The organism is Planomonospora parontospora (assembly GCA_014647935.1).
Classification (GTDB): Bacteria; Actinomycetota; Actinomycetes; order Streptosporangiales; family Streptosporangiaceae; genus Planomonospora; species Planomonospora parontospora.
In genome coordinates this window covers 173015-227956 of the sequence record BMQD01000013.1, presented here as the reverse complement: position 1 = coordinate 227956, position 54942 = coordinate 173015, and the positions used below count along the sequence as shown (strand labels likewise).

The following is a 54942-nucleotide window of genomic DNA, read 5'->3' as shown; positions in this document are numbered from 1 at the left end:
CGGCGGGCGCTACCGCATCGGCCACTCGGTCATGAAGGACGCGCTGGACGCCGACGGCATCTGGGAGGCGATCCGCTCCAGCGGCATCGACCTGCCGGAGCGCCCGCACCCGTCCGACCTGAAGGGTCGCCTGGTCAACGTCTTCATGAAGTGCGAAGCCGACCCCTCCGGCAGCGTCCGGGGCCGCCGCAACATCATGCTCGACGACTCCGACGTGCACTGGCACCGCCAGATCAAGGCCACCGTCGGCGGCGTCGCGGCCAGCGTCACCGGCGACCCCGCCGTCTTCGTCAGCGTCGCCGCGGTCCACCAGGGCCCCAGCGGCGGCGGCCCGGTGGCCGCCATCGCCGACCTCGGCTGACGTCCGCCGCCCGGCCCGGTCCCGCCCGGGCCGGGCCTCCGTCGGCGGGCCGTACGGCACGGCGGCGGGTCAGCTCCAGAGCGCGTAGACGACTCCGAGGGTCCCCACGAAGAACAGGGCCTCGACCGCGTAGCGGGCGGCCCGGGCGAGCTGCGGCTCGCCGATCCGGGTACCGCTTCCGGCCGTGTCCGGCATCGTCCTCACCTTTCCGTCTCCTCCGTCGAGGGGCATCGTCTGCGGGGCATCGTCACCCGTCCCCGGTCCCGGGCGCCCGGGGCGGGCGTCCCGATCCGCCCGGGACACCGGAACCGCGCGTCCCGGTCCTTATGACGCCGCCGGTAGGGTGAATGTTCGTGCCGACCATTCCGCAGCCCCTGGTCCCCGGAGACGACGGCGGCTCCGACGCCGCCGTGGCGTCCGCGCTCGCCGCCCACGCCGCGGGCACGGCCGGCGCGGCCGAGGTGATCGCCGCGCTGAGCGGCGCCCGGCTCCTGGTCCCGGTGGTCGCGCTGCTGACCTCCTCGGAGGTCGGCGAGCACGGCCTGCGGCAGGAGAAGGAGAGCGAGATGGCCCTGCCGAAGCTCGTCGGCAGGGACGGCCGGGAGGCGGTGCTCGCCTTCACCGGGGCCGAGCCGCTGCGGCTCTGGCGCCCGGACGCCCGGCCCATCCAGTCCACGACGCCCCAGGTCTGCCAGGCCGCGGTGACCGAGGGCGCCGCCGCCGTGGTGGTCGACGTCGCCGGGCCGGTGCCGTTCGTGATCGAGGGCGGCGTGCTCGCCGCGTTCGCCGCCGTGCGGTCCGGGACCCTCGATCAGCTGGGCCCCGACAGCGGGGTCACCGTGGCGCGGATGGAACAGGCCCCCGAGCCCCCCGCCCCGGCCCCCAGGCGTCGGCGGCTCGGTTGGCCGCCGCGTGGACGAGGTTGATCGTCAGGATCGCCGGAGCGACCACGGCGACGAAACCGCCGAAGTCGCGCTCGAAGACCAGGGCGAGGATCACCGCGGTGACGCCGTTCTGCTGGGCCAGCCCCAGGTGCACCCGGTCGGCCACCGGCAGGCCGTGGGTGAGCACCAGCGCCGCGACCATCTGCGCGGCGAAAGCGGCCAGGCCGAGCAGCACGCCCATGCCGAGGCTCGTGCCGCCCACCAGCAGCAGCCCCATCAGGAACGCCGAGAGCGCGAACGCGGCGCTCACCGCCCGCAGCAGCCAGCGCGAGTCCGGCAGCCGGAGATAGAGGCCCGCCGCCGCCAGGCCCAGCATGAGGGAGCTCCACGCGGCCGACACGACCGCGCCGGCCGCCGCCAGATAGCTGAGCACCGGCGGGGCGTTCCTGACCAGCCGCCACACCAGGTAGGCGACCAGCGCGAACAGCGCGTTCAGCCCCAGGTCGGCGAAGTAGGCCACCGACAGGCCGCCTCCGCCCGAGCCCCGCACCAGCGCCGCCGCGTAGACCGCCAGGATGATCGTCACCGGGTCGTCGAAGGACGACCACGCGCCGAGGATCGTCTTGGCCCGCGCGGAGAGCCGGTCGTCCTTCATCACGGAGGCGACCGAGAGCGGGTCGATCTGCGCGACCACCACCGCCATGATCAGGGCGCGCGGGTCACCCGAGACGAGGTAGACCACCCCGGCGATGAACGCCGTCTTCAGCACCACCCCGACCGTGACCGCCAGCACGATCAGCCGGGTGTGCTCCCTGGCCTCGGCCCGGTCGATGCCGTGCGTGCTGCCGTACAGGCCGATGGCCAGCAGCAGGCTGCTGAACAGCACGTAGGCGGTGGAGTGCTCGAGGCCGTCCAGCCCGCCGAGCTCGGCGGCCAGCCAGCCGGCGGCGACGACGGCGATCAGGAGCCCGATTCGGGCCAATGCTCACTCCTCGGGACGACGGACCGCAGGTGGCCCCCCGGCTTCGGGGGGCGCTCGCGCTGGTTGATCGGGGGAAGGGTGAAGTGGCCGCGGATCATGTCCACGAGCCGGGCCATCTTGTCGTCGGCGACGTCCACCTTGCGCTGGTCGAGCGTCATCCCGACCAGGTAGCGGGCCTCGTCGACCCAGTACAGGTACAGCGCGCCGCGCTCGAGGTCGAGCACGGTCCGGATGAGGGTGCCGCCCTCGATCCGCCGGAACTGGTTGTTGAGCCTGCCGGTGAGCCAGTTGAGCTGGTTGCCGGCCTTCAGGTAGAGCTCCCGGCGCTCCTCCTGGGCGGTGTCGTGGAAGAAGTGCGCCAGGTCGGCGTCGTCGAGCACGTCGGTGTAGAAGCAGCACCGCCCGCCGGCGTAGTAGGCGACGAAGTGCAGGTCGTCCTGGTCGACCATGGAGACGCAGCTGCCGAGCGCCTTCTCCACCGCCGGGCCGATGTCCGGCACGGTGCGGATCAGGATCTCCGACTCGCCGATCACCTTCCGCTTGGTGGCGGTCGGCAGCGGGCCCATCCCGGCCTCCAGGTACGGCAGGTACAGGCCCCGGTTGTACTGGACCATCAGGTAGACGCCGGTGGCGAAGGCGAAGGCGCTGACCCCTGTGGTGACGAGCCCGTGCAGCTCGCCCGGGACCGAGCCCCGCCAGAGCACCGGGCCGAACGCGGCGGCGAACCCCAGCGCGGCCTCGCCCGCGGCGGTGACCGTCAGCGCGGCCACCATCAGCACCGGGAGCCGGGCCCGGATCCGGCCGAGCACCGTGGCGATCGCGGCGAGCGTCACGATCACCCCGACGACCGTGACGGCGCGGGCGGTGTCGTACTCCTCGCCCTCGATGTACCACGCGAGGAACTCCAGCAGGACGGGCAGCAGGACCAGCGACGCGATGACGACCGGCAGCCGTGCGAAGCGGTCCCTGCTGTCCACGTGATCCGGCCCTCCCCGGGGTAGGAGTGACCTCCAGACTCCATGATCGTCGCGGCGGGCGTCAATGACCTCGAACGTCATGCGGACCGGCGGCCGGGGGCGGGCCGGTGCCCCGCGCCGCGGCCGTGCGGGGCCCGGGACGCCGGTGCGCCGGCGACCGGGGGACAGGGGGGCTCCGCCCGGACTATGGTCGGTCGGTGATCCTCGTGCCCGCACTCGCGGCCCTCGCCGGTCTGCTGATCGGACTGCGGTCCCGTGTTCTGGTGGTCCGGTACGCGGTCCCCGGAGGAGAACGGCCCGGACCGGAATCCGGAGCGGAATCCGGAGCGGAATCCGGAGCGGAATCCGGGCCGGAGCCCGGAGCCGGATCCGGGCCGGAGCCCGGCTGGGAGCCTGAGCCCGCTCACCGGTCCGGACCCGGCGGCGCCGCCCGTGCCGTACGGCCCGGCCCGCCGCCGCTGGCGGTGGAGGCGCTGACGGCGGCGGCGCTGGGGGTGCTCGCCCTGCGGGCGGTGGCGGGCGGGCCCCTCCCGGACCGGTCGGCGGCCGCCGTCGTGGCGTGGTCGGCGGAGCTGCTGGCCCTGTGCTGGCTGGCCGCGGTCTGCGTCCTGCTGGCCTTCGTCGACGCGGCCGTCCACCGGCTGCCCGACCGGTTCACCCTCGCCGCCTACCTCGGCACCGCCGTCCCGCTCACGGCGGCCGCCGCGGCCGGCGGCCGGTGGGACGACCTGGCCGGAGCGGGGCTGGGCGGCCTGGCGCTGGCCGTCTTCTACCTGGTGCTGTTCCTGGTCAACCCGGCCGGCATGGGGCTGGGCGACGTCAAACTCGCGGCGAGCCTGGGCACGGCGCTGGGCTGGTTCGGCTGGGACGTCCTGGTCGCCGGCGCCTTCCTGGGCTTCCTGGCGGGCGGCCTGTACGGCGGGGCGCTGCTGCTCGCCCGCCGCGCGAACCGCAGGAGCGAGATCCCCTTCGGCCCGTTCATGATCATCGGCACGTTCGCCGTCCTCCTGGCGGCCTGACCCGGGCCGATACCCGGGGACCGGCCGGCGCGGGTTCCACCGGACGGTCACCGCCGGTCCCGGTTCACCGGCCGCGCAGATCCGCGACCGTGCTTCCGGTACGGCGGCGCAGCAGGACGCGCAGCGTGCCCGGATGCTCGTAGCCGACCCTGCGGGCGATGGACTCCATGGACAGGTCGGTGGTGCGCAGCAGGTGGCGGGCCTGCTCGACGCGCAGATCCTGGACGAACCGTACCGGCGAGGTGCCCATGACGCGGCGTACGGCCCGCTGGAGGGTCCGCTCGCCGACACCGAGCGCACCGGCGGCGTCGGCGATGCTGAGCGGCTGGTCCAGGCGCGCGCGGATCCAGCGCTCGAAGGCGGCGACGGTCGGATCGTGCTGGGCGAGCGCGCCGGGGATGGTGTAGGCCGACTGCGACGGCCGCTCGTCGATCACCAGGTAGCGGGCGACGAGATCGGCCAGGGCGGGGCTGCTCATCCGCACGACCGCCAGGGCCAGGTCGACGTGGCCGAAGGCCGCGCCCGCCGTGATCACGCCGTCGGAGGCGGTCACCATGCGGGTCTGGTCGAGCGTGACCTTCGGATAGCGGGGCCGGAAATGCGGCGCCAGCCACCAGCTGGTGGTCGCCCGCCGCCCGTCGAGCACCCCGGACTCGGCCAGCAGGAAGGTGCCCGTGCAGGCGGAGGCGACCGAGGCGCCCCGCTGGCGGGACTCGGCCAGCAGCCGCCGCACCTCCGCCGTCGCGGGCCCGCCCGCCTCGGCGAGGAGGGCGTCGGGCCGGCGCTCGGCGAGCGCGGGCACGATCAGCAGGTCGGCCCGCCCGGCCTCGCCGACCGGCGCGCAGGACACCAGATGCCCCGCGCCGGTGCGGACCTGCCGGTCGAAGCCGACCGTGGTCACCCGCCACGCGGGCGGCGGCTGCGGGAGCTCCTCGCGCATCGAACCGGCCGCCTGCAGTACGTCCAGGATCGCCGCGAACCCGGAGTCGAACACGCCGTCGTACGCCAGCACCGCCACATCCATGACGGAAACGGTACCGGAGAAGTCGTTTCCGCCCCTGGGGTCGGGACCGGCGCGGTCTTAGGTTTCTGCTGACACCGAGATTCCTCCCGACACCGAGATGAGGAGCACCTGATGAAGATCGGACTGCTGGCCCGGATCGAGGCCAAGCCGGAGTACGCCGACAAGGTCGAGGCCCTGCTGGGCGAGGCGCTCGAACTGGCCCGCCAGGAGGACCACACCCTCACCTGGTTCGCCTTCCGGCTGGACGCGAACACTTTCGGGGTCTTCGACACCTTCGCCGACGAGGAGGGGCGCACCGCCCACCTGGAGGGCCGGATCGCCGCGGCGCTGATGGAGGCGGCGCCGACCATGCTGAGCGCGGCCCCGGACATCCGCCCGGTGGACCTGCTGGCGGTCAAGCTCCCCTGAGCCGGAAGCGGCGGGACGGGCCGGCGGACGGAAAGCCGCCCGCCGGCCCTCTCCGATCCCGTCGCCGATCTTCACGTGAAGTGCTGCCGGCAGGGCGTCCAGGTCGTCCGTCACACAACGACCTCGCACGCCCCGTCTGCGTTCCCGGACGCACCGGCAGCATTCACATCACCGCGACGGGAGCGTGGCCCTCAAACCGAACCGGCTGCCTCCACGTACCTGTGACAGGGTGGACGGATGACGACGAACCGCGCGTGCTCATCCGATCTCGAACCGTGGTCGGACACCGCTTCGGCCCACGGAGATCTCATCGCGGCGAAGGCGCTCGTCTACGACCCCTGCGGGTTCACGTGCTCGCAGCCGGTGCCCGAAGCCGAGGGCGCCGCCTACGCCGCCCACGGGTTCACCCTTGACGGCCTGTCCATCCGGTTCCGCGCAGCCAAGACGACCCCCACCAAGGCAGGCCAGTTCGTCACCGTCTGGAAGAGGTCCCCGGCCGGCCCCATCCAGCCCTTCGACGCCGCGGACCCCGTCGACCTCTTCGTCATCAGTACCCGCGACCGTCACCACTTCGGTCAGTTCGTCTTTCCCACGGACGCGCTCCGCGAACACGGTGTCGTGTCGGCGAACGGTTCCGGTGGGAAACGCGCCTTCCGCGTCTACCCGCCCTGGGTGACCACCACGAACCGCCAGGCCGGTAGCGCGCAGGCGTGGCAGGCGGACTTCTTCCTGGACCTGCACCAGGACGGGCCTTTCGACCCGGCCCGCGCCCGAGGGCTCTACCACCCGCAGGACGGCGCCGGCACGACCACGACGAGAGCCGGGCACTCTTCCCCTGCACCGCCTGCGGGCAGGTCGAGCACACGGATGTGAACGCGGCGAAACTCGCCGGTCCCGCCCGCCGGATGTCCGGAAGCGGGCGGGCGGTTCCGACGTCTCCGGTGCGGGGCGCCACGGCAGGCGCCCGCTTCCGGAGAGGAGGACCCCATGCCGTCCACCACCCGCCTGCAGGCCTGCGGCGTCGCCATCGGCCCGGTGTTCCTGGGGGTGTGGCTCGTCCAGGCGCTCACCCGCGAGGGATTCGACCCGGCCCGCCACCCGCTCAGCCTGCTGAGCCTCGGTGACCGGGGCTGGATCCAGGTCGCGAACTTCATCGCCGCGGGCCTGCTGTACCTGGGCTTCGCCGCCGGTGTACGGCGGGCGCTGCATCCCGGGCCGGGCTCCACCTGGGCCCCCGTGCTGCTGGGCCTCAGCGGGGTGGGGATGATCATGGCCGGGATCTTCCCCACCGACCCGGGGGCCGGTTTCCCGCCGGGCGCGCCCGCGGGGATGCCCGACTACACCGTGTCCGGCGTCCTGCACGAGGCGGGCTTCCTGCTGGCGTCCCTGTCGTGGACCGCGGCCTGCCTCGTGCTGGCGCGGAGCTTCGCGGCCGCCGGCCGGCGCGGCTGGCCGGCGGCGTGCCTGGCGGTCCCGGCCGGGGTCTTCGCGCTCATCGGGTGGCCCGACCCGAGCAGCCTCACCGTACGGCTGCTGATCGCGTCGGCGGTCCAGTTCGCGTTCGTGGCGGCCCTGGCGGTCCGGATCACGAGGGGCCTGCCGCGGGACCTCCGTGCCCCGCGCCGGCCGCTCTCCCCGGTCAGGCCGGGACGGCCGGGACGATCAGCTCCTCGCCGATGAGCCCGTTCAGCCGGCGGGCCTCGTCCTCGGTGAGGAGCATCAGCACCGAGGCCTGGCCGTTGTCCATGGCGTGGAAGCGGCGGCCGTCACCCTCCAGCTCGTCCATCAGGTAGGAGACGACCATCGGGTCGGCCCAGTCGTCGACGACGTCGACGGTCCAGCGCCGCCGCCGGCCGCCGGCGGTGTACTCGAGCCAGGCCTCGCCGGTGCCGAGGTCGACGTGGTCGCGCACGTCGGTCAGCGCGTCGGGGCGGCCCGCGATCAGGCAGAGCCGCCGGGTGATCTCCACGTAGGCTCCGGGACCGTGGACGCACTCGGTGTCGAAGTTCCACACGCGCTCGGAGAACCGGCGTCCCCACGGCTCGGCCTCGACCTCGATTCCCAGCACGAACAGCAGCAGGGTGAACGGCTCGCTCTCGTACGCCTCGCGGGGGAACGAGTGCAGCAGCTCCGCCACGGTCCTGCCCGGGGCGAGGCCGATCCCGACCCCGGCGAGCGCGGAGAGCTGATCTTCGAGCGTCATGCGCCGATGTTAACGGGCGGCCGGTACGTCGGAACCGTCGACCGCCCGATGCCCGCCGTCAGCCGGTCTCCGTGCCGGAGCGTTCGGCCACGTCGGTGGCGGCGGCGGCCAGGGCGAGCACGGGGAAGATCGCGTGCGCCGGCACCCGGTAGACGCCCCGCTCGGGCTGCTCGACCAGGCCGGCCGAGGCCAGCGTCTTGAGGTGGTGGTAGAGCTGGCCGGGGGAGGCCAGTCCCAGCGCGGTCTGCAGCTCGGCGATGGGCCTGGGCCCGGTGGCCAGCAGCTGCAGGATCTCGAAGCGCGCCGGGTGCCCGGCGGCGGCCAGCACGGCGGCCAGCGGCCCGGCCGGCCGCCGGAGCAGCCAGCCGGGGAAGCGGCGGATCTCCCACTCCCACTGGTAGCCGCCGAAGCGGGCCCGGCCGCCGTAGGCGAACAGGCCGGTCTCGTCGTCGGCCGCCTCCGGCTCCCGCGCCGCGGGGGCGGCGAGCCGGGCCTCCAGGGCCGCGACCCGCGCCTCGAGGTCCTGGAGTCTGTCGTCGACGCCGGTCAGCGGAACCTCACCTCACTGCTGTCTCACTTCAGCGCCGCGCGCACCTTCGCGAAGAAGGCGGGCTCGGTCGCCAGCTCCAGGATGAACTGCTGATGAGCATAGCTGCGCATCCCGGAGTACCAGGTGGCCTCCGGGAGCCGGTGCAGGACCAGGACGGTCTCGCGCGGCCTCTCGCCGGGCCGGGCGGTGTACATGGCCTCGCTGATGACGCCGGGCAGCGAACCGCCCTTGGTGCCGATCCGCAGCTCGGCCGGGTCGGCGCCGGGCCGGCGCATCGGCCACTCCAGGTGCCTGCTCGCCACCGGGTCCTTCCTGAGCCCGGCGAGCACCCGGCGCAGGACGCCGGGCTCCACACGGGTCACGGTCGCGGCCCAGGCGGCCTGCCGGGCGAAGTCCGGCAGCGCGGGCTTCACCTGCTTCCCCGCCTTGACGTACCGCTTCAGGCAGGCGTCGGCCGGCAGCGTGCAGCCGCCGAAGGCGCGCAGGATCTCGCCGTTGATCGTGCCGACGCCGGTCCGCGCGATCCTGCGCAGCTCGCCGGGGCCGAGCCGGTCGCGGAGCAGGTCGGCGGCGGCGTTGTCGCTCTCCTCGATCATGGCGGAGACGAGCTGGTCGAGTGTGACGCTCGCGCCGGGCGCCAGCCGCTCGAGCGCCCGCTCGTGGGCGCCGCCGTCGGTGCCGGGCACGTGGTAGGCGTTCCACAGGGCCACCGGGACGCGGTCGCCCGGTGCGGCCCTGCCCCGGCGGACCGCGTCGGCGTAGGCGGCGAGATGGACGATCTTGATGCTGGAGGCCACCGGGGCGAGGCGGCCGGCGTTGTGGCTGATGCCCCGGGTCACCAGCGCGACGTCGCCGGGGTGGGCCGCGATGTAGGCGAGCACGGCCTCTGCGTCCTTGAGGTCGGCGGGGGCGAGGGCGGCCGCCGGGGCGGCCGGGGCCGCGACCAGAGCGGTCGCCAGGGAGATGCTGAGGATCGCGTTCATGACTCCACGCTAACCGATAATCCGAAATTCCGGAGTATCAATTTTTCGGGAACGCGGGATGTGCGGGGAGATCCGCCGGTGTCTCACCTGTTGAGCTGCGGCCATTCCAGTGGGCGACACATGGAAGACTGGTCCCCATGTTGCGCTGGTTGACCGCCGGAGAGTCCCACGGCCCCGAACTCGTCGCGATCCTCGAAGGGCTGCCCGCCGGGGTGGAGGTGACGACGGCCGACATCGACAGGGCGCTGGCCAGGCGCCGCCTGGGCTACGGCCGCGGCGCCCGGATGAAGTTCGAGCAGGACCTGGTCACGATCGTCGGCGGCGTACGGCACGGCCGCACGCTCGGCAGCCCCGTCGCGATCCGCGTGGGCAACACCGAGTGGCCCAAGTGGGAGACCGTCATGGCCGCCGACCCGGTGGACCCGGCGGTGCTGGAGGGCCAGGCCCGCAACGCGCCGCGCTCCCGCCCCCGCCCCGGCCACGCCGACCTCGCCGGCATGCAGAAGTACGGCTTCGACGACGCCCGCCCGGTGCTCGACCGGGCCAGCGCCCGCGAGACCGCCGCCCGCGTCGCCCTCGGCCAGGTCGCCAGGGGCTTCCTCAAGCAGGCCCTCGGCGTCGACATCGTCAGCCACGTCGTCTCCATCGGCTCGGCGCAGACCACCGAGGGCGTCGTGCCGGGCCCCGGCGACATGGACGCCGTCGACGCCGACCCGGTGCGCTGCGCCGACCCGGCCGGCAGCGCCGCGATGGTCGCCGAGATCGACAGGGCCCACAAGGACGGCGACACCCTCGGCGGCGTCGTCGAGGTGCTCGCCTACGGCCTCCCGCCGGGCCTGGGCAGCTACACCCACTGGGACCGCCGCCTCGACGCCCGCCTCGCCGCCGCGCTGATGGGCATCCAGGCGATCAAGGGCGTCGCGGTCGGCGACGGCTTCGAGACCGCCCGCCGCCCCGGCTCCCGGGCCCACGACGAGATCGAGAACACCTCCGACGGCGTGCGCCGGATCACCAACCGGGCCGGCGGCGTCGAGGGCGGCATGACCAACGGCGAGGCGCTGCGCGTCAGCGCCGCGATGAAGCCGATCTCCACCGTGCCGCGCGCGCTGGCCACGATCGACGTGCTGACCGGCGAGGCCGCCCGCGCCCACCACGAGCGCTCCGACGTCTGCGCGGTCCCGGCCGCCGCGATCGTCGCCGAGGCGATGGTCGCGCTGGTCCTGGCCGACGCCGCGATCGAGAAGTTCGGCGGCGACTCCGTCGAGGAGGTCGCCCGCAACGTGTCGGGCTACCTGTCGTCACTGGTGATCAAGTAGTCGGTGGTCGGCCGGGTGACCGGACCGACCGAGCGAGAGAGCGGATCGAGGGCTGTGATGGGACCGCGCGCCGTACTGATCGGTGCTCCCGGGTCGGGCAAGTCGACCGTGGGCAGGCTGCTGGCCGAGCGGCTCGGGGTCGCCTTCCGCGACACCGACGCCGAAGTGGAGGCCGCGGCGGGCAAGCCGGTGAGCGACATCTTCGTCGAGGACGGCGAGGAGCGCTTCCGCGCGCTGGAGGCCGAGGCCGTACGGCGGGCGCTGGCCGAGCACGACGGCGTGCTCTCCCTGGGCGGCGGCGCGGTCCTGGACGAGACGACCCGCGGGCTGCTGGCCGGCCACCGCGTCGTCTACCTCGAGGTCGGCCTCTCGCAGGCGGTGAGCCGGGTGGGCCTGGGCTCGGCCCGGCCGCTGCTGGTGTTCAACCCGCGCAGCCAGCTGAAGAAGCTGATGGACGCCCGTCGCCCGGTCTACGAGGCGCTGGCGGTCGTGACGGTCGCCACGGACGAGCGCGAGCCCGCCGAGGTCGTCGACGAGATCGTGAGGGGACTGGCGTGACGATCACCAGGATCAGCGTCGGCGGGGAGTCCCCGTACGACGTCGTGGTGGGCACCGGCGTGCTCGGCGAGCTGCCCGGCCTGCTCGGGCCCCGGGTGCGCACCGTCGCGGTCGTGCACCCGGAGGGCCTGCCGGAGATCGCCCGGCCCGTCTGCGGCGCGATCGAGGCGGCCGGCTACGAGGTCGTCCGGCTCCCGGTGCCCGACGCCGAGCGGGCCAAGACGGCCGAGGTGGCCGCCGGGCTCTGGTCGGCCTTCGGCCGCCACGGCATGACCCGCTCCGACGCCGTGGTCGGCGTCGGCGGCGGAGCCACCACCGACCTGGCCGGGTTCGCCGCCGCCACCTGGCTGCGCGGCGTCAAGGTGGTGCAGGTCCCGACCACCCTGCTCGGCATGGTGGACGCCGCGGTCGGCGGCAAGACCGGCATCAACACCCCCGAGGGCAAGAACCTCGTCGGCTCCTTCCACCCGCCCGCCGGCGTCCTGTGCGACCTGGCCACGCTGGTGACCGTGCCCCGCGCCGACTACGTCGGCGGGCTCGCGGAGATCGTCAAGGGCGGCTTCATCGCCGACCCGGAGATCCTGGCGCTCATCGAGGCCGACCCCGAGGGCGCCCGCCACCCCGACGGGCGGCACACCCGCGAGCTGATCGAGCGGAAGATCCGGGTCAAGGCCCGCGTCGTCGGCGCCGACCTGCGGGAGAGCGGCCTGCGGGAGATCCTCAACTACGGCCACACGCTGGCGCACGCCATCGAGCGGGTCGAGGACTACCGGATGCGCCACGGCGAGGCCGTCGCCATCGGCATGGTCTACGCCGCCGAGCTGTCCCGCCTGGACGGCCGGATCGGGATCGACCTGGTGGACCGGACCCGCGCGATCCTGACCGCGGTCGGCCTGCCCACGGCCTACCGCCGGGAGGCCTGGCCCGAGCTCCGCGACCACATGCGGCTGGACAAGAAGAGCCGGGGCGCCACGCTGCGCTTCGTCGTCCTGGACGACCTGGCGAAGGTGTCCGCGCTGGAGGACCCGCCGGAGGCCCTGCTGGAGGCCGCCTACAACGAGATCGCCAGGTGAGCGGGGCGGCGGACCCGGCACGGCGGGCGGGGCTCCCGTCCGCGCCGCGAGTGAGGAGTGAAGAGAGCAGATGAGGACCGTCTACGTTCTCAACGGCCCCAACCTGTCGCGGCTCGGCACCCGCGAGCCGGACGTCTACGGCGCGGAGACCTTCGCCGACCTGGCCGCGCTCTGCCGGCAGACCGGCCGGGAGCTGGGCCTGTCGGTGGAGGTCAGGCAGACCGACGACGAGGCCGAGCTGGTGGGCTGGCTGCACGAGGCGGCCGACGGCAAGATCCCGGTGGTGCTGAACCCCGCGGCGTTCACCCACTACTCCTACGCGCTGCGCGACGCCATCGCCCAGCGCACCGCGCCCCTGGTCGAGGTGCACATCTCCAACCCGGCCGCCCGCGAGGAGTTCCGGCACACCTCGGTGGTCGCCGCCGTCGCCACCGGGACGATCGCCGGGTTCGGCCTCGCCTCCTACGTGCTGGCACTGCGGGCCGTCGCCGACCTGGCCTGAACGGGACCGGAGGATTCCCATGACGCGCTACAGGTCCTTCGTCGCCCTCGGCGACAGCTTCACCGAGGGCATGAACGACCCGGCCGTGCACCCCGCCGTGGACGCCTCCGGCCTGCCGGTCGAGAGCGGGCGCTTCCGCGGCTGGGCCGACCGGGTGGCCGAGCGGCTGGCCGCGCTCGACCCGGAGTTCCGCTACGCCAACCTCGCGGTGCGGGGCAAGCTCATCGACCAGGTCGTCGCCGACCAGGTGCCGGTCGCCGTCGAGATGCGCCCCGACCTGGTCAGCTTCTGCGCCGGCGGCAACGACCTGCTCCGTCCGGGCAGCGATCCGGACCGGATGGCCAAGAAGCTCGCGGGAGCCGTACGGCGGCTGCGGGACACCGGGGCCGAGGTGCTGCTGTTCACCGGCGTCGACCCCCGCGACACCCCGCTGATGCGCCGCGCCCGCGGCACCTTCGCGGTCTTCTACCTGCACGTCCGCTCCATCGCCGACCTGTACGGCTGCCACCTGGTCGACCAGTGGTCGATGCAGGGCCTGCGGGACTGGCGGGCGTGGAGCGACGACCGCCTGCACATGAACGCGGAGGGCCACCGGATGGTGGCCGCCAAGGTGTGCGAGGTGCTCGGCGTGCCCTGCGACGACGACTGGCGGTTCACCTGGCCGCCCCGGGAGAACGTCGACCCCCGGGCCAAGCGCCGCGAGGACGTCCAGTGGGTCCGCACCCACCTCGGCCCGTGGGTGCTGCGCCGCCTGCGCGGCCGTTCCTCCGGCGACGACCTCGACCCCAAGCGGCCGGACCTTAAGCCCTTCGCCTGACGGCCGGCGCCCCGGCCGCGGAGGACGACCGGAGAAGGCCGGGGCCGGGCGGCGGAGTGCCGTACAGCGGCTCGCGGTGGCTCGCGGTGGCTCGCGGCGGGGCCGGGACGCGGAGGAGCGGCGGGACCCGCCGCGGGCGGACGACGGGATCCGCGGCGGGGTCAGGACGCGGACAGGCGGCGGAGCGCCTCGCGGACCTTGGCCGGGTCGTTCGTGGGCCAGAAGGGCGGCAGGGAGGCGCGCAGGAAGCCGGCGTAGCGGGCGGTGGCCAGCCGGGGATCGAGGACCGCGACCACACCCTTGTCGTGCTGGCTGCGCAGCAGGCGGCCGGCGCCCTGGGCGAGCAGCAGGGCGGCGTGCGTGGCGGCGACCGACATGAAGCCGTTGCCGCCCTTGGCCGCGACGTGGCGCTGCCGGGCGGAGCTCAGCGGGTCGTCGGGCCGGGGGAAGGGGATGCGGTCGATGATGACCAGCCGGAGCGACGGGCCGGGCACGTCCACGCCCTGCCAGAGCGAGAGCGTGCCGAACAGGCAGGTCGGCTCGTCTTCGGCGAACCGTTTGACCAGCTGCATCGTGGAGTCGTCGCCCTGGCAGAGCAGCGGCACGCTCAGCCGGTCGCGCAGCGCCTCGGTGGCGGCCTTGGCCGCGCGCATCGAGGAGAACAGGCCGAGGGTCCGGCCCCCGGCCGCCTCGATCAGCTCGGTGATCTCCTCCAGGTATGCCTCCGGCAGGCCGTCGCGGCCCGGCTGGGGCAGGTGCTTGGCGACGTAGAGGATGCCGCTGCGGGGGTGGTCGAAGGGGGAGCCGACGTCCAGGCCGGACCAGCCGGACCGGTCGCCGTCGGCGGCGCTCAGGCCCCACTGGCGGGCCAGGCCGTCGAAGGCGCCGCCCAGGGCGAGGGTGGCGGAGGTCAGCACCACCGTGCGGTCGCCGAACAGCTTGTCGCGGAGCATCCCGGCGACGGTCAGCGGGGCGATCCGCAGGGTCGGGGGACGGCGGTCGGTGGCCCCGTCCAGCCAGACCACCTCGGCCCGGTCGACCTCCTCGGCGTGGCCGAAGGCGTCCAGCATGCGCTGGGCGGTGTCGTGGACCTCGTCCAGCGCGGTGAAGGCCGCCTTGCGCAGCCCGGCGCTCTCCGGGTCGTCCTTGTCGCTCGCGCCGCGCGGGCCCAGCGCGGTGACGCAGGCCGACGCCGCGTCGCGGATCAGGGCGAGCGTCAGGCCGAGCACCTGGGGCAGCTCGTCGAGCCGTCCGGGCGGCGCGACCGCGAGCAGGGCCTTGAGGTCCTCTCCCGCCTGCAGGAGCCGGTCGGCGATGCCCTGCTCGACCAGCCGCCCGACCCGCCGCACGGCCAGCGAGACGGTGTTCTCCGACAGCTCGCCGGTGACCACGGAGGTGACCCGGTCGACCAGCTCGTGGGCCTCGTCGACCACGACGACGTCGTGCTCGGGCAGGAGCGGGATGTCCTCCATGGCGTCGATGGCCAGCAGCGCGTGGTTGGTCACCACGACGTTCGACTCGGCGGCGCGGGCGCGGGCCAGCTCGGCGAAGCACTCCGTGCCGCTGGGGCAGCGCTGCGCGCCCAGGCACTCCCGGGAGCTCACCGAGAACTGCCGCCAGGCCTGCTCGTTGACGCCGGGGACCAGCTCGTCGCGGTCGCCGGTCTCGGTCTCGTTCGCCCAGTCCTGGATGCGCTGGACCATCCGTCCGGTCAGGCTCACCTCACCGGGGTCGAAGAGCTGGTCCTGCTCGTCGTCGGGCCAGCCCGCGCTCGCCTTGTAGCGGCACAGGTAGTTGCGGCGGCCCTTGAGGATCGCGAACGTGGGCTCGGCGGGCAGCAGCGGGGCGAGCGCCTCGGCCAGGCGGGGCAGGTCGCGGTCCACGAGCTGGCGCTGCAGGGCGATCGTCGCGGTGGAGACGACGACGGCGCCCTCGGAGGTCATCGCGTGCCGGATCGAGGGGATCAGGTAGGCGAGGGACTTGCCGGTGCCGGTGCCGGCCTGGACGGCCAGGTGGTCGCCGGAGTCGACGGCCCGCTGGACGGCCCGGGCCATCGCGAGCTGGCCGGGGCGCTCGACCCCGCCCACGGCCTTGACCGCCAGGGCGAGCAACTCCTCGACCGGGGGCAGGTCGGCGCCCGCGGGGGCCTTCGGGCTCTTCGAACCCTTGGGAGCCCTCGAGTCCTTGGGAGCCTTCGAGGTCTTCGCGTCCGAGGTCCCGGAGCGGCGTTCCGCACGGACTCCCGCGGAGTTCTCGGCAGGGCTCTCGTCCGGGTTTCCGGCGGGGCGCGGGGAAGGGCTCGAGGCGGGGCTCTCAGTGGGGCTCTCGGCGGGGCTGAGGGAGTCGGTCGGCACGACAGCCAACCGTACCCGCTCGCTCCGACAACCGGGCCTGGCTCCGGAGAGTCATCAAACGGACTCGTCCCGGCGTTCCGGACCGCGGCGTTCGTCTCGCATGGCAAACTGGCGGAACCACCGCTGCGCGTACGCGGAGGACCGGGCAGGATCGTCCTCCCGGTGTGCGCGAGGCTGGAGATGGGGATGGAAAGACGGATTCGGTAGGGTTTCCAGAGGTCGAGTGGACGAATAAAGGCTGGTTAAAGCACCATGTCATCCATGTCGGAAGTTGTCCCGTTGCCGTCGTTCGGCGAGGTGTTCTTTGACGAGCGTGGCCAGGAGCGGGTGCTCCGGGTCACCTGGCACGACGGCACGCTGGTGCTGAGCCTCTGGCGCGGCGAGATGTGCACCGCCAGTTTCCGCATGCCCATGGACGACGTGGCACGCTTGGTGGACACCCTCGACGAGGGGTTCGTCGAGGCCGGGGGCCGCTATCCCGACGAGGTCGGCGAGGACGTCCCGGCGGGGGGCCACCCGGAGCACGCCGGGCACACGGAGCTCCCCGGCACCGGGCAGTACGCCCGGCCGCGCCCGGAGGACTACGCCCAGCCGGTCCCGCCGCCGCACTACGCCGACCCGGCGGTCACCCAGATGGCCCCGCCGCACTACGCCGACCCGATGGCCACCCAGGTGGCTCCGCCGGAGGAGCAGCGCCCGCCCGCGCTGGGACCCAACGACGTGCTCGTGGCGCGGGGCGCGGTCCCCCCGCCGGACGCGGCCCCGGACCGCGTCCCGGGATACGGCGCGGCCGACGTGGTGCCGCCCGAGAACATGATCGTCGGCGACTCGCTCCCCTACGGGGCGCCCCAGCCGGGCGAGCCGCCGTACCCGGGACAGCCCGACCCCTATGCGCAGCAGGTCCCGCAGCCCGACCCGTTCGCCCCGGTCTCCCGGCCGGCGACGGATCCGTTCGCGGCGCCGCCCTCCCACCGGCAGGCCGACCCCTTCGCCGCGGCCCGGCAACCCGACGTCTTCACCCCGGCGCAGCCCGACCCCTACGCGCAGGTCCCGCAGCCCGACCCCTACGCGCAGCAGGTCCCGCAGCCCGACCTGTTCACCCCGGCCCCCCAGCAGGGGGCGGATCCGTTCGCGGCGCCGCCCTCCCACCGGCAGGCCGCCGACCCCTTCGCCCCGCCCGCCGACCGGTTCCCGCCGTCGCAGCCCGACGCCTACCCCTCCCAGGGGCACTCCACCGACCCCTACGGCATCCCGCCCGTGGGACAGCAGCCCGACCCCTACGGCTACCCCGCCCCGGCCCAGCCCGATCCCTACGCGTTCGGGAACCGGCCGCAGCCCGCTCCGGAACGGCAGGCCCCGCCGGGCGGGCACCCGGCGGACCTGCGCGACCTGTACAGCACGCCGCCGGCCTACGACCAGCCGTACGAGCAACCGTACGACCCCGACGACCCGCTGAACCTGCGCGCCCAGCAGGCCGGGCAGCACGGGCAGCCGCCGGGGCCCCGCTCCTACCCGGACGCGCCGCACTCCACCGGCGAGCGGCTCCGCCCCGAGCAGGGCTACGACGACGGGCGCCGCGACTGGTGACGTGCCCCGCCTCCCGGCCCGCCACCGGCGGACGCCGGGAGGCTAGGATCCCTTCCCGGATCTTCGGACGGACGGGGTGGGATGGACCAGTCGATCGCACTGCAACTGCTGGTCGTGCCGGTCGCCGCGGTCGCGGTGGCCGCCGTGTCCAGGCGCCGGGGATGGCCCGCGCCGCTGCTGCTGGTCCTGGCCGGGCTGGTGCTCTCACCGTTCGTGCCGGAGTACGCGCTCGACCCTGAGATCGTCCTGCTGGTCTTCCTCCCGCCGCTGCTCTACTCCGCCGCGATCGACAGCTCCTACCTGGGCCTCAAGGCGGTCCGCAGGCCGGTCGCGCTGCTCTCGGTGGGGCTGGTGCTGTTCAGCACGCTGGTCATCGGCTGGGTCGTCCACCTGCTCCTGCCGGATCTGCCGCCGGCGGCGGCCTTCGCGCTCGGGGCGATCGTGGCGCCGCCCGACGCGGTCGCCGCGGTCGCGGTGGCCCGCAGGCTGGGACTGCCCCGCAAGGTGATCACCATCCTGGTGGGGGAGAGCCTGTTCAACGACGCCACCGCGCTCACCGCCTACCGGGTGGCGGTCGCCGCCGCGCTGGGACAGGGGATCACCTGGCTGGGCGCGGTCGGCCAGTTCGCCTACGCGGCGGCGGGCGGAGCGGCGATCGGCCTGGTGCTCGCGTGGCTGCTGTCGAAGATCCTCAGAGCGCTCGGAGACGCGCTCGTCGAGAACACCGTGATGCTGCTGACCCCCTTCGGGGTCTACCTCGCCGCCGAGCTCGCGCACACCTCCGGGGTGGTCGCGGTGGTGGTCGTCGGCCTCTACATCGGCCACCGCCTGCCGCGGAGCGGCTTCGGCACCCGCCTGCTGTCCGGCGCGGTCTGGAAGGTCATGGACTTCTTCCTGGAGTCGGTCGTCTTCGCGCTGATCGGCCTGCAGATGTGGCCGATCGTCACCGCGCTCGACTGGTCCGAGCCGCTGGAGCCGGTCGGTACGGCGCTGGCCGTGTTCGCCGCCGCGGTGCTGGTGCGGGGTGTCTGGGTCGTGCCCGCCACCTACCTGCCGAGGCTCCTGTTCCCGGGGGTCCGCCGCCGCGAGCCCGAGGCGCCCTCCTGGCAGCACATCACGATCGTCGGCTGGGCCGGGATGCGCGGCGTGGTCTCCCTGGCCGCGGCGTTCGCGGTCCCGGAGGACTTCCCCGGGCGGGCCACGCTGCTGTTCCTCACCTTCACGGTGGTGATCGGCACGCTCCTGCTGCAGGGGCTGTCGTTCCCCGCGCTGATCCGGCGGCTGAGGGTCTCCAACGAACAGGAGGCCTTCGCCGACGACCTGGCGGAGGCGGGCGCACAGCAGGCGGCGGCCGCGGCCGCCCTCGCCCGGCTGGACGAGCTGGTGGCGGACGGGGTCGCCGACGTCCACCGGGAGGTCGTGGAGCAGCTCAGGCTGCGCGCCGAGCGCCGTACCCTGAGCGCCTGGGAGCGCCTGGGCGGAGGCACCGGCCCGGGCGGCGAGGACACGCCCGGCACGGTCTACCGGCGGTTGCGCAGGGAGATGCTGGCCGCCGAGCGCGAGGTGTTCGTGCGCCTCCGCGACGAGCGGCGCATCGACGACGAGGTGCTCCGCCGGGTCATGCACGAGCTCGACTTCGAGGAGGCCACCCTGGAGCGGGACTGACCGCTCCGCCCCGCCGGTCCCGGCCGGTCATCCGCCCACCGGTCCCGGGCGGTCCCGGCCGGTCACCGGACCGCCCTCCGGAGCGCGGGGCGCCCGAGGTCACTCCCCGTTCCTCCGAGGGCGGGCGCGCAGGTGCGCGCGTTCGCCCTGCGCGCCGAACAGGCTGAGGAACTCGACCGGTTCGGCGTCGGCGGCGCCGAACCAGTGCGGGATGCGGGTGTCGAACTCGGCCGCCTCGCCGGGGGACAGGACCAGATCCTGCTCGCCGAGGACGACCCGGAGCCGCCCGTTGAGGACGTAGAGCCACTCGTAGCCCTCGTGGGTCTGCGGATCCGGCTCCCTACGACGGCCGTCGGCCGGGATCACGAGCTTGAACGCCTGGATGCCGCCGGTCCTGCGGGTCAGGGGCACCATGATCATGCCGTGGCGGGTGACCGGGCGCAGGTGGATGCGCGGATCTCCGGTGGGCGGCGCGCCGACGAGCTCGTCGAGCGTGACGCCGTGGGCTCTGGCCAGGGGGAGCAGGAGCTCCAGGGTCGGTCGGCGGGTGCCGGACTCCAGCCGGGAGAGGGTGCTCACCGAGATGCCGGTCGCCGCCGACAGGTCGGCCAGCGTGGTCTCGCGCTGCCGGCGCAGCGCGCGCAGCCGGGGTCCGACCGCGTCGAGCGCCTGGTCGAGGTCGTCGTCCATGTCCGCCAGCTTGCCACGGCGGCAACACCGCTTGCGTGAACGGCCTGCGGATCCGGCGGATCCCGCCGGTGGAGGGGCCGCCCGCTCCGCCGGGAAGGCCCGGCGGCGGCCGCTCGCCGGGCCCTCCACCGGGGACGGGAGGGCCCGGCCTCAGCCGACGACCTGGTCGACGTAGCACCAGCGCCAGGTCTCGCCCGGCTCGAACGAGGAGATGACCGGGTGGCCGGCCTGGTGGAAGTGGGCGGTGGCGTGCCTGCCCGGCGAGGAGTCGCAGCAGCCGACGTGGCCGCAGGACAGGCAGCGGCGCAGGTGCACCCAGCCGCTCCCGGCGGCGAGGCACTCCTCGCAGCCCCCGGGTGTGCGCGCGGGCGGGTCCTGGGTCTCGGTGAGGTGCTGGCAGGTCGGCATGGTCGTCCCCCTCGGTGGTAACACGATCATCGTACGGCCGGTGCGGCCCGCCGCACGGTGCGGTGGGCCTTCGCGGGCACGCCGCACCGTACCGCCCGTTGGGTAGAGTCAGGACATGAGAGCCCTTCCGCGACGAACCGTCTCCCTCGCCGCCTCCGCCCTGGCCGCCGCCCTCCTGACCACCGGGTGCGCCGAGATCCAGGAGGTGAGCCAGGGCGTCGACCGGGCCCAGCAGTGCATCCAGGCCGCGGGCATCGTCACCGACACCATGGCGAAGGTCGCCGGCCTGCTCAACGACCCCGCGGGCATGGAGAAGGCGCTGAACGACGGGGCCGCCAAGCTGGGCGACGTGGCCGACAAGGCCGCCAACACCTCCCTCAAGGAGGCGGCCGACGGCGTGGCGGGCAGCCTGGAGGCCATCAACGTACAGAACGCCAACGACGCGGTCGACGCGGCGCAGAAGGTCGCCGCCGACGGGGTGAAGTGGGCCGAGCAACTCACCAGCGCCTGCTGAGGCCCCCGGGCGATCCCGGCATCCCCAGGGGAGCAATCCCGGCTTCTCTAGGGGAAATGTCGTTGAAATAGCGTTGATCCCATGGAGACCCCCGGGAAGGAACCGGATCCCCGGTTCACGCTGGCCAACGAACGCACCTTCCTGACCTGGCTGAGCACGTCGCTCGCGCTGACCGCGGGCGGCGTCGCCATGGCGGCCGTCTCGCCGGACGTCTTCGTGCCCTGGATGCGGACGCTGCTCGCGGTCGTCCTGGTGTCCCTTTCGGCGCTGGCCGCGGCCATGGCCTACCCGCGCTGGCGCCGGGTCCAGCACGCCCTGCGCACCTCCGAGCCCCTCCCGCCGCCCGCCCTCGCCGCGCTGTTCGGGTACGGCGTGGCGGCCGTGGCCGTGCTCGCGCTCGTCCTGATCCTGACGGCCCGGTGAGACCGGATGCCGGGAAGGGAGAGCATGCGCCCCGCGGGACGGGGCGGTGACCGGGGCGGTGACCGGGGCGGGGGGCGGGCGGTGACCGAGCTCTGGGACGAGGGCCTGCAGAGCGAGCGGACCCGGCTGGCCTGGGTTCGCACCGCGGCCATGCTGGCCGCCGGCGGTCTGGGGATGGGCGGGATGGCCCTGCGCGCCGGAGCGTCCCCGCTGGTGGCCGCGCCCTTCGCCCTGACGGCCCTATGCGGGGCCGCGCTGCTGGCCCGCACCGGCGTGCGCTACCAGCGGGTCCAGGACGCCCTCCACGGGGGCCGCCCCCTGGACGAGCGCGCCGACGCGGTCCTGGCCTGGCTGGGCGCCCTCGCGGCGGTCGCCGCCTCCGCCGTCTTCGTCCTATCCCGGTAGGCGCCTCCCGGCTGTCCGGCGGACCCGGCCGGGACGACCGTGAGTGGATCGCGGGGCGGCACCGGACCTCCGGGCCCGCCGTACTGGAGGCCGGATCCGCCGGACGGCCGGTCCGCTGCATTGAACGGCCGGAACCGGGGCAGTGCGGACGGGATGTTCGAGGATTTCACCGACGAGCGCGTCGACGTGGGAGAGGCGGAGCTGCGGGTGCGGCACGGCGGCTCCGGGCCGCCCGTGCTGCTCCTGCACGGCCACCCCCGGACGCACGCCACCTGGCACCGCGTCGCGCCGCTGCTGGCCACCGGCTTCACCGTCGTCTGCCCCGACCTGCGCGGCTACGGGCAGTCGTCCAAACCGCCCAGCACCCCCGGCCACGAGACCTACTCCAAGCGGGCCATGGCCCGCGACTGCGTGGCGCTGATGCGCGCCCTCGGCCACGAGCGCTTCGCGGTCGCCGGGCACGACCGGGGCGCCTACGTGGCCCAGCGCCTGGCCCTGGACCACCCGTCGGCCGTGACCCGCGCCGCGGTGCTCGACGCGGTGCCGATCGGTGAGGCGCTGGCCCGCTGCGACGCGACGTTCGCGCGGCGCTGGTGGCACTGGTTCTTCCTCGGGCAGGAGGAGCAGCCCGCCGAGCGCGTGATCAACGCCGATCCCGACGCCTGGTACCGGCTGGACCCGCGGGCGATGGGCGAGGAGGCCTGCGCCGACGTGCGCCGGGCGATCCACGACCCGCGGACCGTGCACGCCATGTGCGAGGACTACCGGGCGGGGCTCGGCGTGGACCGGGCCGCCGACGACGCCGACCGCGCCGCGGGCCGCCGGATCGGCTGCCCGCTCCTCGTGCTCTGGTCGACCCGCGACGACATGGAGGACCTCTACGGCGACGTGCTCGCGGTCTGGCGGGACTGGGCCGACGACCTGCGGGGCGGTGCCGTCGAGAGCGGACACCACATGGCGGAGGAGGCCCCGGAGCAGCTCGCCGCCGAACTGCGCGCCTTCTTCGGGGAGCCCGGCCCGCCGGGATCCGCGCGGTGATCGCAGCACGCCTTCACCGGTCCGGCCCACCGGTCCGGCCGGGAGGTCCGGGCCAGGTGGGGCGGGGCGACGGGCTCAGCGGGGCAGTCGCCCGGCGGTCTCCGCGGCCAGTCGCCGGAGGACGGGAGCGAGGTCGGGGCGGTCCTGGAGCAGCTCCTCCAGCCGCGCCCGCCAGGCCCCCGCCTCGGCGGACCCCGCGTCCTCCCGCCGCTGCAGGCGCAGGCGCGTCTCGGTCAGAGCCTGCCGGTAGGCGGCGCCGAGGTGGTGCGCCACCGCGTCGGTGAGCCACCAGTAGACGTCGCAGTCCGCCGCGGCGACGAACGCGCGTGCGGCGTCCCACGCCGTGCGGGGCCGGTGTTGTACGACGGTCATGGCCGGACGGTACGCCTGATCCGGCTCTCCGGCAAGGCCGTACCGCGTCCCGGCAAGGCCGTACCGCGTCCCGGCGGGGCAGGGCGGCGGCAGGGTCAGGAGTCGGTGCCGAGGGCGACGGTCTCGGCGACCTCGGCGTGGCGTTCGGCTTCTTCGGCGGCGAAGCGCTCGGCGTCGAGCTTCTCGGCGATGTCCTCGTCCTGCCGCATCAGCGCCTCCAGGCTCTGGCCGGCCATGTCCAGCACGCCCATGTCGGCGTAGGCCTGCTGCAGGCGGGGGCTCCACAGGCCGATGTCCTTGACGCAGGGGACGATGCGGCTGAACAGCAGGGAGCGGAACAGCCTGAGGTACTCGGAGCGGTCGACGCACTCCATGGCCTCGGTCACCTCGGACCTGTTCAGGCCGAGGTTCTCCCAGGTCTCCCTGCCGCGCAGGCGGTCGCGCATCAGGTAGCAGCCCTCGATGACGAAGTCCTCGCGTTCGCGCAGCTCGCTCCCGGACAGCCCGGCGTAGTAGTCGCGCAGCGCCATGCGGCCGAAGGCGACGTGGCGGGCCTCGTCCTGCATCACGTAGGCGAGGATCTGCTTGGGCAGCGGCTTGGTGGTGATGTCGCGCATCACGCCGAAGGCGGCCAGGGCCAGGCCCTCGATGAGCACCTGCATGCCGAGGTAGGGCATGTCCCAGCGGGAGTCGCTCAGCGTGCTGTCCAGCAGCGCCTTGAGGTGCTCGTTGATCGGGTAGGCCAGGCCCACCTTCTCCTGCAGGAAGCGGGCGTAGGTCTCGGCGTGCCGGGCCTCGTCCATGGTCTGGGTGGCGGCGTAGAACTTGGAGTCGAGGTCGGGCACCGACTCGACGATCCGGGCCGAGCAGATCATCGCGCCCTGCTCGCCGTGCAGGAACTGGGAGAACTGCCAGGCCGCCCCGTGCAGGCGCACGTCCCGGCGCTGCCTTTCGCCCATCCGCTCCCAGAGCGGGGTGCCGTAGATCGCGATGGTGGTGTCGGGGATGCCGAGCACGTTGTACGGATCGACCTCCAGGCCCCAGTCGATGCGCTTGACGGAGTCCCACTGCTTGTCCTTGCCCTTCTGGTAGAGGGCGAGCATGCGGTCCCTGCCGTCGTCGTACTCCCAGGTGAAACGGGCGGCGCCGGCGGCTTCCACGTCCCACGTGGAGAGCTCGGCCGGGATCGTGTAGAGATCGTGCGTCGACATGCGGCCTCCAGAGACGTACACCGTACGTATGCTTCGAGCGTGGCACGTACGGTGTACGTGCGTCAATGGGCGGGGGGAGAATGGGAGCATGTCGCCCGAGCCGCTGTCCCGTCCGCGCATCGTCGCCGCCGCCATCGAACTGATCGAGCGGGAGGGCGCCGACGCGGTGTCCATGCGCAGGATCGCGGGGGAGCTGGGGGTGGGCGTCATGTCGCTCTACAACCACGTGCCCAACAAGGCGGCGCTGCTGGACGCGGTGGCCGAGACGGTGCTGTCGGAGATCGAGTTCGCCGACGACCCCGACGCCGAGTGGACCGAGCGGGTGCGCATCCAGGCGCGGGCGTTCCGGCAGATCGCCCACCACTACCCCCGGTGCACGATGGTGGTGGTCAGCCGCCAGCTCCAGTCGGCCGCCGGGCTGCTCCCGGTCGAGCGGGCGCTGGCCACGCTGCGCAGCGCCGGGTTCGGCGGCGAGGAGGCGGTGCGCATCCTGCGCACGTTCATCGCCTACATCGTGGGCTCGCTGCTGCGGGAGGTCGGCGTGACCCCGACCTTCGCCCCGGTCCACCACTCCCAGGCGGAGATCGGGAAGGTGGACCCGGTGCTCTTCCCCGAGACCAGCTCCCTGGCCGCCGAGCTGGGCGCGTGCGACCACGAGGCCGAGTTCGAGTTCGGGCTGGAACTGCTCATCCGGGCCATCGCCGTGGAGCGCGGGCGGCACGGGTGACGCCCGGGGCCGGCGGCCCCGGGCGCCCGACGGGAGCGCGCCCTTCCCCTGGACGCTCCCGGAGAGAAAGGGGTCAGTACCAGTTCGTCGACCGGAAGTGACCCCACGCACCGCACGGCGAGCCGTAGCGCTGCTTGATGTACCGCAGGCCCCAGCGGATCTGCGTGACCGGGCTCGACCGCCAGTCCCCGCCGCTGCCGCCCATCTTCGAGCCCGGCAGCGCCTGGGGGATGCCGTAGGCACCCGAGTAGCGGTTGTACGCCCGGTGGTTCCAGTTGCTCTCCCTGGTCCAGAGACTGTCCAGGCAGCGGAACTGGTCGTGGGACCACGCGCGGCGGGAGACGAGGCGGAACGCGATCGCCTTGTTCCTGCCCTTCGTGGTCCTCGCGAGAGACCTGGTCCCGGGCCTGGCCCGGGTGGACCAGGTGGCCAGGTGAATCCGCTCCGCCGTCCCTGCCGCGACCGTCCTCTCCGCGACCGGCGTACGGGTCGCCCCGGTCGTACCGGTCGCCGCGGAGCCGACCACGGCGGAGGTGGCGACCACGGTCACGGCTGCGGCGCGTAAAGCGCGGTGACTGTCCAAAACCGTCCTTCCTTCGGGCCGCGTGCGGGAGACGCGTCCGGGCGCCGTGACACCCGGGAGCGCCGGCCGGTCCCGCGTCCGTGGATCGCACGAAGGACGCCCGCCCGTCCTGCCGGCATGCTTCCGGCAGGACACCGCGGCGGTCTCTCTACGCGGTTTCTAGTACGCCGGGGAAACGCCGGACGGGCCCTGCGACACGGTCGGGAAGGCTGTTTGCATGATCTTCGCGGTTGGGGGGCGGTTCGAGTGGTCCGGGCTGACCGGGACGGGCGGGCCGAGGCGGAGGAGTGGTGCAAAGATCGCCCCGGTATGGGGTTTGGACCGCCCGCATCCGTGGGAGGACGGGTTCCGCGGCGTGCCCGCCCCGGCGCGTCGCCCGCTTTACCCACCCTCCGGAGGCCCCGTACCCGCCCGCCGGAAGTTCCGGGCTCGATTGCTGCCGGGACCTCCTTCTGCGGTGGCTCGACCCGATCTCGAACACATGTCACTCGGCCGTGTGAGCGAGGACGGCGGCCGCCAATTCCTCGTGTACCTCCGGGGGCAGCGTGTGCCCCATGCCCGCCGCGATCATCAGCCGCGCCTCCGGGATCCGCTCGGCGATGATCGCGCCGTGGCCCGGCTTGACCGGCTCGTGGCTGCCCTCGACGACCAGGGTGGGCGCCGTCACCCGGTGCAGCATGCCCACCGGCTCGAAGTCGGGCCTGGCCATCGCGGCCAGCCGGTGGTTGGCCACCGCCGACAGGTCGCGGGCCCGGTCGTAGATCCGCTCCTGCAACCGGCGCGCCGCGTCCTCGTCGAACGGCAGCCCAGTGCCGTGCAGCACGCGCTGCTCGGCGATCATTACGTCGATCCGCGCGCGCCGGTCCTGCGGCGGCGGGGCGGCGATCAGCGCGCTGAAGAATTCCACGAACTCCGGTGCCGGCTCCGGCAGGCTCTCCTCGGGTTGCGACTGCCCCGTCAGGGCCCGCACGAGTACCTCGCCCTCACCGCCGCCGAGCGGCGAGGAGCCGATGACGGTCAGCGAGCGCACCCGCTCCGGTGCCTCCACGGCGACGAACTGGGCGAGCAGCCCGCCCGCCGAGTGGCCGACCAGGTGGGCGCTGTCCAGGCCGTGGGCGTCCATCACGCGGTACACGTCGTTCTTGATGTCGTCCCAGGTGTACGGCTCGGCCGCGAAGTCGACGGTACCCGACATGCCGGTGTCGCGGTGGTCGTAGCGGATCACCCTGCGGCCTCCGGCGGTCAGCCGGCCGACGAACTCGTCCGGCCACAGGACGCCTTGCGACATCGAACCCATGATCAGCAGGATCGGCGCGTCCGTCTCGGCGCCGAACTCTTCACTCCAGATGTCCACGTTCTGCATGCCTCAGAGCATGCCGTCCCCGGCCACGGGCGCCTTCCGTAGAACTACCAGCCGCGCCAGCTCCGTACGGGAGCCGATGCCCAGCTTCGGATAGATCTTGTACAGGTGGTACTCGACCGTGCGCGGGCTCAAGAAGAGCTGGGCGGCGATCTGCTTGCTCGACAGCCCGTCGGCGACCAGGCCCGCGATGCGCAGCTCCTGCGGGGTCAGCGCGCCGAGCACGGATGCGGGCGGGGCCTGCCCGTTCTCGCCGGCCGCCCGCAGTTCGGCCTGCGCGCGCCGCGCCCACGGCCGCGCGCCGGCCCGCTCGAACGTCTCCCACGCCGTCCGCAGATGCGCCCGCGCCTCGCCCGGCCGCTGCCCGCGGCGCAGGCGCTCACCCAGCAGCAGGGCCGTCCTGGCCGCCTCGAACGGGTTGGTGTGCAGCCGTAGCGCCTCGCCGAAGGCGTCCTGTGACGATTCGACCAGCCCTCGGCAGCGGGCCAGCAGCGCGCGCGACTCGGCCGTTGCGGCGTGCACCGACCACTGCTCGTACGCCTCCAGCGCCGTCCGCGCACCCCTCTCGTCGCCCGCACCCACGGCGGCCTCGACGCGGTCCGGCGCCGTCCGCCACACCACGGTCGGATGCCCCGCGCCAGGCCCCGCCGCGACGATCGCCCGGAAACGGTCGTGCGCCGCCGCGTAGCGGCCCAGACACAACTCGAGCAGCGCCGGCGCGTAGGCGGCCACCCCCACCCGCAGACCCACGCGGTGGGGGACGGCGATGGCCAACGCCTCGCGGGAGTGCCGCTCGCAGTCTTCCTCCTCCCCCCGCAGCGCCGCCAGTACCGCCAGGTTGGCCAGGTGCGCGGCCACCGTGTTCTCGTACCCGGCCTCACGGGCCAGCTCCAGGCCCTCCTCGGAGACGGCCCGGCTGCGCGCCAGCCGCCCGGCGATGCGCTCGGCGGTCGCCACGAACTCCAGCACCACGGGGAGCTGCCCGGCCATCCCCGAGACCCTGGCCACCCGCCCGGCCCGGTCGGCCATCTCGGTGGCCAGGTCCGGCTCGCCCAGGTAGCTGGCCGCGGCCGCCGCCCACAGGTACTCCGCCGCCTCCTCCAGTTCGTCCGCCCGCGCCAGCGCCCGCCGGAGCAGGACCGGCCCGGCGGCGTCGCCGTCCAGCGTCAAGCCGATCCCGGCCACCGCGTCCCGCAGGAACCCCTCGGGGTGCGCTGCGGCCCGGCGGCCGAGCTCGACCATGGCCGCGGTATCGCCGACGTACGAGGCCGCCTCCGCCGCGTCGGCCAGCATGTCCAGGCTCTCACCCACCGCCAGGATCCGTACGGCCTCGGCGGCGCTGCCCGAGTTCAGCTCGAACCGGCCCCGGAGCCGGGCGATCTCCATGAGGAGAGCGGCGTCCCCGTCGGCCTGTTCGCGGGCCTCTGCCAGCAGCGACTCGGCCTGTCCGGGGCGGCCGCCGAGCCAGGCCGCGACGGCGGCGTCCTTCAGCCGGGCGGCCCTGGTCCGCGGGTCGGGGGTCAGCCCGGCGGCCCTGGCGAGGGCCGCGGCGGCGGCGCCGTACCCGCCGCGGTCGCGCGCCCGCTCCGCGGCCTCCGCCAGCGCGGCGGCGACCGACTCGTCCCGGCCCAGCGCGGCGCCGGCCAGGTGCCAGGCGCGGCGGTCGCCATCGGTCAGCTCCGCCAGGACGGCGTGCACCCGGCGGACGTCGGCGGGGGCGGCCGCCTCGTGGACGGCGGACCGGACGAGCGGATGGCGGAAGCGCACGCTCGTGCCCGACACCCCTGCCAGCCCGCTCTCCTCCAGCTCGGCCAGCGCCGCCCGTCCCGCACCGGCCGCCGCCGTCCCCGGCCCCGCGGGTTCCGGATCGGCCGTCCCCGGCCCGGACGGGGACGGCCGATCCGCCTCCGCCCCCGGCGGTACCGCCTGCTCGGCGCAGAGCCGGCCGGCGGCGTGCAGGACCAGGCCGAGGTCTGCCTCGACGGCGGCGACCAGGGCGACCAGCCGGGCGGCGGCGGACAACATGGCCACCCGCTCGCCGAAGAGCCGGACCCCGCCGGGCAGCGGGTCGGGCAGCGGTTCGCGCCCGGCGAGCTGCGCGGGCGTCAGGCGGGCGGCGATCTCGCCCAGGGCGAGCGGGTTCGCACCGGTCAGCTTGACGAGCTCCTCCGCCACACGGGCGGGCAGCACGCCGTGGCGGGACTCCAGCAACCGGGCCGCGGCGGACTCGGGCAAGCCCCGCACGTCCACCGTCAGCGGCACGCCCTTGACCGGAGCGTCCCCGCGTACGGCGAGCAGCAGCGCGATCCGTTCCGTCCCCAGCCGCCTGGCGGCGAACAGCAGCGCGTCGGCCGAGGCCCGGTCCGCCCACTGGAAGTCATCGACCAGGCAGATCAGCCCGTCCGGCGCGGCGGCCTCGACCAGCAGCGAGAGCACGCCGGCGCCCAGCAGGAACCGGTCGCCGGCACCGCCCGCGGCGAGCCCCAGGGCCGCGCGCACGGCGTCGCGCTGTGGCTCGGGCAGCGCGTCGAGCGAGCCGGTCACCGGCCGCAGCACCTGGTGCAGCACCGCGAACGCAAGATCGGCCTCGGGCTCCGCGCAGGTGGTCCGCAGCACCCGCATCGCGCCGCGGCGCGCGGCCACCGCGTCGAGCAGGGCCGTCTTGCCCGCGCCCGCCTCGCCGCGCAGCACCACCGCGCCGCCGGAGCCGCCCCGGGCCCGCTCGATCACCTCGTCGAGTGCACTGATCTCCGCAGATCTACCGTAAAGCACAGATACTCACTGTAGGAGGCCTCCAGGCTGTCCCGTGCCCACGGAGGCCGCCGTCCTCGACCATGATCGCCTGTTCCGGGCAGCGAGGGGAACTGCGGGGTTATTCCCTGCAATCGCTGCGGAGCACTTTCAGCTGATCTGCACGACGAGGCTGCTGGGGTTCGAGACGACGTTCGAGGCCGACTGGTACGTCAGCCTGTGGCGACCGGGAGATTCCGGATACGAGCTCGCCCTCCTCGACCCCGCCCACCCGACGGTTCCGGAAGGCTACGGCGTCCCCGTCCGGGGACTGCTGCTCTGATCGACGTCATCACCCCCATCGCCCCGGCCGCCGAATACGCCGGGTAGGACGCCGATCACCGGGCCTGATCCCGCTTTCGGGCAGGGCGTCGAAGGTCTGTTGGAAGGGTGGCTCCACCAGCCGCCATCTGCGTCGTCCCCGCAGGTAGGAGGGGTGGGATCGGTAAAGGCGGGCTGTTGGTCGATTAACTGAGCAAACCGCGTCGATACCCCTCGCCGACGGCGGCGGCGCGGTCGCGGACGCCGAGTTTGTCGTAGATGTGCAGCAGGTGGGTCTTGATGCTCGCCTCGCTGATGAAGAGTTTGGCGGCGGCCTGGCGGTTGGAGGCGCCTTCGGCGACGAGGGTGAGGACCTGGAGTTCGCGGTCGGTGAGGGCGATCTTGACCGGTCGGCGTATCTGGCCCATCAGGCGGCCGGCGACCGAGGGGGACAGGACCGGCTCGCCGGCGGCGGCGGCGCGCACGGCGCGCAGGAGTTCGTCGGTGGGGGCGTCTTTGAGGAGGTAACCGGTGGCGCCGGCTTCGATGGCGGGCAGGACGTCGGAGTCACCGTCAAAGGTGGTCAGGACGAGGGTCTTGATGTGGGGGTGGGAGTGGTGCAGGGCGGTGATGGCGCTGACGCCGTCCATTTCGGGCATGCGCAGGTCCATGAGGACGATGTCGACCTCGAGTGCGGCGGCGCGGTCGATGCCTTCGCGGCCGTTGGCGGCTTCGCCGGCGACATCGATGTCGGGTTCGGCTTCGAAGGCGGCGCGCAGGCCGTTGCGGACGATGGGGTGGTCGTCGACGATGAGGAGACGGATCACCGGGGGTTTCCTTGGAGCGCGGGGACGGTGGCGCTGACGGCGGTGCCCTCGCCGGGCGTGCTCTCGATCTCGAGGGAGCCGCCGACGCCGCGTAGGCGTTGTCGCATGCTGTTGAGTCCGAATCCCTTCGCGTCGGGGTCGCGGATGCCGGTGCCGTCATCGCGGACGTCGAGGAGGACGACGGAGCCGGTGTAGGAGAGGGTGAGGCCGACGCGGGTGGCGTCCGCGTGTTTGGCGACGTTGGCGAGGGCTTCCTGGGCGACGCGGAAGAGGGTGACCTCGATGGCGGGGCTGAGGGGGACGCGGTCGCCGGTCACTTCGACGCGGAGGTCGACGCCGGTGGTCCGGGTCCAGCTGCGGGCCAGGGTGGTCATCGCGTCGGGGAGGTGGGCGTCCTCGAGCTGGTGCGGCTGGAGGGCGGCGACGGAGCGGCGGGCCTCGGTGAGGCTGTCCTGGGCGAGGCCGAGCGCGAGTTCGAGGTGGGTGCCGGAGGACTCGACGCGCTGGGCGGCACGTAGCTGGGTGATGATGCCGGTGAGGCCCTGGGCGAGGGTGTCGTGGATCTCGCGTGCCATGCGGTGGCGTTCGTCGAGGATGCCGGCCTGGTGGGCCTGGGTGAGGAGCTGGGCGTGGAGGTCGGCGTTCTCCGCCAGGGCGATCTGAAGGTCGCTGAGCGCTTTGCGGTACTTGCGCTGCCGGTCCTCGATCCTGATGCCGGCGATGTGGCCACCGCCGATGGCGACGGTCTGCACGGCGACGATCGCCAGGTGGAAGGCGATGAGCTGGACGGTGGCCTGGGCCCAGTCCAGCGTCGAGCCGTACAGGACGAAGGAGGTGGCGGCGACGGCGGCGAAGGTCCACTTGGAGGGGGCGAAGTGGGCGGCGAGGAAGAAGCCGGAGATGCAGTAGATGATGAAGATGGGGTCGTGGAAGGTTAGCAGTGCGGCGGTGGCCAGGACGCCGGCGAAGTGGACGGTGACGGCGGTCCTGCGTCGGCGCACGGCGACCGGGAGGAGGGTGCGGGCGCCGACGGTCCAGGCGAGGGCCAGAGCGGTGAGGGCGAGGGTGCGGGGGATCTCGCCTTCGGGCCGGTCGGGTGAGACCAGGCTGATGGCCAGGGAAGCCGCGAGGGTGATGTAGGGGACGATCTCGACGATGTTCTCGAAGCGTCGTTCCCAGGTGGAGAGCGGGAAGGGATCGTTCATCCGGAGCGTGCCCTCCTCTCGGGTACGGACGGGTCTCACCCGGTGGTGGTCGACGAGGACGAGCTTAGGCGCATGGGGATCAAGACGGCGTAGCCGTACATGAGCAGTCCCAGGACGATCATGAAGATGATGGTGGGCCATTGCCAGATCGACGGGAGATGAAGGGCGAGGAACCATACGCGGTCCTCGACGCCGAAGATCTTCATGAACATGGGCGCGAGCCCCTGGGGGAACAGCGGAAGCCAGGCGACGGTGTAGCAGACCGTGACACCGATGCGGTGCCGGATGGGGAGATCGGCGGTGGTGGGTTCGCCGGCCTGGGGCGGCGGGCCGTACTTCATGAGGTTGAGCAGATCGATCCCGTGGCTCTCGAGTCTGCGATAGGCGATCCTGCCTAGTCCCCAGGCGCCGAGGGCGCCGGTCAGCACGCCGGTGGCGATGCCGGCCCAAGGGGCGAGGAGCGTGACGCCGGCCGCGGGCAGGGCGGTGGCGGGGACGGTGACGAGCACGAGCCAGGCGAGGCCGGTCTCGGCGGTCTCGTCGGCGCCGGTGCTGAGCGGGTTGCCGCCGCGCTTGTGGGGGTCGGTGCCGGGGACGAGCGAGGTGACGGCGAGCAGGACGATGACCCCGGCGCCGCCGCCGAGGAGGGCGGGGAGGAGGCCGAGCACCCACGGCCAGGCCCAGCTCTGGCCGCTGACGAGGGTGCCGGTCAGGGAGAGGAGCACTGCGGCCGGGCCGACGACGAGGAGCCAGGCCAGTTGGCGTCCGCGAACGTCGGCGCGTTCCGCGCCGGGGGTCATGAGGGTGAGCCACAGCGCGGTCCCGTCGGAGCCGTAGAGGTTGGCCGAGGACGCGGCGGCCATCACGATCGCGATGAGTCCCGTGAACGGGACCATGATCCAGACGTCGATGGTGACGAGCAGGAGGGGGGTGACGACGGCGTAGGAGAAAGCGGTGGCGAGGAGCTGGATGCGGACGAGGTCGCGCCACCAGACGCGCAGTTCCTTGGCGGCGGCGATGCGGGCGCCGCCGGCGGCGGGGAGGGGGCGGGGTATGCCTCGACGGGGTGGCACACCGCCGCGCGCGGCCGAGACGACGCGCCGCGACAGCAGGCCGGCCCAGGCGGCCAGGAGGAGGGCGATCACGCCGGCGTCGGCGGCGAGGACGGCGAGGGCGAGGGGCCAGGGGGCTTCGACGGCGGCCACGCCCCACCCGGAGGGCAGGACACGGACGAGGATCCGGGACCAGGCGGCGGTGTCGGCGCCGCCCACGGCAACGGCGGGTGCCCAGCCGTTGCCGCACAGGGCGATGGCGGTGCCGGTCACGATGCCGACGGCGGCCGCGGTGGCGCGGGACCTGACGAACAGCCCGATGAGCGCCACGACGACGCGGGAGATCATCACCATGGTGACGAGCGTGGCGACGGCCGCCACCAGGCCGATGAGCACTCCGGCCGGGCCGAAGCGCCAGCCGTACACGGGCAGGGACAGCAGGGCGATCAGATTGACCGCGGGTGCGGGTCCCGCGAAGGCTCCGGCGAGCAGGGCCGCCGCGATCCGGCCAGGTGTGGTCGGGAGCATGGAGAAGTACTCGGGGCGGAGGGTCTCGCCGCCGCCCCCGATGAAGATGGGGCCGAAGATCCAGCCGGAGAGCCACACGGCCAGGGTGAGGGGCAGGTAGGCGGGCCACAGGGCGGCGATGGCGATCGTCGCGAAGGCCAGGATCAGCCCGAGCGAGACGCCGGCGTAGAGGTTGGAGGCGTTGTCGCCGCGCAGGGAGTTGCGCATGAGCGCCAGCCGCATGCGGATCATGTGCTGGGCCAGGGCGGCCGTGCCGGGGGTCAGGAGGTGAGCCATGCCAGCCCCTCCGTTCCTCCGGTGCGGGCGCCGACGAGGTCGACGAAGGCGTCCTCCAGGGTTCCGGTGCCGCGTACGTCGGCCAGCGGCCCGGCGGCCACGACGCGGCCGTCGGAGATGACGCCCACGTGGTCGCAGACCTGTTCCACGAGGGCCATGACGTGGCTGGAGATGATCACGGAGCCGCCGCCGGCGGTGAACCTGTGCAGGATGGTCCTGATGGTGGCGGCGGAGACGGGGTCGACGGCCTCGAAGGGCTCGTCCAGGACGAGCAGGCGGGGCGCGTGCAGGAGGGCGACGGCCAGGCCGATCTTCTTGCGCATGCCGGTGGAGTATTCGATGACCAGGGTCCGCTCGGCGGAGTCGAGTTCGAAGACCTGGAGGAGTTCGTCGGTGCGCTCGGCGACGACGGCGGGGGGTAGGCCGCGCAGCAGGCCGAGACAGGTGAGGACCTCGCGGCCGGTGAGCCGTTCCGGCATGGCGTTGCTGTCGGGCAGCACGCCGATCAGTCCCTTGGCGCGGACGGTGTCACGCCAGACGTCGACGCCGAAGATCTCGGCGCTGCCCGCGTCGGGGCGGAGCAGGCCCACGGCCATGGCCAGGGTGGTGGTCTTGCCGGCTCCATTGGGGCCGACCAGGCCGTAGAAGGATCCGGCGGGGACGGTGAGGTGGATGTCGTCGACGGCCAGGTGGTCGCCGAAGGCTTTACGGAGTCCGATGGCGCGGAGGGCGAGCTCCCGGTGTGCTGGCATGCATCGAGAATCCCGCGGGGCCGGCGGGTGGGGGATCGTCCGGCCGGAGAGCGGGACGGTGGATCCCGGCATCAACCGATCGGTTGATGCCACTGCTGAGGCCTGCGCCGATCAGTCCGGCGAGCACAGTGGTGATGGTGCTGAAGATGAGTCGTCCCCCGATCCCGGATCGGACCTCAGCCGGGTGGGATGTTGTGGTTGAGACGGAAGACGTTCTCCGGGTCGTAGACGGCTTTGAGATCGGTCAGCCGCCGGTAGTCCGTGGCGTTGTAGGCGGAGCGCACCTGAGTGGCGGCCTTCTCGCCGTTCATGAAGTTGAGGAACCGGCCGCCGGTGCTCCATGGCGCGATCGCCTCGAACATGCGCGCGTGCGCCGGCCGGATCCGGGTGATGTCGGCGCGTTCCAGCCGGGACACCACGTTGAACAAGTATCGCGCGTCGCGGTTGCCGACGGCGTTTTCCACGGCAGGCGGGTGGGCGAGCCTGCCGCCGAGGTGGCGCAGTTCGACGATGTGCGGCACCGGCGCGTGGGGGCCTGCCAGGTCGAGGATGGCCTGCACAGCGGTGGCGTCGAGTTCGCCGAGCATGGCCGTGCCCGACTCGACCGCACTCGATGCGACGGGGTCGTTGTAGATCGACCCGGTTTCGGCGTAAGCCAGCGCACCCAGGGTGTCGCTCATCGGGCCGATGGCTCGCAGCGGCGCCACCAGGCGCTCGCCGACTCCGGGATCGTCGGCCGCGCAGGCGATGCGGACATGGACGGTGTAACGGCCGCGTAACGGCCCCGGGATCGCTGGAACGTCCGGCAGGGAGATCAGCGCGATCGAGGAGTTCATCGCCTCCGGCACTGTGGCGGCCCATTGCAGGTAGGTGCCGAACGCATCGGCGGCCTTCTCAACGGGGAAGACCAGTGCTCCGCCATACAGCGTGGTGACCGGCATCAGATCGATCTCCATTCCGGTCACCACGCCGAAGTTGTCCCGCCCTCCGCGCAGAGCCCAGAACAGGTCCGGCTCGCAGTCCCGGGTGACGCGTCGCAGGCGGCCGTCCGCCGTGACGACGTCGAGGCCGCGCACGTGGTCGGCGGCGTAACCGAAGGTCCGGGACAGCAGGGCCAGACCACCGCCGAGGGTGTAGGAGACCGCGCCCACGCGCGGGGCCGAACCGGACAGGGGCGACAGCCCGGCCGGCGCCGCCCTGTGGATCACCTGATCCCACCGTGTCCCTGCGGCCACCCACGCAGTGCCGGCATCGGCGTCCACCCGGACGGCGCTCATCCGCGCGGTAGTGATCAGTACTCCGCCATTGGCGGCGACGGCCGCCGAGGCGTGCCCGGTGCCCTGCACCGCCACCGGGAGCCCGCGGCCGCTCGCGTACGCCACCGCCGCCCGCACGTCGGCGGGTCCGGCGGCGCCCACCACCAGGTCGGGACGGTGCCGGCGGGCGGTCTGCCAACCGGCGCGTTCCGCGTCGTACCCCTCGTCGCGGGGCGCGAGTACCGGCCCCATCACCTGATCGGCCAGCCGGTTCATGATCTCTCCTTCTCGCCGCCGAGCCGGGTGGCCAGGAACCGGCCGGCACGCTCCAGCGCCGCTGCCGCCTCGGCCGATTCATCGTCGAGCTGGAACACGTGCGGTTGACGCGGAACCACCTCCAATGTCACCGCGACCTCGTCGGCCCCGGCGCGTGCGGCTAGCCGTACGGCGTCGTCCAGCAGGAGCTCGCTCGAGCCGACCTGGATCAGCAGGGGCGGCAGGCCGGTGAGATCGGCGAAGACCGGACTCGCCTCAGGCGCCGCACCGTCACCGCCGGCGAGGTACCGATCGAAGAGCCACTTGAGATCGGCCGGAGCGAAGAACGGGTCCACCCCGTCCTTGGACCGCATGCTCGCGCCGCTGAGGGTCAGATCGACCGCCGGCGAGAACAGGACCGCCGCCGCCGGCATCGGCAGGCCCGCGTTCCGGGCGCGCATCATGGTGACGACAGCCAGCGCGGCACCGGCCGAGTCGCCAGCGACCACCAACCGCTGCGGATCGACCCCGGAGTCCAGCAGCTCACGGTAGGCCGCCATGCAGTCATCGGGCGCGGCCGGGAACGCATGCTCGGGCGCCAGCCGGTAGTCGAGCGAGACCGCTCGGCCGTCCAGATGCCGCAGCAACGCGGCGGAGACGTGAGCGGTGACACGCGCCGATCCGACCACGAACCCACCGCCGTGGAGATACAGCAGCACGTCCTCACCCGCCGTGCCCGGCGCCGCCCTCCGCAGCTCCAGCGCCGGCCGCCCGCCGAGTGTCGTCGCCGACGAGTCGACGTCCGCAGGCAAGGGCCGGGTGAACAGCGCCGCGAACTGATCGCGCCGTTCGGCAATGTCGGACATTTTGCCCCCAGAAATTAATCAAGCTCCCTGACAGTCAGGCGACCTTACCATTGTGCCGCCTGATATCGTCAAGCCTCCTGACGAACTCGTCCGAAAGAAGGACCGCACGACCATGACGACGCGTTCGGGAGCGGGGGGGCGGCGACATGAGCCGAAGCTGCCGCTTCCCACCCTGCTCACGCAGGTCAGGGATATTGCTCTCGAGGGACTCCACCGGCAGTTGGCCGACGAAGGGTTCGAGGGGATCCGGTATGTCCACGGCTCGGTCTTCCGGTACATCGACGCCGAGGGTTCGCGGCTGACCACACTCGCCGAACGCTCCGGACTCACCAAGCAGGCGATCAGCGAACTCGTCAGCGAACTAGAGGATCACGGTTACCTCGAGCGGGTCGCCGACGAGGTCGACCGCCGCGCGAAGATCATCAGGCTCACCGGCCGAGGGAGGACGGCCCAGGCCGCAGCTGCCCGGATCCTCGCCGACGTCGAGCAGAGATGGTCCCGGCTTCTCGGTAGAGACCAGGTCACCATGCTGCGGCGCGCTCTGGAACAGGTCATCGCCCTCGAAGCGGTCGGCACTCCGACCGCGTCCCCCCCGCAATAGGTGTGCCGACACAGGGCCAGGGCCCCGACGCCGATTCGCCATGTCCGGTGCGATCATCGGCGAGATCACTTTCAGCCATGACGTCACATGCTTCATGTCAGAGCCGAGTTCCGCGTCCGTTCGCCGGGAACCCCGCCCCACGCCGCCGGGACCCGTGCGCCGTCCTTGCTACCGGCCGGTTAGGCTGCGGCCATGAGCATCCGTGACATCCCCGTGCAGACCCTTGACGGCGCGCCCACCACGCTGGCCGAGCTCGCGGCGGACAGGTCCGTCCTCGTGGTGAACGTCGCCTCCCGGTGCGGTCTGACCCCGCAGTACGCCGGACTGGTCCGCCTGCAGCAGACCTACGCCGACCGCGGCTTCACCGTCGTCGGCGTGCCCTGCAACCAGTTCATGGGCCAGGAGCCGGGTACGGCCGAGGAGATCCAGGAGTTCTGCGCGACGAACTACGGCGTGGACTTCCCGCTGCTGGCCAAGACCGACGTCAACGGGGACGGCCGGCACCCGCTCTACGCCGAGCTGACGCGGGCCGCCGACACCGAGGGCGAGGCCGGCGACGTGCAGTGGAACTTCGAGAAGTTCCTGGTCTCCCGGGAGGGGGAGGTGCTCGCGAGGTTCCGTCCGGGCGTCACCCCGGAGGACCCCGCCCTGGTCAACGCGGTCGAGAAGTCCCTGTGACCTGAGTCCCGGGACATCCCCGGCCGGAGCCGTGCGGCCGCGCGGCTACGAGGCGGAGCCGTACGGCCGCGCGGGCCGTGCCCGCCGTACGGCGGTGCGGCTCACGAGGCGCGCCGGGGGCCGCAGCTGCCCCTGACGACGAGCTCGGTGGGGAGCAGCACGCCGCGCGGGCGGCGGCCCCCCTCGCGCAGCACCAGCTCGGCCGCGCGGTAGCCGATGTCCTGCGCGGGCTGGGCGATCACGGTCAGCGGCGGGGAGCAGAGCTCGGCCCAGGGCACGTCGTCGAACATGATCATCGACAGGTCCTTGGGCACCCGCAGGTCCAGCTCCCGGGCGGCCAGCACGGCGGCCTCGCCCAGCAGGTTGCCGCCGGCCAGCACGGCCGTCAGGTCGGGGCGGTGCTGCAGGAGCCCGGCCGCCGCCGCGTAGGCGGAGTCGCGGCTGCCGCGGGCGAAGACGATGAGCTCCTCGTCCACCAGGGCGCCCAGCGCCTGTCGGAAGACCGCCACGCGCTGCTCCTGGCCGGGCCCGCCGAGATAGGCGATGCGCCGGTGGCCCAGCCCGGTCAGGTAGTCGACCGCGGTCCGCACCCCGCTCCGGTCGTCGGCCAGCACGGCGGGCACGTCGCCGTGGCCGGCCGCCGAGCGGTGGGCGAACACCGTGGTCAGCCCGGTCCGAAGGGTCGGCGCCCAGATCTCCGCGTCCCCGGCCGGGACCGCGACCACCCGGCCCACGCCCTGCTCCAGCAGCATGCCGATCTGCTCCGCCTCGCGCTCGGCGTCGTCGCCGGTCGTGCCGAGGATCACCGGTTCGCCAGCGGCCCGCGCGCAGGCGAGCACGCCGTCGGCCAGCCGGCCGTAGAAGCTGTCGGTGATGTCGGGCACCAGCAGCCCGATCCCGCCGGAGCGCTGCTGGCGCAGGTTGCGGCCGAGCGCGCTGGGCCGGTAGTCGAGCTGGGTCGCGACGGCCAGCACCCGCTCCCTGGTCTCGGGACTGGCCGAGCCGCCCGACAGGACCCGCGAGACCGTGGCCACGCCGACGCCGGCCGCCTCCGCCACGTCCTTGATGGTCGTCCTGCGCGTGTTCATGGAAACGATTCCATCATGTTTTCCGTGCTCGCTCCAGCACGGAGGGATAACAGAGGCGCTGATGACGGCCTAAAACAGGCTTTTCTCTTGACAGGGATGTCCGGTTCGGGTGAGATGCATGAAAACGTATCCACTATCGGGTGAACGCGGGGTTGGCCCGAGGCGTTAAGGACTTCCATGGCTTCCATCGTTCTCAGCAACGTCGACAAGATCTACGCGGGCGGCGTGAAAGCCGTGAACGGCCTCAACCTTGAGATCAAGGACGGCGAGTTCATGGTGCTGGTCGGTCCGTCCGGCTGCGGCAAGTCCACCGCGCTGCGGATGATCGCCGGCCTCGAGGACATCAGCGGCGGCGAGATCATCATCGGCGACCGGGTGGTCAACCACCTGCCGCCGAAGGACCGCGACATCGCGATGGTCTTCCAGAACTACGCGCTCTACCCGCACATGACCGTCGAGGAGAACCTCGCCTTCGGTCTGAAGCTCCGCAAGATGCCCAAGGCGGAGATCTCCAAGCGGGTCAACGAGGCCGCCAAGATGCTCGGCCTGGAGCAGTACCTCAAGCGCAAGCCGGCCGCCCTCTCCGGTGGTCAGCGCCAGCGTGTGGCGATGGGCCGCGCCATCGTGCGTGAGCCGCAGGCCTTCCTCATGGACGAGCCGCTGTCCAACCTGGACGCCAAGCTCCGCGTCTCCATGCGCGCCTCCCTCAACACGATGCACGAGCGCCTGGGCGTGACCACCGTCTACGTCACCCACGACCAGGTCGAGGCCATGACCCTCGGCGACCGCGTCTGCGTCCTGCGCGACGGCCTGCTCCAGCAGGTCGACACCCCGCAGAACCTCTTCGACAAGCCGGTCAACCTGTTCGTCGCGGGCTTCATGGGCTCCCCGTCCATGAACTTCGTCAACGCCGAGCTGATCCGCACCGAGGGCGGCGCCGCCGTGGCCTTCGCCGGTTACAAGCTGCCGGTCCCGGACTCGACCTTCGCCGAGAAGGCCGGTCTCGACCAGTACATCGGCAGGAAGATCATCCTGGGCATCCGCCCCTCCGACTTCGAGGACGCCGTCGCGGCCAACGGCCACGCCGGCGGCTGGGTCCGCCTGCCGGTCCGCGCCGAGGTCACCGAGGAGCTGGGCTCCGAGATCAACGTCCTGTTCCTGATCGACGCCCCGCCGGTCCAGCACCAGGACACCGTGGCCGCCGCCGACGCCGGCGACGACGAGGACGCGACCCTGCCGCTGGTCGGCGACAAGTCGCTGTGGACCGCCCGGGTGAACTCCCGCAGCCACGTCCGCCCCGGCCAGAACATCGAGCTGGTCGTGGACACCCACAACCTGCACTTCTTCGACCCGGCCTCCGGCCTGGCGATCGGCCACGCGGCGAACGCCCGCATCTGACCATCCCCGTAGGACGACTGGGCCCGTGCCGCGACCCCCTCCCGCGGCACGGGCCCAGTCGCGTCCCCGCAGGGGCATCCGCGCACGTCCCGGGCGGCGCGGCGTCCCGGGGGCGCGGGCGGGCGGACCGTTCTCCGCCCCGCCAGGGAGACGACCGGCGGGACCGCGCGTCGGCACGGAACCTCGTCGGAATGTTTCGTAGTTGCCCTGAAACTTTCAACCCGGGTGTTGTGCGCAAGTTATGCTCCAGTCGCGATCAGCGGTGATCAACCGGAAACGGCGGAAGGCGGACCATGAACGACGGCGCCCAGGAACTCCGATGGAATCACCAGGACCCCGACTACCTGCCGCCGGAGATCGACACCAGCAAACCCAGCATCGCCCGCGTCTACGACGCCTTCCTCGGGGGCAAGGACAACTTCGCGGCCGACCGGGCCGTCGCGGCCGAAGGGATGCGCCACTTCCCCGACCGCGGCGAAGGCGCACGGCAGAACCGCGCGATGCTGTTCCGCGGGGTGAGATTCATGGCCGAACAAGGCATCGACCAGTTCCTCGACATCGGCTCAGGCCTGCCCACCATGGACAACACCCACTCCGTCGCCCAACGCGTCAACCCCGGCGCGAAAGTCGTCTACGTCGACAACGACCCCATCGTGCTCGCCCACGCCCGAGCCCTCCTGCAGACCAACGACGACACCCGTGTCATCACCGCCGACATGCGCCGACCGGACACGATCCTTCGCCATCCCCAGATCGAGGGCTTTCTCGACCTGTCCCGGCCGATCGGCCTCCTCATGGTCGCCGTGGTCCACCACCTCGGCGACGCCGAAGACCCCCACGGCCTCGTCGATCGCTACAAAGCCGCACTCGCACCGGGCAGCTACCTGCAACTCACCCACTTCTGCTCGTGCGCACCGGAGGTCCGAGCCCTGGAAGGAGTCCTGCTGAAGATGCTGGGCACCGGCCGGGCCCGGGACATGCCGGAGATCCTCGGCTTTTTCGACGGCCTGGAACTGGTCGAACCGGGAGTGGTCCACCTTCCCGAGTGGAGACCCGGACAGCCGGTCCGCACCCCCCTCGGGCTGGGCGGCATCTGCATCGCGGGGGGAGTGGGCCGCAAACCCTGAACGGATCCGGCCGCCCGCCGGGGCCCGGGTCTCCGGGCCCCGGCTACTTCCGGCCGATGCGGCGGGAGATCCGGGAGGTCAGGTTGAGCGGCAGGAGCCTGCCGACCGCGACGATCGCCTTGTAGCGCAGGTCGGGCACGCTCACCCGCACGCCCCGGGCCAGATCGCGCATGGCCTCGTCGACGACGTCGTCGGCCGAGAGCCACAGGAAGCCGGGGATGCCGGAGACGTTCATCGAGGCGCGCTCGTGGAACTCGGTGCGGACGAAGCCCGGGCACAGCGCCATCACCCGGACGCGGCCGCCGTCCAGCTCGGTGGCCGCGGACTCGCTGAAGTTGACCACCCACGCCTTCGACGCGCTGTAGGTGCCCCGGGTGAAGAAGGCCGCCACCGAGGCCACGTTGACCACCGCGCCCCGGTCGCGCTCCCGCATCCCCGGCAGGGCCGCCAGCGTCAGCCGGAGCACCGCCTCGCAGTGCACCTTCAGCATGCGCAGCTCGTCGGCGACCGGGACGTCGAGGAACGCGCCGCGCAGGCCGAACCCGGCGTTGTTGACCAGCAGGTCGACACCCTCACGCAGCCGCCGCTCGACCGCGGCCAGGCCGTCCTCGCTCGCCAGGTCGGCGGGGAGGACCTCGGTCTCCACGCCGTAGCGCAGGCGCAGCTCCTCGGCGCGGGCGAGGAGGCGTTTCTCGTCGCGGGCGACCAGGACGAGGGAGAAACCGTCGGCGGCCAGGCGGCGGGCGAACGCGGCGCCGATGCCGGCGGTCGCGCCCGTGATCAGTGCGGAAGGCATGCCCGCAGTCTATTGAAAGGCTGCCCGCGGGCTCCGGGAGGACCCCGCCCGCGCCGCGAGGGCCGGAACGCGGCCTCTCCGCGAACCGGTGGAAGGAGGGGCGGAGGACGCGGTGGAGGCGTGGCGCCGGAGCCGGGCCCCGTCCCGCCGGGACCCGGGCAAAGGGGAGCCGGGCAAAGGGGAGGTGAAATCCGGGTTCCGATCCGGTCGGCTTTCCGGGCGGACCGGCCGGGTCTCAGGGGCGGCGCCCCCGCCGGGCGCTGTCATGGAACCGGTCGCGAGGCAGGGCAGGACCGATCCGGGGAGCGCGATGGGAGCACGGAACACACCCTCCGCCGTCGTCCCGGACGACGACCGTGAGGACATCCGGATCGCCGTCGTGATGAACGGCGGCGTCAGTCTCGCGGTGTGGATGGGCGGGGTGGCGAACGAGATCAACCGGCTGGCCCTGAGCTCACCGGGCGCCCGCGGGACCCGGAAGGCCCGCGGCGCCCGTACGGCCCGTGAGGAGTGCGAGGCCGGCGGGGAGGTATACCGGGGCCTGCTGGAGCTGGTGGGCGCGACGGCCCGGGTGGACGTGATCACGGGCACGTCGGCCGGGGGGATCAACGGCGCCGCGCTGGCGTACGCCCAGGTGTACCGGGCCGATCTGCGGCCGCTGGGCCGGGTGTGGGCCGACACGGGGTCGCTGGTGCGGCTGCTCCGCAGCCCCGCGTCCCCGCACCGGCCCTCCCTGCTGCGCGGTGACGGCCACCTCCTGCCGGAGCTCGCCGGGGCCTTCGACCGGCTGGTCCCCGCCCACCGGCGGCCGGACCGGTACGTCCCGCCGCGCGACCGGCCGATCGACCTCATGATCACGGGCACCCTGATGAACGGCGAGCACGTGCCGTTCCACGACGACTTCGGCAGTCCCGTCACCGAGATCGACTCGGCGGGGATGTTCCGCTTCGCCCGGGACGCGGGCACGCGGCCGGAGGAGGACCCGTTCCACTTCTCCCACGACGTCGTGCACCGGCTGGCGCTCGCCGCCCGGTGCACCTCCTCGTTCCCCGTCGCCTTCGAGCCGGGGTTCGCACCGGTCGGCGACCGCGGACCGGACGGGCTCCACCCCGACCTGGGCGCGGCCGGAGCCCGGCCCGCGGTCGCCTCCTTCGCCCCGAGCCGCTACGTCCTGGACGGCGGCGTCCTGCTGAACCGGCCCGTGGAGCCGGCGCTGGCGGCGATCTACCGGCAGCCGGCGGAGCGCCAGGTGCGGCGGTTGCTGATGTACGTCAACCCCGCGCCCGCGCCGGCCGGCCCGGAGGAGCCCGCCCGCCACGACTCCCCGCCGGAGCTCGGGGACGTCCTGGAGGCCCTGTTCCGGCTGCCCTTCGAGCAGTCGGTGGCCGAGGAGCTCAGGCGGATCGAGGAGAGCAACGCACGCGTGCGCGGGCGCCGGGCGGAGCGGCCGGCCCTGCTGGGGGTACTGGACTGCGCGCTCGCCGCCAGGCTCATGCCCGAGTACGCGCGGGCGCAGACGCGCCGCGAGGCCGCCCGGATCCACGCCGCCGCCGTCCGCGCGGGGGAGCGGGCGGCGGGCTGGCGCAGGGACGACTTCGAGGCCGCACTGGCCGCGTGCGCCGGGGCGCACGACGTGGTCCGCCAGGTGCCCGCCGGGCTGCCCGGAGACGATCCGGCCACCGCGGACTGGGACTGGGGCTTCGAGGCGATCGAGCAGGTGGGCGAGATCGCCGTCGACGTCCTCAAGCGCGCCATCTGGCTGGCGCCGCTGCCCGACCGGGAGCTCCGCCGCAGGTTGCGGGAGCGCAGGCGCGAACTCCACGACGCGCTCGCGGACCTGGCGGAGGCGCGCCGGGAGGAGGAGGGGGCCTGGGCGGGGCGCGTCCGGTCGCTCCCTTCGCCGCCGCCCGATCCGCGCCACCGCCGGCGCGTGCTGTACGGCTGGCTGGCCGGGGCGACGGCCCGGACGACGTCCGACGGCAGGCCGTCGGCGGCGGCGGAGGCGGCCGCGCGGCGGGGCGGGATCGCGCTGCGGATCGCCGCCGTGCTGACCGGGGCCCGCGACGACCTCTGGCGCGCCGCGGGCGAGGCCGGCGGGGAGGGCCCGCCGGGGGCCGCGGACCCGGCCGGCGGGGCGGTGCCGCCGCAGGCCGAGGACCGGGTCGGCGGGGAGGGCCCGCCGGGGGCCGCGGACCCGGCTCGCGGGGCGGTGCCGCCGCAGGCCGAGGGCCCGGCTCGTCAGCCGGGGACGTCGCGGGCCACGGTCCCGGCCGCCGCCTGCGAGGCCGGGCGCCTGCGGGACCTGCTGGCCGAGCTGGCCCCCGGGGAGGGGACGGCGTCGCCCGCTGCGGCGCTCCGCCGGATGCTCGCCGTCGGCGTCTGCCGGCTCGCCGTCGCCGGTGAGCCGCCGGAAGTGGAGCAGGAGGTCGTCCTCCAGCAGATCAGCGCCCGGACGCCGAACCCCTTCGGCGGCGGTGAGGGGCCGGGGAAACTCGCCGGGGCCAAGCTCGGCCAGTTCGGCGCCTTCTACAAGAAGTCCTGGCGGGTGAACGACTGGATCTGGGGTCGTCTGGACGGGGCGACCCGGATGGTGCAGGCCGTACTCGACCCGGCGCGCCTGCTGCAGCTCGGGCTGTCCCCGCAGGAGGCGTACCGGGGGCTGCGCGCCGTCGCGGTCGGCGGGAGGTTCGCCGGCGAGCTGGCGGCGCGCTTCGACGGCGACCGCGAGCGGATCGAGCGGGAGCTCGCCTTCCTGGGCGCCGGGAGGGAAGCAGGCGGCCCGGCCCCGGTGGAGTCGGACGGTTCCGGGCCGGTGGAGCCGGGCGGCCCGCTCCCGGTGGGGCCGGGCGGCCCCGCGCCGGGCCCGGAGCTGACGGCCACGGTCCTGGCGGTCGCGCGCCGGCTGCACGCGGAGATCCTGGCCGAGGAGCTGGACGGCCTGGCCGAGGCGGTACGGGAGGACTCCGCCGCGGGCGCCCGGCAGGGCCCCGGTGCGCGGCGCTTCCTGGAGGCGTGGGAGGGGCGGCCGGAGCCGCCGCCGATGGAGTTCCTCCTCGCGGCCTTCGCGCAGGCGAAGATCGGTGAGGAGCGGTTCGCCGACGAGGTGGGCACGCCGCTGTTCCTGCACACGGCGGGCCGGGCCGGGGCGGTGGGGGCCGCGGTGATCGTCTCGGCGCTGGGGTCCGCGCTCCGCCCGGCGCGCCTGGTGGAGCTGCCGTGGTCGGTGGCCGGCGCGGTCGGGCAGGAGATCGCGACCCGGGTCCGGACCGGCCGGCGGGAGGCCGGAGGGCTGCTGCGGCGGCTCCTCGAGCACGGGCAGTGAGTCCCGGCGCCCCGCCGGTCAGTCCTTCATGAACCGGCTGAGCAACTCCTCGACCTGCACGTTGAGCCGGGCCCCCCGGGGCCAGCCGGCGTAGTGGGTCAGGAAGATGACGATCTCGCGGAGCTCGTCCGGGGTCAGCTCCCCGGTGCGCAGCGCCGCGTCGAGCTGGAGCTCGACGTCGCCGTCCATTCCCTGCCCGACGAGCAGGCCGAGCAGGAGCAGCCGCCGGTCGCGGAGGCTCAGTCCGTCGCGGGACCAGACCTCGGCGAACAGGTGCTCGACGGTCATGCCGAAGAAGTCGCCGGGGACGCCCGCGGGGTCGTCGTCACCGTGAACCTGCTTCATGATCTCCAATCCACGAGCCCGGCGGTCGGGAGCGGTGTCGTCAAGGTACTCGTCCATGGGTGCTCCGGTCGGCCGGTCGGGACGGACGCGACGGGCGGCGCCGCGATCCCTCCATCCTTGGCCGGTTCCGCGGTGAGCGGTAGCTCCTTCCCGCCAATAGTCACGACATATATGAACATCCCGCTGAGAAATCACCGAGGACGCCGGAACCGCCGCTCTCCGGGAGCGTGGACCCGCGCCGTCCGGCACAGTCCGAGATCGCACAACCGGGGGCCGCGTCCGGGCGCCGCCCCCGGCGGAGCCTTCGTGAAGCGCTCGTGAAGCGCTCGTCCCCCGGCGGTCCTCCGGGGCCGGTGCCCTGCGAGCCGCCCGCGACGACGTGGCCGTGCGCCGGGGATACGTCCGTTATAACCACTCCGCCGACACTCCGTAACAAATAGAGCCGATCCACCGCCAAGATTTGGTCAAGATTTCCAAGATTGCCGCCCGGAGAATGGGAGGGATACTCAAAAAACGGGCACGAATCTCTTGCCGACCCGCAAAGCGGAGGTACAGCCCTGGTGCGAAGTTCAAGGGCGCGGCTCGCCGCGACACCGGTGGCGCTAGTCGCCGCCCTGGCCGCAGGATGCGCAAGTCCCGAGTTCACCTACGTCCACGACGGCGACGGCCGGACCTACTTCAAGGTCCCGGCCGTCTGGCGGCAGATCGACCAGAAGGCCCTGGACGCCGTCCTGGAGCGGAGCGACCCCGAGTCGGCCACCGCACAGGTCCGCAAGCAGCTCGTCTGGTCGATCGCCTACGACGCCCACGCCCAGCCCGCCGTCCAGCACCTGTACGGCCTGGGCACCTCCGACGAGCCCTTCGTCTTCGCCCGGGTCGCCAAACTCCTGCCCTCCGAGCTGGACGGGCTATCCCTGAACGGCATGCGCGACGTGATCCTGCCCGTCTCCGAGGAGGTGCGCGCCCGGGCGGAGCAGATCCCCGGCTACCCGCTGACCGGCTTCGAGCTCCTGGCCGACGAGGTGCTCCACCCCGGCGACGGGGTGCGCGGGGTGCACGTGCGGTTCAACTACGCCGTCCAGGGCGCGGGGGTGCAGACCTTCGACCTCACCTCCTACCTGAGCGAGGACGGCCAGCGGCTCTCCACGATGCTGGTCCGCTGCTCGGCGGCCTGCTACCGCGAGCGCGCCGCGGAACTCGACAGGATCACCCAGTCCTTCAAGGTCAAGCGAGCCATCGGGTGAGGAGCAGCCCGCCTATGGAGATGAAGCCGCCCCCGTCCCCGCACCCCGAGGGCCTGCGCCCGCCCGGCACCGGCCCGACCGATCCGCGCGCCGAGACCCGCAAGCGCATGCCGCTGTGGGACCGGATCAAGTTCGTCCTCGTCCTGACGGTCGTCTACCTCGTCCTGGTCTGGAACCAGATGGCGGCCAACGAGGGCAACATGACGTTCCAGGAGGGGATGCTCAACGTCGCGTACGAGGCCCCGTGGATCTTCTGGCTGCTCGGCGCCGAGCTGCTGCGGCAGCTGCACTTCCTGGTCAGCGAGCGCTCCGCCGGATACCACCGGTTCTGGACCCGGGGGGTGTTCGGCGGCTTCGAGCGCTGGAGCCACCGCCGCTTCTCCGACTGGAACCGCTTCCGGACGGCCCGTGCGATCAAGTGGCTGTTCTGGATCGCGGTGCTGGCGCTCGTCCTCGGCGAGGTGCTGGACACCTCGCCGGCCATCGCGCTCTTCCAGGCCCCCGCGCTGCTCTGGCAGGCGCTGCCGTACGTCGCGCAGCTGGCCTTCGCGTTCTTCTTCATCGCCTTCCAGTTCATCGGCCTGTTCTGGCTGCTGTCGCGGGGCGGGGTGGAGACCTACTTCCCCGACGACATCACGACCCGCTTCTCCGACGTCTGGGGCCAGGACCACGTGGTCGAGCGGGTCAAGGAGAACATCGTCTTCCTGGAGCGGCCGGACGAGATCGAGGAGCGCGGCGGCTACGTGCCCAGCGGCCTGCTGCTGTGGGGGCCGCCGGGCACCGGCAAGACCCTGATGGCCGAGGCGGTGGCGGGGGAGACCGGCAAGCCGTACGTGTTCGTCGACCCCGGCGCCTTCGTCAACATGTTCATGGGCATCGGCATCCTGAAGGTGAAGTCGCTCTTCCGCAAGCTCCGCAAGCTCTCCCTGCGCTACGGCGGCGTGATCGTCTTCTTCGACGAGGCCGACTCCCTCGGCCGGCGCGGCTCCCTGGCCCAGCAGGGACCGCGGGGCGGCCCGGGCTTCTCCCCGCACTCCGGCGGCTGCCACGGGTTCGGCTACCTGTCGGAGGACACCCGGTGGCTGCTCCACCGGGCGGGCTCCCGCGCCGGTACGGCGGAGCCGGAGACCGGCCGCAACCGCTTCTTCATGGGCGGGAACATGGGCGGCGGCGGCGACCCCGGCACCCTGCAGGCGCTGCTGACCGAGCTGTCCGGCCTGAAGAAGCCGCGCGGCATCGTCAACCGGCACGTCCGGCGGCTGCTCGGCATGCGGCCCAAGCCGCCGCCGAAGTACCGGATCCTCGTCATGATGGCCACCAACATGCCCAACTCGCTGGACGAGGCGCTGCTGCGCCCGGGCCGGATCGACCGCATCTACAAGGTCGGCTACCCCTCCAAGGCGGGCCGGGTCCGCACCTACCGGGGCTACTTCGACAAGGTCAGGCACGAGCTGACCGACGAGCAGCTGGACAAGCTGGCCACCATCACGCCCTACGCCACCGGCGCCACGATCAAGGACCTGGTCAACGAGTCGCTGATCACCGCGATCCGGGACGGCCGGGAGGTCATCACCTGGTCCGACGTGACCCGGGCCAAGCGGCTCAAGCAGCTCGGCCCGCCCGAGGACGTGGAGTACATCGAGCGCGAGCGGCACGCGGTGGCCGTGCACGAGGCGTGCCACGCGGTGGCCGCCTACCGGACCCGCTACCACCTCGAGATCGACATCGCCACGATCGAGAAGGGCGCCGACTACCTCGGCATGGTCGCGAGCATCAAGCCCGAGGACCAGTTCACCCGGTGGAAGTCCGAGCACGAGGCCGACATCATGGTCTCGCTCGCCTCGCTGGCCGGGGAGCGGATGTTCTTCGCCGAGGACAACTCCTCCGGCGTCTCGGGGGACCTGTACTCGGCCACCTACCTCACCGCGCTGATGGAGGCGCACTGGGGTATGGGCCGCGGGGTCACGTCGGTGCCCGCCCTGCAGGAGCTGGAGATCATGGGCGGCAAGTCCCTGCCGAAGCCCGGCGGGGCCGGCGGCGCCCGGCCGGCGGGCGGCGGGAAGGGCATCAAGGCCCCGGACGTCCTCGGTGAGCGCATCGAGTACAACCTGGTGCGGCTGCTGGAGCGGACCGAGGAGCTGCTGCGGGAGCACCGGCGGGAGGTCCTCTGCCTCGCCCACGCGCTGGAGACGGACAAGACGCTGAACGGCGACGACGTGGTGGCGGTCCTGGAGCAGCGCCGGGGGCCGCTGGTCGACGGCTCGGTCTACGCCTCGGACGACTTCTACACCGAGATCGAGGAGTACCACCTGGAGGCGGCCCGGGCGCACCGCGAGCACAGCCGCGTGGCACGCGAGCTGCCCGTCCCGGCGGTCGTGCCCCGGCTCGAACCCGCCGCGCTGGTCCAGGGCGCGATCGTGACGGGCAACGGCCACGGCTCCCCGGCCGTCGCCGGGACCGCTCCGGCGGGACCCGAGTTCGTGCCGTGGGCGGAGGACCGCCCGGAGCCCTCATCGGCACAGTCGATGCCGCCGGCACCGCCGGAGTCCGGTCCGGTGCGGCCCGGCGGAGCGGAGCCGCGGCGAGACGGGAAGCCGCGGTACGGGGCGGGAGGGCCGCGGTACGAGATGGGGGAGCGGCCGGAGGAACACGGGACCGGAGGGGTCCGCAAGGGCCCGAAGCGGCGGCGGGGTCTGCGGCGGTTCGCGGTGGTCGCCGCCAGCCTGGTCGCGCTGGCCGCGTTCACGCTGCTCGGCGCGGACGCCCTCAGCGGCGGGAGGATCAGCACGGCGGCGGGCCTGGCCGGTGAGGCGGGGCGGGGCGCCTCCATGGCGGCGTTCGCCGCGGCGGTGATCGCCTGCGTGCTGACGGGGATCGCCTTCCTGGCGGTCCGGGCCGTCCAGGCCTCCCGGGCCAGGGCGGAGGCGGAGCGCGACCGGGCGGTGGAGCGGGCCCAGCTCCTGGCCGCCGCGCTCGATCCGGAGACCGCGATGCGCGTGCTGGGCTACGACGGCGGTGACCGCAGGCCGGGCTGAGAAAGGCCCCGGGGGAACCGGTGTCCGGTTCCCCCGGGGGATATGTCAGTCGAACTCGCCGGCCTTCACGCCTCCGACGAAGGCGTCCCACTCACTCTGGGTGAACGCCAGCGCCGGACCGTTCGGGTCCTTGGAGTCGCGTACGAGGTAGAGCTCATCGGCCTCGGCCTTGTGCGCGGCCAGGGCCGGGTCACCGGGCACGACGGCCACTTCCACGCAGTCGCCTCCGGTGCTGAGACTGCTCTTGCGCCACATGACGCGGGACGGATCCACAGTGGACACCCGCATTTCTCCTCTTCGTATCGGTTCTTCACAACTCTTTCGCCACCTGGGCGATGAAGGCCGCCGACGCCTCGGTGCCGAAGGCCATCGCTGTCAGGCTTCCGAACATCAGGGTGTACCGGCGCACCTCCTCCGGATCCTCCGGAACGAGCCCGCTCGCGGCCTGCTCCAGGTAGACCAGGTCGGGATCTTCGGGCTCGGGGAAGCTGAGCAGGCAGAACTTGCCGTCGACCGCGGCGTGCGCCCCCGCGGAGAACGGGATCACCCGGATCTCCACGTTGGGCAGCCTGCCGAGGTCGACCAGCCGCTCCAGCTGCTCGCGCATCACCTCGCGGCCGCCTACCCGGCGCCGGAGGACCGCCTCGTCGAGCACCGCGACGAGCTGGATCGGGTCACTCGAGCCGTGCAGCAACCGCTGGCGCGAGATGCGCACGGAGACCTTCTCATCCACTTCGGAGGGGGTGTGGGTGATGGAGGTCGCCTCGATGACGGCACGGGCGTACGGCTCGGTCTGCATCAGGCCGGGGACGACGAGCGGTTCGTAGGACCGCACGACCGAGGCCTCCGCCTCCAGCCCGATGTAGGAGTCGAAACCGGGCTTGAGGGCCTGGCGGTGGCGGTGCCACCACCCCCGCTGCCGGGCCTCCCTGGCCATCTGGATCAGGGAGTCGCGCTCCTGTCCGGTCACGCCGTACACGGTGGTGAGGGCCGCCACGTCCGTCGGCTTGGGACGGGTAAGGCCCGTCTCGTACCTCCAGATGGTGGTGTCGGTGGAGCCGATCCGTTCGGCCACCTCCACCCGTGACAGGCCGCTGTTCTCTCGCAGACGGTTCAGCTCGGCCATCAGGCGGCGATGCCGGGCGGTGGGACTTCTCCGGGACGCCACACCCGAACCTCCGATCTGCCGGCGGTAGAAACTGTGGAATTTCAATATGAGCTGTTGCAGTCCTTGATAGAAAGGTTCACCGTGAGTGAGTGTGCCATCCCAGAGCGGCGTCCGCATGGGAATGCATCCACCGGGGAATGAGGCGATCATGACGACCGGGCAGCAGACCGTTCCACCCCGATCCACGGTCACCCTCCATGGCGTGCCGGAGTCCGTGGCCCTGGCCCGGCGCCGCGTCAGGGAGCTGCTGGGCGAGTCCCATCCGGCCTGTGACGACGTGACGCTGCTCGTCAGCGAGGTCGTCACCAACTCGGTGGTCCACTCCGGCTCGGGCGGCGGAGGACGGGTGGCGATGACGGTGGCGGTGGGCCCGGACGCCGTGCTGGTGGAGGTGAGCGACGCCGGCTCGGGGCACTCGGCGCCGCACGTGCGCAACGAGCCCGAGGCGGAGAGCGGGCGCGGCATGTTCCTGGTCGACCTGCTGGCCGCCCGCTGGGGGATCCGGGAGAGCGACCCGCCGGGGCTCAGGACCCTCTGGTTCGAGGTCGCCTTCTGAGCCCCGGCGCCTTCCGGGCTGCGGCGCCTTCCGGGCTCCGGGGGTCCGTGCGCCCGGGATCCCCGGCCGCCGGGACCCGGCGGCCATAACTCCCGCATGATGTGGTGTTTGGGTCTTTGCTAACCGGCCGACTTGCCTGACCCTCGGTTCAGACGCGTGACAACCCCCCGACAACGCGTCTGAGGAGGATACGGGTGAGACGCCGTCTGACCGTCGGGATCGCCGCCCTGGCGCTGCTGTGCCTCGGCGCGACCGGGGTGGGAGCCTCCGCCGAGCCGCCGCCCAACAGCCGGTACAAGGTCGAGGGTCCGAGCGACTCCCGGCAGCGCAGCGCGGTCGCGGCCACCGGTGCCGCGATCGACCAGGTCGACCCCGCCTCGGTCGTGGTCACCGCGACCGAGGCCGAGGTCGCCGAGATCGAGAGGCTCGGCTACACCGTCACGAAGCTCGAGGTGCCCGCGCCGCCGCCGAAGTCGCTGGCCGACTTCCCGCCGGCCGACTCGGCGTACCACAACTACGCCGAGATGACCGCGGCGGTGAACAAGATCGTCGCTGACCACCCGACCATCGCCAGGAAGATCAGCTACGGCACCTCGTACGAGGGCCGCGACCTGATCGCCGTGAAGATCAGCGACAACGTCGCCACCGACGAGGCCGAGCCCGAGGTGCTGTTCACCCACCACCAGCACGCCCGGGAGCACCTGACCGTCGAGATGGCGCTGCACATCATGAACATGCTCACCGACGGCTACGGCGGCGACAGCCGCATCACGAACCTGGTGAACGGCCGCGAGATCTGGATCATGCCGGACCTCAACCCCGACGGCGGCGAGTACGACATCGCGACCGGCTCCTACCGTTCCTGGCGGAAGAACCGGCAGCCCAACTCCGGCTCGTCCTACGTCGGCACCGACCTGAACCGCAACTGGGCCTTCCAGTGGGGCTGCTGCGGCGGCTCCTCCGGCTCGGCGTCCAGCGACACCTACCGCGGACCCTCGGCCGCCTCCGCCCCCGAGGTCAGGGCGGTCGCCGACTGGGTGAACAGCCGGGTCGTCGGCGGCGTGCAGCAGATCAGGTCGCACATCGACTGGCACACCTACGGCGAGCTGATCCTGTGGCCGTACGGCTACACCTACAACGACACCGCGCCCGGGCTCACCCAGGACGACCACGACGCCTTCGAGGCGCTGGGCCGGAACATGGCCTCCACCAACGGCTACACCCCCCAGCAGGCGAGCGACCTCTACATCACCGACGGCTCGATCGACGACTGGATGTGGGGCGTCCACAAGATCTTCAGCTACACCTTCGAGATGTACCCGACGAGCGCGTCGCCGGGCTTCTACCCGCCCGACGAGCAGATCGGCCCGCAGACGACCCGGAACAGGGAGGCGGTCCTGCGCTTCCTGGAGTACTCCGACTGCGTCTACCGGATCACCGGCAAGGAGGCGCAGTACTGCTCCTCCGGACCGCCGCCGACGGCGGTCTACTCCGACGACTTCGAGACGGCGACCGGCTGGACGGCGAACCCGTCCGGCACCGACACCGCCACCTCCGGCCAGTGGGAGCGCGGTGACCCGGCGGCCACCTCCTCCAGCGGGACCAAGCAGCTCGGCACCACGGTCAGCGGCGTCAACGACCTGGTCACCGGCCGCCTGGCGGGCTCCTCGGCCGGCGCCTACGACATCGACGGCGGCGTCACGAGCATCCGCTCACCGGAGATCGCCCTGCCGAGCGGCGGGACGCTGAACCTGTCGCTGTCGTGGTACCTGGCGCACGGCTCCAACTCCTCCAGCGCCGACTACCTGAGAGTGAAGGTCGTCGGCCCGTCCGGGACGACCCAGGTGTTCCAGCAGCTCGGCGCGGCCACCGACCGCGACGGCGCGTGGGCGACGGCGACGGCGGACATCTCCGCCTTCGCCGGGCAGACCGTGCGGATCCTCGTCGAGGCGGCCGACGCCTCGGGAGCCTCCCTGGTGGAGGCCGGCGTCGACAACGTGAGGATCACCCAGGGATCCTGACCTCCGCCCCGGTGCGCGGCCGCCCCGCGGCCGCGCACCCCGGCGCTCCGCCGGGCCTGACGGAGGGTCAGGCCCGGCAGACCAGCTCCCCGTGGAGCAGCGACAGCCAGCCGTCCGGCGCTGCGGCCCAGGTCCGCCAGCCCGCGGAGACGCGGTGCAGCCGCTCCTCGGTCGCAGCGCCCGAGTCGAGGGCCTGGCGGGCCATGTCGGACTGCAGGATCCGCTCGGCCCACATGCCGCCCCACCACTCCCGGTCCTCCGGCGTCGCGAAGCACCAGGTGGAGGAGGTGGCGGTGATGTCGGTGAAGCCGGCGGCGCGGGCCCACGACAGCAGTCTGCGCCCCGCGTCCGGCTCGCCCCCGTTGGCCCGGGCGACCTGCTGGTAGAGGTCCAGCCACTCGTCCAGCTCGGGCAGCTCGGGGAACCAGGTGAAGGCGGCGTAGTCGCTGTCGCGGACCGCGACGATCCCGCCCGGCCGGCAGACCCGCCGCATCTCCTTCA

At 73.1% G+C, this 54942-nt stretch carries 55 protein-coding genes (2 of these 55 only partly in view); 28 read left to right on the top strand and 27 right to left on the bottom strand.

Features of this window, described 5'->3' with window-relative positions:
- A protein-coding gene (gene bar, locus IEZ07_RS21425) for a barbiturase (protein WP_068895778.1) crosses the window boundary here: on the top strand, positions 1 to 361 show its end. It extends 740 nt beyond the left edge of the window; 361 of the gene's 1101 nt are visible here — the last part of the coding sequence; the start codon falls outside the window, past its left edge; it ends in the stop codon at positions 359 to 361.
- Between the two features lie 69 nt (positions 362 to 430).
- Here the strand turns inward: bar and IEZ07_RS35845 are convergent, their stop codons facing one another.
- Positions 431 to 565, bottom strand: coding sequence for a hypothetical protein (locus IEZ07_RS35845; protein WP_255529731.1), 135 nt, complete (start codon positions 563 to 565; stop codon positions 431 to 433).
- Between the two features lie 149 nt (positions 566 to 714).
- Between IEZ07_RS35845 and IEZ07_RS21420 the strand changes: the two genes are divergently transcribed.
- On the top strand, positions 715 to 1287 hold the full coding sequence (locus tag IEZ07_RS21420; RefSeq protein WP_191896361.1) for an SseB family protein: 573 nt from the start codon (positions 715 to 717) through the stop codon (positions 1285 to 1287).
- On the opposite strand, the gene IEZ07_RS21415 is transcribed toward IEZ07_RS21420, so the two are convergent.
- Entirely contained in the window at positions 1196 to 2227 is a 1032-nt protein-coding gene (locus IEZ07_RS21415; RefSeq protein WP_191896360.1) for a cation:proton antiporter, read from the bottom strand. The genes IEZ07_RS21420 and IEZ07_RS21415 overlap by 92 nt on opposite strands.
- The gene (locus IEZ07_RS21410; protein ID WP_191896359.1) at positions 2206 to 3204 is read right to left on the bottom strand and encodes a hypothetical protein; all 999 of its coding nucleotides are present in this window, start codon (positions 3202 to 3204) and stop codon (positions 2206 to 2208) included. Before IEZ07_RS21410 ends, IEZ07_RS21415 begins: the two co-directional genes overlap by 22 nt.
- 197 nt (positions 3205 to 3401) lie before the next feature.
- Here IEZ07_RS21410 and IEZ07_RS21405 point away from each other — a divergent pair, with 197 nt between their 5' ends.
- The gene (locus IEZ07_RS21405) at positions 3402 to 4223 is read left to right on the top strand and encodes a prepilin peptidase (protein ID WP_191896358.1); all 822 of its coding nucleotides are present in this window, start codon (positions 3402 to 3404) and stop codon (positions 4221 to 4223) included.
- Positions 4224 to 4287: 64 nt separating this feature from the next.
- On the opposite strand, the gene IEZ07_RS21400 is transcribed toward IEZ07_RS21405, so the two are convergent.
- Positions 4288 to 5247 (bottom strand): GlxA family transcriptional regulator, encoded by a 960-nt coding sequence (locus tag IEZ07_RS21400; RefSeq protein ID WP_191896357.1) that lies wholly within the window; start codon positions 5245 to 5247, stop codon positions 4288 to 4290.
- 111 nt (positions 5248 to 5358) lie between these two features.
- Between IEZ07_RS21400 and IEZ07_RS21395 the strand changes: the two genes are divergently transcribed.
- The 3 genes from IEZ07_RS21395 (at position 5359) to IEZ07_RS21385 (ending at position 7335) form a co-directional block, all read left to right on the top strand.
- Entirely contained in the window at positions 5359 to 5655 is a 297-nt protein-coding gene (locus IEZ07_RS21395; protein WP_191896356.1) for a putative quinol monooxygenase, read from the top strand.
- Between the two features lie 237 nt (positions 5656 to 5892).
- On the top strand, positions 5893 to 6528 hold the full coding sequence (locus IEZ07_RS21390; protein ID WP_191896355.1) for a MepB family protein: 636 nt from the start codon (positions 5893 to 5895) through the stop codon (positions 6526 to 6528).
- Positions 6529 to 6642: 114 nt separating this feature from the next.
- Positions 6643 to 7335, top strand: coding sequence for a DUF998 domain-containing protein (locus IEZ07_RS21385; RefSeq protein ID WP_191896354.1), 693 nt, complete (start codon positions 6643 to 6645; stop codon positions 7333 to 7335).
- On the opposite strand, the gene IEZ07_RS21380 is transcribed toward IEZ07_RS21385, so the two are convergent.
- From IEZ07_RS21380 to IEZ07_RS21370, 3 genes are all read right to left on the bottom strand, one after another.
- Complete coding sequence (locus IEZ07_RS21380; RefSeq protein ID WP_068895766.1) at positions 7295 to 7858, bottom strand: hypothetical protein; 564 nt, start codon at positions 7856 to 7858, stop codon at positions 7295 to 7297. The two genes, IEZ07_RS21385 and IEZ07_RS21380, sit on opposite strands and share 41 nt — an antisense overlap.
- A gap of 58 nt (positions 7859 to 7916) precedes the next feature.
- Positions 7917 to 8186, bottom strand: a complete 270-nt coding sequence (locus tag IEZ07_RS35840; RefSeq protein ID WP_204054487.1) for an ArsR/SmtB family transcription factor — start codon at positions 8184 to 8186, stop codon at positions 7917 to 7919.
- A gap of 245 nt (positions 8187 to 8431) precedes the next feature.
- On the bottom strand, positions 8432 to 9391 hold the full coding sequence (locus tag IEZ07_RS21370) for a serine hydrolase (RefSeq protein WP_191896353.1): 960 nt from the start codon (positions 9389 to 9391) through the stop codon (positions 8432 to 8434).
- A 137-nt stretch (positions 9392 to 9528) separates the two neighbouring features.
- Between IEZ07_RS21370 and aroC the strand changes: the two genes are divergently transcribed.
- The 5 genes from aroC to IEZ07_RS21345 all read left to right on the top strand — a co-directional run bounded on the left by aroC (position 9529) and on the right by IEZ07_RS21345 (position 13657).
- A complete protein-coding gene (gene aroC, locus IEZ07_RS21365) occupies positions 9529 to 10707 on the top strand; it encodes a chorismate synthase (protein WP_068895761.1) in 1179 nt (392 codons plus the stop codon).
- A 57-nt stretch (positions 10708 to 10764) separates the two neighbouring features.
- Positions 10765 to 11265 (top strand): shikimate kinase, encoded by a 501-nt coding sequence (locus IEZ07_RS21360; RefSeq protein ID WP_191896385.1) that lies wholly within the window; start codon positions 10765 to 10767, stop codon positions 11263 to 11265.
- A complete protein-coding gene (gene aroB / locus IEZ07_RS21355) occupies positions 11262 to 12338 on the top strand; it encodes a 3-dehydroquinate synthase (protein ID WP_068895758.1) in 1077 nt (358 codons plus the stop codon). Before IEZ07_RS21360 ends, aroB begins: the two co-directional genes overlap by 4 nt.
- 70 nt (positions 12339 to 12408) lie before the next feature.
- Positions 12409 to 12840 (top strand): type II 3-dehydroquinate dehydratase, encoded by a 432-nt coding sequence (gene aroQ / locus IEZ07_RS21350; RefSeq protein WP_068895756.1) that lies wholly within the window; start codon positions 12409 to 12411, stop codon positions 12838 to 12840.
- Positions 12841 to 12859: 19 nt separating this feature from the next.
- Entirely contained in the window at positions 12860 to 13657 is a 798-nt protein-coding gene (locus tag IEZ07_RS21345) for an SGNH/GDSL hydrolase family protein (RefSeq protein ID WP_191896352.1), read from the top strand.
- Between the two features lie 161 nt (positions 13658 to 13818).
- On the opposite strand, the gene IEZ07_RS21340 is transcribed toward IEZ07_RS21345, so the two are convergent.
- Positions 13819 to 15786 carry an ATP-dependent DNA helicase gene (locus IEZ07_RS21340; protein ID WP_068896190.1) on the bottom strand — a complete coding sequence of 656 codons (1968 nt, stop codon included), beginning with the start codon at positions 15784 to 15786 and terminating at the stop codon, positions 13819 to 13821.
- Between the two features lie 486 nt (positions 15787 to 16272).
- Here IEZ07_RS21340 and IEZ07_RS21335 point away from each other — a divergent pair, with 486 nt between their 5' ends.
- Positions 16273 to 17598, top strand: coding sequence for a hypothetical protein (locus IEZ07_RS21335; RefSeq protein WP_191896351.1), 1326 nt, complete (start codon positions 16273 to 16275; stop codon positions 17596 to 17598).
- An 81-nt stretch (positions 17599 to 17679) separates the two neighbouring features.
- Complete coding sequence (locus IEZ07_RS21330) at positions 17680 to 19263, top strand: Na+/H+ antiporter (RefSeq protein WP_191896350.1); 1584 nt, start codon at positions 17680 to 17682, stop codon at positions 19261 to 19263.
- A gap of 99 nt (positions 19264 to 19362) precedes the next feature.
- On the opposite strand, the gene IEZ07_RS21325 is transcribed toward IEZ07_RS21330, so the two are convergent.
- Both IEZ07_RS21325 and IEZ07_RS21320 read right to left on the bottom strand, forming a co-directional pair.
- The gene (locus IEZ07_RS21325) at positions 19363 to 19953 is read right to left on the bottom strand and encodes a helix-turn-helix domain-containing protein (RefSeq protein WP_068895746.1); all 591 of its coding nucleotides are present in this window, start codon (positions 19951 to 19953) and stop codon (positions 19363 to 19365) included.
- Positions 19954 to 20103: 150 nt separating this feature from the next.
- Positions 20104 to 20361: a ubiquitin carboxyl-terminal hydrolase 14 gene (locus IEZ07_RS21320; protein WP_191896349.1), complete on the bottom strand. Its 258-nt coding sequence runs from the start codon at positions 20359 to 20361 to the stop codon at positions 20104 to 20106.
- A gap of 115 nt (positions 20362 to 20476) precedes the next feature.
- Between IEZ07_RS21320 and IEZ07_RS21315 the strand changes: the two genes are divergently transcribed.
- The 4 genes from IEZ07_RS21315 to IEZ07_RS21300 all read left to right on the top strand — a co-directional run bounded on the left by IEZ07_RS21315 (position 20477) and on the right by IEZ07_RS21300 (position 22741).
- Positions 20477 to 20875 carry a DUF8711 family protein gene (locus tag IEZ07_RS21315; RefSeq protein WP_068895742.1) on the top strand — a complete coding sequence of 133 codons (399 nt, stop codon included), beginning with the start codon at positions 20477 to 20479 and terminating at the stop codon, positions 20873 to 20875.
- Between the two features lie 81 nt (positions 20876 to 20956).
- Positions 20957 to 21298 carry a YidH family protein gene (locus IEZ07_RS21310; protein WP_068895740.1) on the top strand — a complete coding sequence of 114 codons (342 nt, stop codon included), beginning with the start codon at positions 20957 to 20959 and terminating at the stop codon, positions 21296 to 21298.
- A 24-nt stretch (positions 21299 to 21322) separates the two neighbouring features.
- Entirely contained in the window at positions 21323 to 21703 is a 381-nt protein-coding gene (locus IEZ07_RS21305; RefSeq protein WP_239320301.1) for a DUF202 domain-containing protein, read from the top strand.
- Positions 21704 to 21856: 153 nt separating this feature from the next.
- On the top strand, positions 21857 to 22741 hold the full coding sequence (locus IEZ07_RS21300; RefSeq protein ID WP_191896348.1) for an alpha/beta fold hydrolase: 885 nt from the start codon (positions 21857 to 21859) through the stop codon (positions 22739 to 22741).
- Between the two features lie 75 nt (positions 22742 to 22816).
- On the opposite strand, the gene IEZ07_RS21295 is transcribed toward IEZ07_RS21300, so the two are convergent.
- Together IEZ07_RS21295 and IEZ07_RS21290 are read right to left on the bottom strand one after the other, a co-directional pair.
- Positions 22817 to 23113 carry a hypothetical protein gene (locus IEZ07_RS21295; RefSeq protein WP_191896347.1) on the bottom strand — a complete coding sequence of 99 codons (297 nt, stop codon included), beginning with the start codon at positions 23111 to 23113 and terminating at the stop codon, positions 22817 to 22819.
- Positions 23114 to 23208: 95 nt separating this feature from the next.
- Positions 23209 to 24324: a ferritin-like domain-containing protein gene (locus IEZ07_RS21290; RefSeq protein ID WP_191896346.1), complete on the bottom strand. Its 1116-nt coding sequence runs from the start codon at positions 24322 to 24324 to the stop codon at positions 23209 to 23211.
- Positions 24325 to 24412: 88 nt separating this feature from the next.
- Here IEZ07_RS21290 and IEZ07_RS21285 point away from each other — a divergent pair, with 88 nt between their 5' ends.
- Positions 24413 to 25051: a TetR/AcrR family transcriptional regulator C-terminal domain-containing protein gene (locus tag IEZ07_RS21285; protein ID WP_191896345.1), complete on the top strand. Its 639-nt coding sequence runs from the start codon at positions 24413 to 24415 to the stop codon at positions 25049 to 25051.
- Positions 25052 to 25124: 73 nt separating this feature from the next.
- Here IEZ07_RS21285 and IEZ07_RS36215 read toward each other — a convergent pair whose 3' ends face one another.
- The 3 genes from IEZ07_RS36215 to IEZ07_RS21270 all read right to left on the bottom strand — a co-directional run bounded on the left by IEZ07_RS36215 (position 25125) and on the right by IEZ07_RS21270 (position 29766).
- The gene (locus IEZ07_RS36215; protein ID WP_307729031.1) at positions 25125 to 25601 is read right to left on the bottom strand and encodes an aggregation-promoting factor C-terminal-like domain-containing protein; all 477 of its coding nucleotides are present in this window, start codon (positions 25599 to 25601) and stop codon (positions 25125 to 25127) included.
- Between the two features lie 517 nt (positions 25602 to 26118).
- On the bottom strand, positions 26119 to 26997 hold the full coding sequence (locus IEZ07_RS21275; protein WP_191896343.1) for an alpha/beta hydrolase: 879 nt from the start codon (positions 26995 to 26997) through the stop codon (positions 26119 to 26121).
- Between the two features lie 3 nt (positions 26998 to 27000).
- Complete coding sequence (locus IEZ07_RS21270) at positions 27001 to 29766, bottom strand: helix-turn-helix transcriptional regulator (protein WP_191896342.1); 2766 nt, start codon at positions 29764 to 29766, stop codon at positions 27001 to 27003.
- Between the two features lie 34 nt (positions 29767 to 29800).
- Between IEZ07_RS21270 and IEZ07_RS21265 the strand changes: the two genes are divergently transcribed.
- Positions 29801 to 30067 carry a VOC family protein gene (locus IEZ07_RS21265; RefSeq protein WP_373868870.1) on the top strand — a complete coding sequence of 89 codons (267 nt, stop codon included), beginning with the start codon at positions 29801 to 29803 and terminating at the stop codon, positions 30065 to 30067.
- 184 nt (positions 30068 to 30251) lie between these two features.
- On the opposite strand, the gene IEZ07_RS21260 is transcribed toward IEZ07_RS21265, so the two are convergent.
- The 6 genes from IEZ07_RS21260 to IEZ07_RS21235 form a co-directional block, all read right to left on the bottom strand.
- Positions 30252 to 30872, bottom strand: coding sequence for a response regulator (locus IEZ07_RS21260; protein WP_191896341.1), 621 nt, complete (start codon positions 30870 to 30872; stop codon positions 30252 to 30254).
- A complete protein-coding gene (locus tag IEZ07_RS21255) occupies positions 30869 to 32077 on the bottom strand; it encodes a sensor histidine kinase (RefSeq protein ID WP_191896340.1) in 1209 nt (402 codons plus the stop codon). Before IEZ07_RS21255 ends, IEZ07_RS21260 begins: the two co-directional genes overlap by 4 nt.
- A gap of 35 nt (positions 32078 to 32112) precedes the next feature.
- On the bottom strand, positions 32113 to 33933 hold the full coding sequence (locus IEZ07_RS21250) for a hypothetical protein (protein WP_191896339.1): 1821 nt from the start codon (positions 33931 to 33933) through the stop codon (positions 32113 to 32115).
- The gene (locus IEZ07_RS21245; protein WP_191896338.1) at positions 33918 to 34685 is read right to left on the bottom strand and encodes an ABC transporter ATP-binding protein; all 768 of its coding nucleotides are present in this window, start codon (positions 34683 to 34685) and stop codon (positions 33918 to 33920) included. Before IEZ07_RS21245 ends, IEZ07_RS21250 begins: the two co-directional genes overlap by 16 nt.
- Before the next feature lie 176 nt (positions 34686 to 34861).
- Complete coding sequence (locus IEZ07_RS21240; protein WP_191896337.1) at positions 34862 to 36217, bottom strand: FAD-binding oxidoreductase; 1356 nt, start codon at positions 36215 to 36217, stop codon at positions 34862 to 34864.
- The gene (locus IEZ07_RS21235; RefSeq protein WP_191896336.1) at positions 36214 to 37062 is read right to left on the bottom strand and encodes an alpha/beta hydrolase; all 849 of its coding nucleotides are present in this window, start codon (positions 37060 to 37062) and stop codon (positions 36214 to 36216) included. Before IEZ07_RS21235 ends, IEZ07_RS21240 begins: the two co-directional genes overlap by 4 nt.
- A 112-nt stretch (positions 37063 to 37174) precedes the next feature.
- Between IEZ07_RS21235 and IEZ07_RS21230 the strand changes: the two genes are divergently transcribed.
- Positions 37175 to 37663: a MarR family winged helix-turn-helix transcriptional regulator gene (locus tag IEZ07_RS21230; protein WP_191896335.1), complete on the top strand. Its 489-nt coding sequence runs from the start codon at positions 37175 to 37177 to the stop codon at positions 37661 to 37663.
- 192 nt (positions 37664 to 37855) lie between these two features.
- Complete coding sequence (locus IEZ07_RS21225) at positions 37856 to 38341, top strand: glutathione peroxidase (protein ID WP_068895730.1); 486 nt, start codon at positions 37856 to 37858, stop codon at positions 38339 to 38341.
- Between the two features lie 101 nt (positions 38342 to 38442).
- Here IEZ07_RS21225 and IEZ07_RS21220 read toward each other — a convergent pair whose 3' ends face one another.
- Positions 38443 to 39429, bottom strand: coding sequence for a LacI family DNA-binding transcriptional regulator (locus IEZ07_RS21220; RefSeq protein ID WP_068895729.1), 987 nt, complete (start codon positions 39427 to 39429; stop codon positions 38443 to 38445).
- 177 nt (positions 39430 to 39606) lie between these two features.
- Here IEZ07_RS21220 and IEZ07_RS21215 point away from each other — a divergent pair, with 177 nt between their 5' ends.
- On the top strand, positions 39607 to 40827 hold the full coding sequence (locus tag IEZ07_RS21215) for an ABC transporter ATP-binding protein (protein ID WP_068895727.1): 1221 nt from the start codon (positions 39607 to 39609) through the stop codon (positions 40825 to 40827).
- 293 nt (positions 40828 to 41120) lie between these two features.
- The gene (locus IEZ07_RS21210; RefSeq protein WP_191896334.1) at positions 41121 to 41954 is read left to right on the top strand and encodes an SAM-dependent methyltransferase; all 834 of its coding nucleotides are present in this window, start codon (positions 41121 to 41123) and stop codon (positions 41952 to 41954) included.
- A gap of 43 nt (positions 41955 to 41997) precedes the next feature.
- Here IEZ07_RS21210 and IEZ07_RS21205 read toward each other — a convergent pair whose 3' ends face one another.
- A complete protein-coding gene (locus IEZ07_RS21205; protein WP_191896333.1) occupies positions 41998 to 42750 on the bottom strand; it encodes an SDR family NAD(P)-dependent oxidoreductase in 753 nt (250 codons plus the stop codon).
- Positions 42751 to 43060: 310 nt separating this feature from the next.
- On the opposite strand from IEZ07_RS21205, the gene IEZ07_RS21200 reads away from it, so the two are divergent.
- Entirely contained in the window at positions 43061 to 46072 is a 3012-nt protein-coding gene (locus tag IEZ07_RS21200; protein ID WP_191896332.1) for a patatin-like protein, read from the top strand.
- Positions 46073 to 46090: 18 nt separating this feature from the next.
- Here the strand turns inward: IEZ07_RS21200 and IEZ07_RS21195 are convergent, their stop codons facing one another.
- The gene (locus IEZ07_RS21195; RefSeq protein WP_191896331.1) at positions 46091 to 46474 is read right to left on the bottom strand and encodes a carboxymuconolactone decarboxylase family protein; all 384 of its coding nucleotides are present in this window, start codon (positions 46472 to 46474) and stop codon (positions 46091 to 46093) included.
- Between the two features lie 503 nt (positions 46475 to 46977).
- On the opposite strand from IEZ07_RS21195, the gene IEZ07_RS21190 reads away from it, so the two are divergent.
- Together IEZ07_RS21190 and IEZ07_RS21185 are read left to right on the top strand one after the other, a co-directional pair.
- Entirely contained in the window at positions 46978 to 47661 is a 684-nt protein-coding gene (locus IEZ07_RS21190) for a hypothetical protein (RefSeq protein ID WP_191896330.1), read from the top strand.
- Between the two features lie 14 nt (positions 47662 to 47675).
- On the top strand, positions 47676 to 50696 hold the full coding sequence (locus IEZ07_RS21185) for an AAA family ATPase (protein WP_239320303.1): 3021 nt from the start codon (positions 47676 to 47678) through the stop codon (positions 50694 to 50696).
- A gap of 45 nt (positions 50697 to 50741) precedes the next feature.
- On the opposite strand, the gene IEZ07_RS21180 is transcribed toward IEZ07_RS21185, so the two are convergent.
- The gene (locus IEZ07_RS21180; protein WP_373868869.1) at positions 50742 to 50978 is read right to left on the bottom strand and encodes a DUF397 domain-containing protein; all 237 of its coding nucleotides are present in this window, start codon (positions 50976 to 50978) and stop codon (positions 50742 to 50744) included.
- A gap of 28 nt (positions 50979 to 51006) precedes the next feature.
- Positions 51007 to 51822 (bottom strand): helix-turn-helix domain-containing protein, encoded by an 816-nt coding sequence (locus IEZ07_RS21175; RefSeq protein ID WP_239320305.1) that lies wholly within the window; start codon positions 51820 to 51822, stop codon positions 51007 to 51009.
- 190 nt (positions 51823 to 52012) lie between these two features.
- On the opposite strand from IEZ07_RS21175, the gene IEZ07_RS21170 reads away from it, so the two are divergent.
- Positions 52013 to 52420 carry an ATP-binding protein gene (locus tag IEZ07_RS21170; protein WP_191896328.1) on the top strand — a complete coding sequence of 136 codons (408 nt, stop codon included), beginning with the start codon at positions 52013 to 52015 and terminating at the stop codon, positions 52418 to 52420.
- A 194-nt stretch (positions 52421 to 52614) separates the two neighbouring features.
- Positions 52615 to 54441, top strand: coding sequence for a M14 family metallopeptidase (locus tag IEZ07_RS21165; RefSeq protein WP_191896327.1), 1827 nt, complete (start codon positions 52615 to 52617; stop codon positions 54439 to 54441).
- A gap of 67 nt (positions 54442 to 54508) precedes the next feature.
- Here the strand turns inward: IEZ07_RS21165 and IEZ07_RS21160 are convergent, their stop codons facing one another.
- Positions 54509 to 54942, bottom strand: the 3' portion of a protein-coding gene (locus IEZ07_RS21160; RefSeq protein WP_191896326.1) for a class I SAM-dependent methyltransferase. Its footprint extends 376 nt past the window's final position; only the last 434 of its 810 coding nucleotides appear in the window; the start codon falls outside the window, past its right edge; its stop codon occupies positions 54509 to 54511.

What these genes read in the sequence shown, in the direction of transcription:
- IEZ07_RS21315 (WP_068895742.1), top strand. Translation starts at nt 20,477, where the DNA reads ATGAGAGCCCTTCCGCGACGAACCGTCTCCCTCGCCGCCTCCGCCCTG.
- IEZ07_RS21390 (WP_191896355.1), top strand. Translation starts at nt 5,893, where the DNA reads ATGACGACGAACCGCGCGTGCTCATCCGATCTCGAACCGTGGTCGGAC.
- IEZ07_RS21385 (WP_191896354.1), top strand. Translation starts at nt 6,643, where the DNA reads ATGCCGTCCACCACCCGCCTGCAGGCCTGCGGCGTCGCCATCGGCCCG.
- IEZ07_RS21230 (WP_191896335.1), top strand. Translation starts at nt 37,175, where the DNA reads ATGACGACGCGTTCGGGAGCGGGGGGGCGGCGACATGAGCCGAAGCTG.
- IEZ07_RS21245 (WP_191896338.1), bottom strand. Translation starts at nt 34,685, where the DNA reads ATGCCAGCACACCGGGAGCTCGCCCTCCGCGCCATCGGACTCCGTAAA.
- IEZ07_RS21200 (WP_191896332.1), top strand. Translation starts at nt 43,061, where the DNA reads ATGGGAGCACGGAACACACCCTCCGCCGTCGTCCCGGACGACGACCGT.
- IEZ07_RS21255 (WP_191896340.1), bottom strand. Translation starts at nt 32,077, where the DNA reads ATGAACGATCCCTTCCCGCTCTCCACCTGGGAACGACGCTTCGAGAAC.
- IEZ07_RS21275 (WP_191896343.1), bottom strand. Translation starts at nt 26,997, where the DNA reads ATGCAGAACGTGGACATCTGGAGTGAAGAGTTCGGCGCCGAGACGGAC.
- IEZ07_RS21225 (WP_068895730.1), top strand. Translation starts at nt 37,856, where the DNA reads ATGAGCATCCGTGACATCCCCGTGCAGACCCTTGACGGCGCGCCCACC.
- IEZ07_RS21400 (WP_191896357.1), bottom strand. Translation starts at nt 5,247, where the DNA reads ATGGATGTGGCGGTGCTGGCGTACGACGGCGTGTTCGACTCCGGGTTC.
- IEZ07_RS21235 (WP_191896336.1), bottom strand. Translation starts at nt 37,062, where the DNA reads ATGTCCGACATTGCCGAACGGCGCGATCAGTTCGCGGCGCTGTTCACC.
- IEZ07_RS21305 (WP_239320301.1), top strand. Translation starts at nt 21,323, where the DNA reads ATGCGCCCCGCGGGACGGGGCGGTGACCGGGGCGGTGACCGGGGCGGG.
- IEZ07_RS21325 (WP_068895746.1), bottom strand. Translation starts at nt 19,953, where the DNA reads ATGGACGACGACCTCGACCAGGCGCTCGACGCGGTCGGACCCCGGCTG.
- IEZ07_RS21345 (WP_191896352.1), top strand. Translation starts at nt 12,860, where the DNA reads ATGACGCGCTACAGGTCCTTCGTCGCCCTCGGCGACAGCTTCACCGAG.
- IEZ07_RS21320 (WP_191896349.1), bottom strand. Translation starts at nt 20,361, where the DNA reads ATGCCGACCTGCCAGCACCTCACCGAGACCCAGGACCCGCCCGCGCGC.
- IEZ07_RS21295 (WP_191896347.1), bottom strand. Translation starts at nt 23,113, where the DNA reads ATGACCGTCGTACAACACCGGCCCCGCACGGCGTGGGACGCCGCACGC.
- IEZ07_RS21335 (WP_191896351.1), top strand. Translation starts at nt 16,273, where the DNA reads ATGTCGGAAGTTGTCCCGTTGCCGTCGTTCGGCGAGGTGTTCTTTGAC.
- IEZ07_RS21215 (WP_068895727.1), top strand. Translation starts at nt 39,607, where the DNA reads ATGGCTTCCATCGTTCTCAGCAACGTCGACAAGATCTACGCGGGCGGC.
- IEZ07_RS21175 (WP_239320305.1), bottom strand. Translation starts at nt 51,822, where the DNA reads ATGGCCGAGCTGAACCGTCTGCGAGAGAACAGCGGCCTGTCACGGGTG.
- IEZ07_RS21250 (WP_191896339.1), bottom strand. Translation starts at nt 33,933, where the DNA reads ATGGCTCACCTCCTGACCCCCGGCACGGCCGCCCTGGCCCAGCACATG.
- IEZ07_RS21380 (WP_068895766.1), bottom strand. Translation starts at nt 7,858, where the DNA reads ATGACGCTCGAAGATCAGCTCTCCGCGCTCGCCGGGGTCGGGATCGGC.
- IEZ07_RS21205 (WP_191896333.1), bottom strand. Translation starts at nt 42,750, where the DNA reads ATGCCTTCCGCACTGATCACGGGCGCGACCGCCGGCATCGGCGCCGCG.
- IEZ07_RS21300 (WP_191896348.1), top strand. Translation starts at nt 21,857, where the DNA reads ATGTTCGAGGATTTCACCGACGAGCGCGTCGACGTGGGAGAGGCGGAG.
- aroQ (WP_068895756.1), top strand. Translation starts at nt 12,409, where the DNA reads ATGAGGACCGTCTACGTTCTCAACGGCCCCAACCTGTCGCGGCTCGGC.
- IEZ07_RS21210 (WP_191896334.1), top strand. Translation starts at nt 41,121, where the DNA reads ATGAACGACGGCGCCCAGGAACTCCGATGGAATCACCAGGACCCCGAC.
- IEZ07_RS21290 (WP_191896346.1), bottom strand. Translation starts at nt 24,324, where the DNA reads ATGTCGACGCACGATCTCTACACGATCCCGGCCGAGCTCTCCACGTGG.
- IEZ07_RS21185 (WP_239320303.1), top strand. Translation starts at nt 47,676, where the DNA reads ATGGAGATGAAGCCGCCCCCGTCCCCGCACCCCGAGGGCCTGCGCCCG.
- IEZ07_RS21330 (WP_191896350.1), top strand. Translation starts at nt 17,680, where the DNA reads ATGGACCAGTCGATCGCACTGCAACTGCTGGTCGTGCCGGTCGCCGCG.
- IEZ07_RS21370 (WP_191896353.1), bottom strand. Translation starts at nt 9,391, where the DNA reads ATGAACGCGATCCTCAGCATCTCCCTGGCGACCGCTCTGGTCGCGGCC.
- IEZ07_RS21195 (WP_191896331.1), bottom strand. Translation starts at nt 46,474, where the DNA reads ATGGACGAGTACCTTGACGACACCGCTCCCGACCGCCGGGCTCGTGGA.
- IEZ07_RS21285 (WP_191896345.1), top strand. Translation starts at nt 24,413, where the DNA reads ATGTCGCCCGAGCCGCTGTCCCGTCCGCGCATCGTCGCCGCCGCCATC.
- IEZ07_RS21220 (WP_068895729.1), bottom strand. Translation starts at nt 39,429, where the DNA reads ATGAACACGCGCAGGACGACCATCAAGGACGTGGCGGAGGCGGCCGGC.
- aroC (WP_068895761.1), top strand. Translation starts at nt 9,529, where the DNA reads ATGTTGCGCTGGTTGACCGCCGGAGAGTCCCACGGCCCCGAACTCGTC.
- IEZ07_RS21360 (WP_191896385.1), top strand. Translation starts at nt 10,765, where the DNA reads ATGGGACCGCGCGCCGTACTGATCGGTGCTCCCGGGTCGGGCAAGTCG.
- IEZ07_RS21170 (WP_191896328.1), top strand. Translation starts at nt 52,013, where the DNA reads ATGACGACCGGGCAGCAGACCGTTCCACCCCGATCCACGGTCACCCTC.
- IEZ07_RS21395 (WP_191896356.1), top strand. Translation starts at nt 5,359, where the DNA reads ATGAAGATCGGACTGCTGGCCCGGATCGAGGCCAAGCCGGAGTACGCC.
- IEZ07_RS21310 (WP_068895740.1), top strand. Translation starts at nt 20,957, where the DNA reads ATGGAGACCCCCGGGAAGGAACCGGATCCCCGGTTCACGCTGGCCAAC.
- IEZ07_RS21240 (WP_191896337.1), bottom strand. Translation starts at nt 36,217, where the DNA reads ATGAACCGGCTGGCCGATCAGGTGATGGGGCCGGTACTCGCGCCCCGC.